At 71.2% G+C, this 56,126-nt stretch carries 54 protein-coding genes (2 of these 54 only partly in view); 31 read left to right on the top strand and 23 right to left on the bottom strand.

Annotated elements, in window-relative coordinates; translation table 11 throughout:
• The 4 genes in view from QQ657_RS38455 to QQ657_RS38440 are tightly spaced (each overlapping or abutting the next) and all read left to right on the top strand, a layout consistent with a single transcriptional unit that may run on beyond the window.
• Positions 1-19 carry the 3' end of a riboflavin synthase gene (locus tag QQ657_RS38455; protein ID WP_284747256.1) on the top strand. It extends 611 nt beyond the left edge of the window, so the window shows 19 of its 630 coding nt (coding positions 612-630); its start codon lies off the left edge, out of view; its stop codon occupies positions 17-19.
• A complete protein-coding gene (locus tag QQ657_RS38450) occupies positions 16-1,344 on the top strand; it encodes a bifunctional 3,4-dihydroxy-2-butanone-4-phosphate synthase/GTP cyclohydrolase II (protein ID WP_284747255.1) in 1,329 nt (442 codons plus the stop codon). The genes QQ657_RS38455 and QQ657_RS38450 overlap by 4 nt, the downstream gene beginning before the upstream one ends.
• Entirely contained in the window at positions 1,341-1,847 is a 507-nt protein-coding gene (gene ribH / locus QQ657_RS38445; protein ID WP_284747254.1) for a 6,7-dimethyl-8-ribityllumazine synthase, read from the top strand. The genes QQ657_RS38450 and ribH overlap by 4 nt, the downstream gene beginning before the upstream one ends.
• Positions 1,844-2,287 carry a PH domain-containing protein gene (locus tag QQ657_RS38440; RefSeq protein WP_284747253.1) on the top strand — a complete coding sequence of 148 codons (444 nt, stop codon included), beginning with the start codon at positions 1,844-1,846 and terminating at the stop codon, positions 2,285-2,287. The genes ribH and QQ657_RS38440 overlap by 4 nt, the downstream gene beginning before the upstream one ends.
• On the opposite strand, the gene QQ657_RS38435 is transcribed toward QQ657_RS38440, so the two are convergent.
• The 3 genes from QQ657_RS38435 to QQ657_RS38425 all read right to left on the bottom strand — a co-directional run bounded on the left by QQ657_RS38435 (position 2,284) and on the right by QQ657_RS38425 (position 4,568).
• Positions 2,284-2,928, bottom strand: a complete 645-nt coding sequence (locus tag QQ657_RS38435) for a SecDF P1 head subdomain-containing protein (protein WP_284747252.1) — start codon at positions 2,926-2,928, stop codon at positions 2,284-2,286. The two genes, QQ657_RS38440 and QQ657_RS38435, sit on opposite strands and share 4 nt — an antisense overlap.
• Positions 2,929-2,970: 42 nt before the next feature.
• The gene (locus tag QQ657_RS38430; RefSeq protein WP_284747251.1) at positions 2,971-3,747 is read right to left on the bottom strand and encodes an exodeoxyribonuclease III; all 777 of its coding nucleotides are present in this window, start codon (positions 3,745-3,747) and stop codon (positions 2,971-2,973) included.
• A gap of 98 nt (positions 3,748-3,845) precedes the next feature.
• Entirely contained in the window at positions 3,846-4,568 is a 723-nt protein-coding gene (locus tag QQ657_RS38425) for a S1 family peptidase (protein ID WP_284747250.1), read from the bottom strand.
• A gap of 168 nt (positions 4,569-4,736) precedes the next feature.
• Here QQ657_RS38425 and uvrC point away from each other — a divergent pair, with 168 nt between their 5' ends.
• The 4 genes from uvrC to whiA are packed head-to-tail and all read left to right on the top strand — an operon-like array spanning position 4,737 to position 9,583.
• Positions 4,737-6,698: an excinuclease ABC subunit UvrC gene (gene uvrC, locus QQ657_RS38420; RefSeq protein WP_284747249.1), complete on the top strand. Its 1,962-nt coding sequence runs from the start codon at positions 4,737-4,739 to the stop codon at positions 6,696-6,698.
• 41 nt (positions 6,699-6,739) lie between these two features.
• Positions 6,740-7,597, top strand: coding sequence for an RNase adapter RapZ (rapZ, locus tag QQ657_RS38415; protein WP_003101350.1), 858 nt, complete (start codon positions 6,740-6,742; stop codon positions 7,595-7,597).
• Between the two features lies 1 nt (position 7,598).
• Positions 7,599-8,591, top strand: coding sequence for a gluconeogenesis factor YvcK family protein (locus QQ657_RS38410; protein WP_284747278.1), 993 nt, complete (start codon positions 7,599-7,601; stop codon positions 8,589-8,591).
• Positions 8,591-9,583, top strand: a complete 993-nt coding sequence (gene whiA / locus QQ657_RS38405; RefSeq protein WP_284747248.1) for a DNA-binding protein WhiA — start codon at positions 8,591-8,593, stop codon at positions 9,581-9,583. Before QQ657_RS38410 ends, whiA begins: the two co-directional genes overlap by 1 nt.
• 38 nt (positions 9,584-9,621) lie before the next feature.
• Here the strand turns inward: whiA and QQ657_RS38400 are convergent, their stop codons facing one another.
• Complete coding sequence (locus tag QQ657_RS38400; protein ID WP_284747247.1) at positions 9,622-10,032, bottom strand: DUF6086 family protein; 411 nt, start codon at positions 10,030-10,032, stop codon at positions 9,622-9,624.
• A 177-nt stretch (positions 10,033-10,209) separates the two neighbouring features.
• Between QQ657_RS38400 and QQ657_RS38395 the strand changes: the two genes are divergently transcribed.
• The gene (locus tag QQ657_RS38395) at positions 10,210-11,244 is read left to right on the top strand and encodes a glucosyl-3-phosphoglycerate synthase (protein WP_284747246.1); all 1,035 of its coding nucleotides are present in this window, start codon (positions 10,210-10,212) and stop codon (positions 11,242-11,244) included.
• 1 nt (position 11,245) lies between these two features.
• Here the strand turns inward: QQ657_RS38395 and QQ657_RS38390 are convergent, their stop codons facing one another.
• Positions 11,246-12,115 carry a sterol desaturase family protein gene (locus tag QQ657_RS38390; protein ID WP_284747245.1) on the bottom strand — a complete coding sequence of 290 codons (870 nt, stop codon included), beginning with the start codon at positions 12,113-12,115 and terminating at the stop codon, positions 11,246-11,248.
• Between the two features lie 70 nt (positions 12,116-12,185).
• Here QQ657_RS38390 and QQ657_RS38385 point away from each other — a divergent pair, with 70 nt between their 5' ends.
• The gene (locus QQ657_RS38385) at positions 12,186-12,794 is read left to right on the top strand and encodes a TetR/AcrR family transcriptional regulator (RefSeq protein WP_284747244.1); all 609 of its coding nucleotides are present in this window, start codon (positions 12,186-12,188) and stop codon (positions 12,792-12,794) included.
• Positions 12,795-12,942: 148 nt separating this feature from the next.
• Here QQ657_RS38385 and QQ657_RS38380 read toward each other — a convergent pair whose 3' ends face one another.
• Positions 12,943-13,803, bottom strand: coding sequence for a hypothetical protein (locus QQ657_RS38380; protein ID WP_284747243.1), 861 nt, complete (start codon positions 13,801-13,803; stop codon positions 12,943-12,945).
• 147 nt (positions 13,804-13,950) lie between these two features.
• On the opposite strand from QQ657_RS38380, the gene QQ657_RS38375 reads away from it, so the two are divergent.
• Positions 13,951-14,319, top strand: coding sequence for a hypothetical protein (locus QQ657_RS38375; protein ID WP_284747242.1), 369 nt, complete (start codon positions 13,951-13,953; stop codon positions 14,317-14,319).
• Between the two features lie 57 nt (positions 14,320-14,376).
• Here QQ657_RS38375 and QQ657_RS38370 read toward each other — a convergent pair whose 3' ends face one another.
• From QQ657_RS38370 to QQ657_RS38355, 4 genes are all read right to left on the bottom strand, one after another.
• On the bottom strand, positions 14,377-16,944 hold the full coding sequence (locus QQ657_RS38370; RefSeq protein ID WP_284747241.1) for a PQQ-dependent sugar dehydrogenase: 2,568 nt from the start codon (positions 16,942-16,944) through the stop codon (positions 14,377-14,379).
• A 455-nt stretch (positions 16,945-17,399) separates the two neighbouring features.
• Positions 17,400-18,239: a coproporphyrinogen III oxidase gene (locus QQ657_RS38365; protein WP_284747240.1), complete on the bottom strand. Its 840-nt coding sequence runs from the start codon at positions 18,237-18,239 to the stop codon at positions 17,400-17,402.
• Positions 18,240-18,320: 81 nt separating this feature from the next.
• Entirely contained in the window at positions 18,321-18,560 is a 240-nt protein-coding gene (locus tag QQ657_RS38360; RefSeq protein ID WP_284747239.1) for a hypothetical protein, read from the bottom strand.
• A 31-nt stretch (positions 18,561-18,591) separates the two neighbouring features.
• Entirely contained in the window at positions 18,592-19,029 is a 438-nt protein-coding gene (locus QQ657_RS38355; RefSeq protein WP_284747238.1) for a PPOX class F420-dependent oxidoreductase, read from the bottom strand.
• Between the two features lie 86 nt (positions 19,030-19,115).
• On the opposite strand from QQ657_RS38355, the gene QQ657_RS38350 reads away from it, so the two are divergent.
• The 5 genes from QQ657_RS38350 to QQ657_RS38330 are packed head-to-tail and all read left to right on the top strand — an operon-like array spanning position 19,116 to position 26,990.
• The gene (locus QQ657_RS38350) at positions 19,116-20,573 is read left to right on the top strand and encodes a hypothetical protein (RefSeq protein ID WP_284747277.1); all 1,458 of its coding nucleotides are present in this window, start codon (positions 19,116-19,118) and stop codon (positions 20,571-20,573) included.
• Between the two features lies 1 nt (position 20,574).
• Positions 20,575-21,375, top strand: a complete 801-nt coding sequence (locus QQ657_RS38345) for a hypothetical protein (protein WP_284747237.1) — start codon at positions 20,575-20,577, stop codon at positions 21,373-21,375.
• Positions 21,376-21,386: 11 nt separating this feature from the next.
• Positions 21,387-25,841 (top strand): coiled-coil domain-containing protein, encoded by a 4,455-nt coding sequence (locus QQ657_RS38340; RefSeq protein ID WP_284747236.1) that lies wholly within the window; start codon positions 21,387-21,389, stop codon positions 25,839-25,841.
• A 37-nt stretch (positions 25,842-25,878) separates the two neighbouring features.
• Entirely contained in the window at positions 25,879-26,667 is a 789-nt protein-coding gene (locus QQ657_RS38335; RefSeq protein WP_284747235.1) for a TIGR03620 family F420-dependent LLM class oxidoreductase, read from the top strand.
• The gene (locus QQ657_RS38330) at positions 26,664-26,990 is read left to right on the top strand and encodes an ArsR/SmtB family transcription factor (protein ID WP_284747234.1); all 327 of its coding nucleotides are present in this window, start codon (positions 26,664-26,666) and stop codon (positions 26,988-26,990) included. The genes QQ657_RS38335 and QQ657_RS38330 overlap by 4 nt, the downstream gene beginning before the upstream one ends.
• On the opposite strand, the gene QQ657_RS38325 is transcribed toward QQ657_RS38330, so the two are convergent.
• On the bottom strand, positions 26,971-27,615 hold the full coding sequence (locus QQ657_RS38325; protein WP_284747233.1) for a LysE family translocator: 645 nt from the start codon (positions 27,613-27,615) through the stop codon (positions 26,971-26,973). The genes QQ657_RS38330 and QQ657_RS38325 overlap by 20 nt on opposite strands.
• A 71-nt stretch (positions 27,616-27,686) precedes the next feature.
• Here QQ657_RS38325 and QQ657_RS38320 point away from each other — a divergent pair, with 71 nt between their 5' ends.
• The 6 genes from QQ657_RS38320 to QQ657_RS38295 all read left to right on the top strand — a co-directional run bounded on the left by QQ657_RS38320 (position 27,687) and on the right by QQ657_RS38295 (position 33,067).
• Entirely contained in the window at positions 27,687-28,865 is a 1,179-nt protein-coding gene (locus QQ657_RS38320) for a winged helix DNA-binding domain-containing protein (RefSeq protein ID WP_284747232.1), read from the top strand.
• Between the two features lie 385 nt (positions 28,866-29,250).
• The gene (gene gap / locus QQ657_RS38315) at positions 29,251-30,252 is read left to right on the top strand and encodes a type I glyceraldehyde-3-phosphate dehydrogenase (protein WP_284747231.1); all 1,002 of its coding nucleotides are present in this window, start codon (positions 29,251-29,253) and stop codon (positions 30,250-30,252) included.
• Positions 30,253-30,257: 5 nt separating this feature from the next.
• Positions 30,258-31,472: a phosphoglycerate kinase gene (locus QQ657_RS38310; protein ID WP_284747230.1), complete on the top strand. Its 1,215-nt coding sequence runs from the start codon at positions 30,258-30,260 to the stop codon at positions 31,470-31,472.
• The gene (tpiA, locus tag QQ657_RS38305) at positions 31,472-32,257 is read left to right on the top strand and encodes a triose-phosphate isomerase (protein WP_284747229.1); all 786 of its coding nucleotides are present in this window, start codon (positions 31,472-31,474) and stop codon (positions 32,255-32,257) included. The genes QQ657_RS38310 and tpiA overlap by 1 nt, the downstream gene beginning before the upstream one ends.
• A gap of 127 nt (positions 32,258-32,384) precedes the next feature.
• Positions 32,385-32,615, top strand: a complete 231-nt coding sequence (secG, locus tag QQ657_RS38300; protein ID WP_086845181.1) for a preprotein translocase subunit SecG — start codon at positions 32,385-32,387, stop codon at positions 32,613-32,615.
• A gap of 107 nt (positions 32,616-32,722) precedes the next feature.
• On the top strand, positions 32,723-33,067 hold the full coding sequence (locus QQ657_RS38295) for an RNA polymerase-binding protein RbpA (RefSeq protein WP_086671261.1): 345 nt from the start codon (positions 32,723-32,725) through the stop codon (positions 33,065-33,067).
• Between the two features lie 632 nt (positions 33,068-33,699).
• On the opposite strand, the gene QQ657_RS38290 is transcribed toward QQ657_RS38295, so the two are convergent.
• The gene (locus QQ657_RS38290; protein ID WP_284747228.1) at positions 33,700-34,899 is read right to left on the bottom strand and encodes a sensor histidine kinase; all 1,200 of its coding nucleotides are present in this window, start codon (positions 34,897-34,899) and stop codon (positions 33,700-33,702) included.
• Between the two features lie 291 nt (positions 34,900-35,190).
• Positions 35,191-36,282, bottom strand: a complete 1,092-nt coding sequence (locus tag QQ657_RS38285; RefSeq protein ID WP_284747227.1) for an FAD-dependent oxidoreductase — start codon at positions 36,280-36,282, stop codon at positions 35,191-35,193.
• Positions 36,283-36,407: 125 nt separating this feature from the next.
• On the opposite strand from QQ657_RS38285, the gene QQ657_RS38280 reads away from it, so the two are divergent.
• Complete coding sequence (locus tag QQ657_RS38280) at positions 36,408-36,971, top strand: TetR/AcrR family transcriptional regulator (RefSeq protein ID WP_284747226.1); 564 nt, start codon at positions 36,408-36,410, stop codon at positions 36,969-36,971.
• A gap of 160 nt (positions 36,972-37,131) precedes the next feature.
• Here QQ657_RS38280 and pgl read toward each other — a convergent pair whose 3' ends face one another.
• The 6 genes from pgl to tkt are packed head-to-tail and all read right to left on the bottom strand — an operon-like array spanning position 37,132 to position 45,283.
• Positions 37,132-37,911 (bottom strand): 6-phosphogluconolactonase, encoded by a 780-nt coding sequence (gene pgl / locus QQ657_RS38275; RefSeq protein WP_284747225.1) that lies wholly within the window; start codon positions 37,909-37,911, stop codon positions 37,132-37,134.
• Positions 37,908-38,909, bottom strand: coding sequence for a glucose-6-phosphate dehydrogenase assembly protein OpcA (gene opcA / locus QQ657_RS38270; RefSeq protein ID WP_284747224.1), 1,002 nt, complete (start codon positions 38,907-38,909; stop codon positions 37,908-37,910). The genes pgl and opcA overlap by 4 nt, the downstream gene beginning before the upstream one ends.
• Positions 38,906-40,429, bottom strand: a complete 1,524-nt coding sequence (gene zwf, locus QQ657_RS38265) for a glucose-6-phosphate dehydrogenase (protein WP_284747223.1) — start codon at positions 40,427-40,429, stop codon at positions 38,906-38,908. Before zwf ends, opcA begins: the two co-directional genes overlap by 4 nt.
• Entirely contained in the window at positions 40,426-42,048 is a 1,623-nt protein-coding gene (locus QQ657_RS38260; protein ID WP_284747222.1) for a phosphoglucose isomerase-related protein, read from the bottom strand. Before QQ657_RS38260 ends, zwf begins: the two co-directional genes overlap by 4 nt.
• Positions 42,049-42,056: 8 nt before the next feature.
• On the bottom strand, positions 42,057-43,169 hold the full coding sequence (tal, locus tag QQ657_RS38255) for a transaldolase (RefSeq protein WP_284747221.1): 1,113 nt from the start codon (positions 43,167-43,169) through the stop codon (positions 42,057-42,059).
• A 14-nt stretch (positions 43,170-43,183) separates the two neighbouring features.
• Positions 43,184-45,283 carry a transketolase gene (gene tkt / locus QQ657_RS38250; RefSeq protein ID WP_284747220.1) on the bottom strand — a complete coding sequence of 700 codons (2,100 nt, stop codon included), beginning with the start codon at positions 45,281-45,283 and terminating at the stop codon, positions 43,184-43,186.
• A gap of 293 nt (positions 45,284-45,576) precedes the next feature.
• Here tkt and QQ657_RS38245 point away from each other — a divergent pair, with 293 nt between their 5' ends.
• From QQ657_RS38245 to QQ657_RS38225, 5 genes are all read left to right on the top strand, one after another.
• Positions 45,577-46,557 carry a heme o synthase gene (locus tag QQ657_RS38245; RefSeq protein WP_284747219.1) on the top strand — a complete coding sequence of 327 codons (981 nt, stop codon included), beginning with the start codon at positions 45,577-45,579 and terminating at the stop codon, positions 46,555-46,557.
• Between the two features lie 41 nt (positions 46,558-46,598).
• The gene (locus tag QQ657_RS38240) at positions 46,599-47,045 is read left to right on the top strand and encodes a hypothetical protein (protein WP_284747218.1); all 447 of its coding nucleotides are present in this window, start codon (positions 46,599-46,601) and stop codon (positions 47,043-47,045) included.
• On the top strand, positions 47,042-47,659 hold the full coding sequence (locus QQ657_RS38235) for a hypothetical protein (protein WP_284747217.1): 618 nt from the start codon (positions 47,042-47,044) through the stop codon (positions 47,657-47,659). The genes QQ657_RS38240 and QQ657_RS38235 overlap by 4 nt, the downstream gene beginning before the upstream one ends.
• Before the next feature lie 62 nt (positions 47,660-47,721).
• A complete protein-coding gene (locus tag QQ657_RS38230; protein ID WP_284747216.1) occupies positions 47,722-49,965 on the top strand; it encodes a HelD family protein in 2,244 nt (747 codons plus the stop codon).
• 10 nt (positions 49,966-49,975) lie between these two features.
• Positions 49,976-50,542, top strand: a complete 567-nt coding sequence (locus tag QQ657_RS38225; RefSeq protein WP_284747215.1) for an FKBP-type peptidyl-prolyl cis-trans isomerase — start codon at positions 49,976-49,978, stop codon at positions 50,540-50,542.
• 49 nt (positions 50,543-50,591) lie between these two features.
• On the opposite strand, the gene QQ657_RS38220 is transcribed toward QQ657_RS38225, so the two are convergent.
• Positions 50,592-51,560: a quinone oxidoreductase family protein gene (locus tag QQ657_RS38220; protein WP_284747214.1), complete on the bottom strand. Its 969-nt coding sequence runs from the start codon at positions 51,558-51,560 to the stop codon at positions 50,592-50,594.
• A gap of 92 nt (positions 51,561-51,652) precedes the next feature.
• On the opposite strand from QQ657_RS38220, the gene QQ657_RS38215 reads away from it, so the two are divergent.
• Entirely contained in the window at positions 51,653-51,952 is a 300-nt protein-coding gene (locus QQ657_RS38215) for a hypothetical protein (RefSeq protein WP_284747213.1), read from the top strand.
• Positions 51,949-52,809 carry an ATP-grasp domain-containing protein gene (locus tag QQ657_RS38210; RefSeq protein WP_284747212.1) on the top strand — a complete coding sequence of 287 codons (861 nt, stop codon included), beginning with the start codon at positions 51,949-51,951 and terminating at the stop codon, positions 52,807-52,809. Before QQ657_RS38215 ends, QQ657_RS38210 begins: the two co-directional genes overlap by 4 nt.
• On the opposite strand, the gene QQ657_RS38205 is transcribed toward QQ657_RS38210, so the two are convergent.
• On the bottom strand, positions 52,810-52,995 hold the full coding sequence (locus tag QQ657_RS38205) for a hypothetical protein (RefSeq protein WP_284747211.1): 186 nt from the start codon (positions 52,993-52,995) through the stop codon (positions 52,810-52,812).
• Between the two features lie 165 nt (positions 52,996-53,160).
• Between QQ657_RS38205 and QQ657_RS38200 the strand changes: the two genes are divergently transcribed.
• Positions 53,161-54,390: a hypothetical protein gene (locus QQ657_RS38200; protein WP_284747210.1), complete on the top strand. Its 1,230-nt coding sequence runs from the start codon at positions 53,161-53,163 to the stop codon at positions 54,388-54,390.
• A gap of 148 nt (positions 54,391-54,538) precedes the next feature.
• On the opposite strand, the gene QQ657_RS38195 is transcribed toward QQ657_RS38200, so the two are convergent.
• Positions 54,539-55,456, bottom strand: coding sequence for an acyl-CoA desaturase (locus tag QQ657_RS38195; protein WP_284747209.1), 918 nt, complete (start codon positions 55,454-55,456; stop codon positions 54,539-54,541).
• Positions 55,457-55,519: 63 nt separating this feature from the next.
• Positions 55,520-56,126: the 3' portion of a COX15/CtaA family protein gene (locus QQ657_RS38190; RefSeq protein ID WP_284747208.1), read on the bottom strand. The gene runs 353 nt beyond the window's last position; 607 of the gene's 960 nt are visible here — the last part of the coding sequence; its start codon lies beyond the right edge, outside the window; it ends in the stop codon at positions 55,520-55,522.

Here is a 56,126-nt window from a genome sequence, read left to right as displayed (position 1 = left end):
CACGGAGGAGCGGTCATGAGTGAAGCGAGTGCGGCAGAGCCCGAGGCGGGCTGGACCCCCTGCGGCACCGGGGCGGTGTTCGACGCCGACGCCATCGAGCGGGCGATCGCGGACGTCGCGGCGGGCCGTCCGGTGGTCGTGGTCGACGACGAGGACCGCGAGAACGAGGGCGACCTCATCTTCGCGGCGGAGAAGGCGACGCCGGAGCTGCTGGCGTTCATGGTCCGCTACACTTCGGGCTACGTCTGCGTGGCGCTGACCGAGGCCGAGGCCGACCGGCTGGACCTGCCGCCGATGTACCACACGAACCAGGACGCGCGGGGGACCGCGTACAGCGTCACGGTCGACGCCGCCGAGGGCATCAGCACCGGCATCTCGGCCGCCGACCGCTCGCACACGATCCGGCTGCTGGCCGACCCGGCGTCCACCGCGAAGGACTTCCGCCGTCCCGGGCACGTCGTGCCGCTGCGGGCCAAGGGCGGCGGCGTGCTGCGGCGTCCCGGGCACACCGAGGCGTCGGTCGACCTGGCCCGGATGGCCGGGCTCGCGCCGGCGGGGGTGCTCTGCGAGATCGTGTCGCAGAAGGACGAAGGCGACATGGCGCGCCGCGACGAGCTCGAGGTCTTCGCGGCCGACCACGACCTGGCGATCATCACCATCGCCGACCTCATCGCGTACCGCCGTCGCACCGAGAAGCAGGTCGAGCGCGTTGCCGAAGCCCGCATCCCGCTGGCCGCGGGCACGTTCCGCGCGGTCGGCTACGACTCCCTCCTGGACGGCATCGAGCACGTCGCGTTCGTCTACGGCGAGATCGGCGACGGTCAGGACATCCTGGTGCGCGTCCACTCCGAGTGCCTGACCGGCGACGTCTTCGGCTCGCTGCGCTGCGACTGCGGCCCCCAGCTGGAGGCGGCCCTGGAAGCGGTGGCCGCCGAGGGGCGCGGCGTCGTGCTCTACATCCGCGGCCACGAAGGCCGTGGCATCGGGCTGCTGCACAAGCTGCAGGCCTACCAGCTGCAGGACGACGGCGCGGACACGGTGGACGCGAACCTCGCGCTGGGTGTCCCGGCCGACGCCCGCGACTACGGCACCGGCGCGCAGATCCTGTGTGATCTCGGCGTCCGCACCATGCGGCTGCTGTCCAACAACCCGGCCAAGCGGATCGGCCTCGAGGGCTACGGCCTGCGCGTCACCGGGCGGGTGCCGCTGCCGATCTCGCCGAACCCGGAGAACCTGCGCTACCTGCGGACCAAGCGCGACCGGATGGGCCACGACCTGGCCCAGCTGGAGCACTACGACCAGGTCGGCGCGGGGAACGAGCACCCCGACGGAGGACCACTGTGAGCGGCGACGGCCGTCCCGACGTTTCGCTGGACCTGACCGGCTGCAAGTCGCTGAAGCTCGGCATCGTGGCGACGCGGTGGAACGCGGACATCACCGACGTCCTGCTGGAGCGCGCCCTGGCCGCGGCCAAGGAAGCGGAGCTGGAGGACGAGCCGACGGTCGTCCACGTCGCGGGCGCGATCGAACTCCCGGTGGTGGTGCAGGCGCTGGCCCGCAACCACGACGCGGTGGTGGCGCTGGGCGTGGTCATCCGCGGCGGCACCCCCCACTTCGAGTACGTGTGCGACGCGGTGACGGCGGGCTTGACCCGGGTGGCGCTCGACGAGAGCACCCCGGTCGGCAACGGCGTCCTGACGTGCGACACGCACGAGCAGGCGGTCGACCGCTCGGGCCGCCCGGGGTCCAAGGAGGACAAGGGCTACGAGGCGACGGTGGCGGCCCTGGACTCCGCGCACGTGCTGCGGAGCCTGCGCCAGCCGTGGACCGAGCGGGGTTTCGTGTGAGCGTGAAGACTCTCCTGGTGATCCGCCCCCGCCGCGCGCTGATCATGTGCAGCGTGCTGGCGGTGGCGCTGCTGGCGGTGTTCGTGGTGGTGGCGGTGCTGCTGCGCAACGGCAACACGGGGGTCCACTTCCAGCGGTCGGACCAGGCGGCGATGATCGGCATCGGCATCCTGCTGGCCTGCGGCGTGATGCTGTTCGCGATCGCCAGGGTGCGCGCGGATTCCGAGGGCATCGAAGTCCGGAACGTGCTGATGACCCGGCGGTTCGCTTGGGGTGAGGTGCTTTCGGTGAGCTTCCCGGACGGTGCTTCGTGGGCGCGGCTGGAGTTGCCGGAGGACGAGTATCACGCGGTGATGGCCGTGCAAGCGGTGGACCGGGACCGGGCGGTGGAAGCGGTGCGAGCACTGCGGAAGCTGCACCGCGAGGCCACCGGCGGCTAACGACCGATGATCCGGTCGGCCAGTTCCCGGGCACTCTGTTCGGTGAACTTGCCGCTGATCGTCGTCACCCCGTCGAGGATCGCGATCTGGATGTTCGGCGCCGACAAGACCTGACTGCCCAGGACGAACGCGGCCTGCTGGTTGACGTTCTTGCTCGTGAAATCGGCCCAGATCTTCGTGCCCTCGGACTTGAACGTGAGCGTCACGAGCCACTGCCCGCGCTGCTGGTCGTAGCCGGATGTCGCATTGGCCACCTCGCTCCCTGAGAGGAACTCGGGTTCGAGTACGTAGGCCACGTTCTCGGCTTGCGCGCACGTGACCAGGGGCAATGCCCGGTCGTCGTGGCCGGCCAGCGGATCGGCCCTGCCGGGCGTGCAGTCGATCGCCCGCACGGCCGCCGTCTGCTCGGCGGGGTCGAGGCTCTGCCGAGCGGCCTGCGAAGGAGGCGGGCCGGTTCCGGTGCCGCCGACCCGCGTGGCGTCGGCGACGACCTTGCGGAACTCCAGCGACTTCGGTCCGTCGGCACGCAAGGCGGTCGACGGTGTCACCGGCGCGGGCAGGGCCTGCCCGCCGACGGCTGTCGCACACCCGGCTGACAACGTCAGCAGGGCGACCGCCGAGAGGAACACCGCGAAGCGCATGAGCCCCAAGTCGGCGGAGCGAGCCCCGCTGTTACGCGGCTGTCAGAGGTCCAGGTCCACCACGATCGGTGCGTGGTCCGAGGGCCCCTTCCCCTTCCGCGCGTTGCGGTCCACATAGGAATCCGTCACCGCACCGGAAAACGCGGCGTTCCCATAAACCAGATCGATCCGCATCCCCTTGTTGTTCGGGAAGTTCCCCGCCCGATAATCCCAGTACGTGAAGGGATGGTCGTACTTCAACGGCCGCGGGAACACATCCGACAACCCGAGATCCCGCAACCGCGCCAAGGCATCCCGCTCCGGCTTCGTCACGTGCGTCGACTCCGCGAACACCGCGATGTCCCACACATCCGCATCCGTCGGCGCCACATTGAAGTCCCCGAGCACCGCGAAAGGCCCGGAAGAAAGCTCCGACGAAACCAGCGACCGCAAAGCCTCCAGCCACTCCAGCTTGTACGCGTAGTGCGGGTTGTCCGGCTCGCGCCCGTTCGGCACGTACACCGACCACACCCGCACGCCCCCACACGTGGCACCCACAGCGCGCGCCTCCGACGCCCCGTCGAACTGGGGCTCACCCGGCAACCCGCGCACCACGTCGGACAGGCCCACCCGGGACACGATCCCGACGCCGTTCCACTGCCCGAGCCCGTACGCCGCCACCTCGTAGCCCAGCGCCTCGATCTCGGCCGCCGGGAACTTCTCCGTCGTGCTCTTCAGCTCCTGCAGGCACAGCACGTCCGGCGCCGTCTTCTCCAGGAAGTCCAGCACGCGCGGCAAGCGGGGGACGATGGAGTTCACGTTCCAGGTGACGATCCGCATGCCCGCGAGCATCCCACACGCCCCCGACAAGAAATGCCGTTAAGGCCACCTTACGGGCGTCAGACGCCCGTAAGGTGGCCTTAACGGCATGGGGAACCTCAGACGCCCGCGGTCGTCCGGATCCAGGACCGGCTCGAAGCCACGCTCGCGTAGTTGTTCGTGCCGCGCGTGTTCGTCCCGCTCTGGTTCTGGACCGTCGACGCGACGCCGACCTGCACGCCGCCCGACACCTGGGGCCCGCCCGAGTCGCCCTTCCACGCCGATCCGTTGATCCCGACGCTCTGGATCGCCCGGCCGCCGTACGCGTCCGTCGAGCGGCCGGTCACCTGGACGTTCGCCGTCTTCAGGGCCGACGCCGGCGGGCCGGTCGGGGTGGTGCGGCCCCAGCCGTAGAGCTGGTTGGTGCTGCCCGTCGACGGGTCCGCGCCGCCCAGGGAGATCGGCCCCGCGCTGGTCGCCGAGGCCAGGTGCAGCAGCGCGATGTCGCCGTTCGGGGACTCGTACTTGCCGTCGACCGCGATCTGCGTGCCGGAGAACAGCGTGTTGCTGCCGACCTTGACGTGCATGCCCGAACCGTCCTGGTCGAGGCAGTGCACCGCCGTCATGACCCAGCGCGCGGCGATCACCGTGCCCGAGCAGTTGAAGCCCTGGAAGTCACGCCCGGGCGTGTTGACGTACACCTGGGCACCCCACGAAACGGTGGGGGCGGTGGTGCCGCCGACGATGTTCGGCTGGACGCCGGCGGAAGCGACGGCGCCACCCGCGAGGGTCAGCGCGACGGCGGCCGTGCACGCGGCGCCGAGGGTGCGGAGAGTGCTCACGGTGGTGATCCTTTCGGACGGGGGCCGGATCGGCCGGTCGGAAAGTAACCACCGCGTCACCCGGGGCGACACCTACCGAAGTCGGAACCGGGCGAAGACCCGACTTCCGGCGGATCGGACACCGGGGGGCCACCGAGAACTGTCGGTGCCGCCCCATAGTCTTGGGTGGTGGCTGACCCGACCACCTACCGACCCGCTCCGGGAAGCATCCCGGAGGCCCCTGGCGTGTACAAGTTCCGCGACGCGACCAAGCGGGTCATCTACGTCGGCAAGGCGAAAAGCCTGCGCAGCAGGCTGAACTCCTACTTCGCCGACCTCTCCGGCCTGCACCCGCGCACCCGGCAGATGGTCACGACGGCCGCGAGCGTCGAGTGGACCGTCGTCACCACCGAGGTCGAGGCGCTGCAGCTCGAGTACAACTGGATCAAGGAGTTCGACCCGCGGTTCAACGTCCGCTACCGCGACGACAAGAGCTACCCGGTGCTCGCGGTGACGTTGAACGAGGAGTTCCCCCGCCTGCACGTCTACCGCGGCGCGCGCAAGAAGGGCGTCCGGTACTTCGGGCCGTACTCGCACGCCTGGGCCATCCGCGAGACGCTCGACCTGCTGCTGCGCGTCTTCTCGGCGCGCACCTGCTCGGCCGGGGTGTTCCGCCGCCACGGCCAGATCGGCCGCCCGTGCCTGCTCGGCTACATCGACAAGTGCTCGGCGCCGTGCGTCGGCCGGGTCTCGGCCGACGAACACCGCGACATCGTCGAGGACTTCTGCGACTTCCTCGCCGGCAAGACCGACGTCATGATCAAGCGCCTGGAAGCCGAGATGGCGGCCGCGTCGGAAGACCTCGAGTTCGAGCGCGCCGCCCGGCTGCGCGACGACCTCGGCGCGCTCCGGCGGGCCATGGAGAAGCAGGCCGTCGTGTTCGGCGACGGTACGGACGCCGACGTCGTGGCGTTCGCCCACGACGACCTCGAAGCCGCGGTCCAGGTCTTCCACGTCCGCGGCGGCCGGGTCCGCGGCCAGCGCGGCTGGGTGATCGACAAGGCCGAGGAGATGGACGTCCCGGCCCTGGTCGACCACTTCATCACGCAGTTCTACGGCGACGAGGCCGAGCTCGACGCCCGCGACGACGTCAACGCCGGGCCGGTGGTCCCGCGCGAGGTCCTGGTCCCGGAGCTGCCCGCGGACGCCGAAGCGCTCTCGGAGTGGCTCACCGGGCTGCGCGGGTCGCGGGTGCAGGTCCGCGTCCCGCAGCGCGGCGACAAGAAGGCACTGGCCGAGACGGTGGAGCGCAACGCGGGGGAGGCGTTCACCCAGCACAAGCTGCGCCGCGCGGGCGACCTGACGGCGCGCTCGGCGGCGCTCACCGAGCTGCAGGAGTTCCTGGCGCTCGACAGCGCGCCGCTGCGCATCGAGTGCATCGACATCAGCCACATCCAGGGCAGCGACGTCGTGGCCTCGCTCGTCGTCTTCGAGGACGGGCTCGCGCGCAAGTCCGAGTACCGGCGCTTCGCGCTGCGCGAAGCGGCCGAAGAGGGTGACGTCGCGTCGATCGCCGAGGTCGTGCGCCGGCGGTTCCACCGCTACCTCAAGGAGACCGCCGAGAGCGCCGCGGAGGACTCGTCGAAGCCGGGCCTCGACCCCGAGACCGGCCGGCCGAAGAAGTTCGCCTACCCGCCGAACCTGCTGGTCGTCGACGGCGCGGGCCCGCAGGCCACCGCGGCCGCGGACGTGCTGGCCGAGCTCGGCATCACCGACATCTCGGTGATCGGGCTGGCGAAGCGGCTCGAAGAGGTGTGGCTGCCGGCCGACCCGGACCCGGTGATCCTGCCGCGGACCTCGGAGGGGCTGTACCTGCTCCAGCGCCTGCGTGACGAGGCCCACCGCTTCGCCATCACCTACCACCGCGAGAAGCGTTCCAAGCGGCTGCAGACGTCCGAATTGGACAGTGTGCCCGGGCTGGGGCAGGCTCGCCGCACCGCCCTGATCAAGCACTTCGGCTCGGTGAAGAAGCTCAAGCAGGCCAGGATCGAAGAGATCGAGGCGGTGCCCGGCTTCGGCAGGCGCACCGCGGAGGCCGTGGTCGCCGCGCTGGCCGGGGAGTCCGGTGCGGGTCCGAGAGCAGGGGAGTAGGGAACACAGTGAGTGCGCAAGAAGAAATCCGCGGGTCCGGCATGGAGGTCGCGGTCGTGTCCGGGCTGTCCGGGGCGGGCCGCAGCACGGCGGCCAAGTGCCTGGAGGACCTGGGCTGGTTCGTCGTCGACAACCTGCCGCCGGAGCTGATCGCCACGATGGTCGAGCTGGGTGCGCAGGCGCGCGGCGCGATCACGAAGGTGGCGGTCGTCATGGACGTGCGCTCGCGTGCGTTCACCGACGACCTGGCCTCGGTGATCAAGGACCTGGACGCCCGCGGCTACAAGCCGCGCGTGCTGTTCCTGGAGGCGACCGACGCCGTGCTGGTGCGGCGTTTCGAGGCGGTCCGCCGCGGCCACCCGATGCAGGGTGACGGCCGGCTCGCCGACGGCATCACGGCGGAGCGGACGCTGCTGGAGCCGCTGCGCGAAGAGGCCGACCTGGTGCTCGACACGTCGTCGCTGTCGGTGCACGACCTGCGTGCCAAGATCGAGGACGCGTTCGGCTCCGAGGCGAGCACGCAGACCCGCGTCACCGTGCTGTCCTTCGGCTACAAGTACGGCCTGCCGATGGACGCCGACCTGGTGATGGACGTCCGGTTCCTGCCGAACCCGTTCTGGATCCCGGAGCTGCGCGAGCACACGGGCCTCGACGGCGAGGTCCGCAACTACGTCCTCTCGCAGGAGGGCGCCGAGGAGTTCCTCGACCGCTACCACCAGCTGCTGCGGCTCATCGGCGCCGGCTACAAGCGCGAGGGCAAGCGGTACCTGACGCTGGCCGTCGGCTGCACCGGCGGCAAGCACCGCAGCGTGGCGCTGTCCGTGGAGCTCGCCCAGCGTCTGTCCAAAGAGGACGGTATGGCCGTGAAGGTGGTGCACCGCGACCTTGGTCGTGAATAACGTGCGGGCGGTCGCCCTCGGGGGCGGCCACGGACTGCACGCCACGTTGTCCGCGGTGCGGCGGGTGACCCCCGACGTCACCGCGATCGTCACCGTGGCCGACGACGGCGGGTCGTCCGGCCGGCTGCGGCGCGAACTCGGGCTGCTGCCGCCGGGCGACCTCCGGCAGGCCTTCGCCGCGTTCGCCGCCGAAGACGGCGGCACGCTGTGGGCCGAGGTGTTCCAGCACCGCTTCGGCGGCGACGGCGCGCTGGCCGGGCACGCGGTGGGGAACCTGCTGCTGGCCGGGCTGTTCGAGGTGCTCGGCGACCCGGTCGCCGCGCTCGACGAGGCCTGCCGCCTGATGGGCGTCTCGGGCCGGGTGCTGCCGATGTCGCCGGAGCCCCTCGAGATCGTCGGCCAGGTCAGCGGCCTCGACAGCGAGGACCCGGCGGCGCTGCGCACCATCCGCGGGCAGGTCGCGGTGGCGTCGACGCCGGGTCAGGTGCAGCGCGTCAGCCTGCACTCGACCCGCAGCCCGGGGCGGCCGCCGCAGGCGTGCGAGGAAGCGGTGGAGGCGGTCCTGAACGCCGACGTCGTCTTCCTCGGCCCGGGCTCCTGGTTCACGAGCGTTTTACCCCACCTGCTCGTGCCCGGCCTGCACGACGCCCTCGTGAAAACCACCGCGACGAAGGTGCTCGTGCTCAACCTTGTCCCCCAGCCGGGGGAAACCGCGGGGTTCTCCCCGGAGCGGCACCTGGACGTACTCTTCGAGCACGCGCCCGATCTGCGGGTCGACGCCGTGATCGCGGACCGCGATTCCGTGCCCGACCCGGCGAATCTCCGGCGCGCGGCGGAACGGCTCGGCGGGCGGGCGCACCTGGGGGCGGTGGGCGACCCGGAAGTGGCGGGACGGCATGATCCTGATGCGCTCGCGCGATGCATGCGGGAGGCTCTCGGTCTCGGCAGGGACGGGGAGCACGGGGGAGGAGCGAAAGGCAGGGAGGGGCAGTAATGGCGATGACCGCCGCGGTGAAGGACGAACTGAGCCGGCTGGAGATCACGAAGGTCGGGCCGCGCCGGGCGGAGGTCGCGTCGCTGCTTCGCTTCGCCGGCGGGCTGCACATCGTGGCCGGCCGGGTGGTCGTCGAGGCGGAGCTGGACACGGGCTCGGTCGCGCGACGGCTGCGCAAGGAGATCCACGAGCTCTACGGCCACCATTCGGACGTCCACGTCATCACCGCCAGCGGGGGGCTGCGCAAGGGCACGCGGTACGTCGTGCGCGTGGTGAAGGACGGTGAGGGCCTGGCCCGCCAGACCGGGCTGATCGACCAGCGCGGCCGTCCGGTGCGCGGGCTGCCCGCGGCCGTGGTGTCCGGGGGAGTGGCCGACGCGGAAGCGGCGTGGCGGGGAGCGTTCCTCGCGCACGGGTCGCTGACGGAACCGGGGCGCTCGTCGTCGCTCGAGGTGACCTGCCCGGGCCCGGAGGCGGCGCTGGCCCTGGTGGGGGCGGCCCGCCGGATGGGCATCCAGGCGAAGTCCCGCGAGGTCCGCGGCGCCGACCGCGTGGTGGTCCGCGACGGCGACGCGATCGGCGCGCTGCTGACCCGCCTGGGCGCGCACACGAGCGTCCTGCAGTGGGAGGAACGCCGCATGCGCCGCGAGGTCCGCGCGACGGCCAACCGCCTGGCGAACTTCGACGACGCGAACCTGCGCCGGTCGGCCCGCGCGGCGGTGGCGGCGGCGGCCCGGGTGGAGCGAGCGCTGGAGATCCTCGGCGACACGGCCCCGGACCACCTGCTGGCGGCGGGCAAGCTGCGGCTGTCGAACCGGCAGGCGTCCCTGGAGGAGCTGGGCCAGCTGTCGGACCCGCAGATGACGAAGGACGCGGTGGCCGGGCGCATCCGCCGCCTGCTGGCGATGGCGGACAAGCGGGCCAAGGACATGAACATCCCGGACACCGAGTCCGCGGTCACGCCGGAGATGCTCGAAGAAGAAGACGCCTGACGGCACGTGGTTCCACCCGCCTCGGCCGGTCCGTTCGATCACACCGGCATCGACCGTTCGTACTCGGCCATCAGCTCCGCCAAGCGGTCCGGCCCGGCCGAGCCGCCGCCCGGAATGTCGCTCGCCGAGGCTCCGGCCGGGCCGTCGAGCGCGGGCAGTGCACAGCCGCCGCGGCGGGCCAGGACGGCCGCCGTCGCCACGAATCCTTCGAGCAGTGCGCGGTTGATCGGGTGCGAGGCCGCCCGGTACTCGGCGACCAGCGCGCCCACGAACTTCGCGAACGCGGCGCCGTCGATCGGGTGATCGTCGGGGTCGCCGGGCGTCGCCTCGATCCCCGACGGCAGGCCCGCCGTCGGGGCCAGCGTCTCCGCCAGGCGCACGAACAGCCGCCCGGGCCCGTTCGAGGGGTTCCAGACGCCCTGGCCGTCGATGCTGAAGTACTGGCTCATCGGCCGCGAGCCTAGGGCGCTCACCGTCGCCGGTCAGCCGGTTTTCCGCCGGTGCGGTTAACGGGATCGGTGCCGCCGGGGCGATCTCGTAACACCGCGGTAGCACCGGGGAGCGGCGGGCGAAACGCGGCGCGTCGAACCTCGGGATGGATACGCCGAACGAGGGAAGGGGTACCCATGCGCACGAGCACGAACGGCGCGCGGCTGCAGGTGTCGCCGGAGGTCGGCACCTGGCTCGCCCGGCGCAGCAGCAAAGCGGGGGACTGGACGGCGGAAGAGCTGGTCGAGGCCAAGCGCGGCACGACGGTCTCGGTCGTCATCCCCGCGCGCAACGAAGAAGCCACCGTCGGGGCTATCGTCACCGCGATCCGCGAAGAACTCCAGGAACACCACCGGCTGGTCGACGAGATCCTCGTCGTCGACAGCCACTCGGCCGACGCCACCGCCGAGGTGGCCGCCGCGGCCGGGGCGCGGGTCGTCGCGCAGGACGCCGTCTTCCCCGCCCTCGAAGGGCTGCAGGGGAAGGGGGAGGCCCTGTGGAAGGGTGTCGCGGCCACCACTGGCGACCTCGTCGTCTTCGTCGACGGCGATCTCTACGACTTCACCACGAGCTACGTCACCGGGTTGCTCGGCCCGCTGCTCACCGACCCGTCCGCCGCCTACGTCAAGGGCTTCTACCACCGCCCGCTCAACGGCGCGGCGGGCAGCGAGCCCGAAGGCGGCGGCCGCGTCACCGAGCTCGTCGCGCGGCCGCTGCTCAACATGTTCTGGCCGGAGCTGTCCGGGTTCGTGCAACCCCTCGCGGGTGAGTACGCGGGGCGGCGCGAGGTGCTGGAGAGCATCCCGTTCGTCGTGAACTACGGCGTCGAGATCGGGCACCTCATCGACCTGGTCGAGCTGCGCGGCCTCGACGCGCTGGCCCAGGTCGACCTCGGCCACCGCGTCCACCGGCACCAGAGCACGCAGGCACTGGGCCGGATGTCCGGGCAGATCATGCAGACCCTGTTCGACCGCCTGGAGCGCTACGACCGGCTGGTCACGGCCATCCCGCCGGCCACGATCCTGGCGCAGTTCCAGCGCGGCGCGTCCGCGGACGGCGTCGAGCGCGAGCTGGTGCTGACCGATCTGACGTCGCGGCAGCGCCCGCCGCTCGCGGGCCTGCCGGTGACGTTGCGGCCGGAGAACGAACGCACCTTGCAGGACACCGCGTAGGTCACCCGGCGAGCGCGCGGGCCGCGGCAGGCTGCCACCCCGGCGGCCCGACCACGTAGCCCGCGCGCTCGCGCCACGTCCGCGCCCCGCGGAGGTCGCGCAGGATCGAGCCGTACTCGTGGAAGCCGACCTTGAGCAGGTTGTACGTCCCGATGTTCTTCGTCAGCCCGTAGGTCGGCCGCTTGCCTTCGGGCACGAAACTGCGGAACAGCCGGTCCCAGATGATCAGGATGCCGCCGTAGTTGGCGTCCAGGTACTCCGCGTCGCTGCCGTGGTGGACGCGGTGGTGCGACGGGGTGTTGAAGACGTACTCGAACCAGCGCGGCAGCTTCCCGATCTTCTCGGTGTGCACGAAGAACTGGTAGACGAGGTCGATCGAGAGTCCGGTCAGGATCATCCACGGCGGGATCCCGCACAGCGCCAGCACCGACCAGAACGGCAGCTGGAAGTACGGGGTCCACTTCTGGCGCAGCGCCGTCGAGAAGTTGTAGTGCTCGCTGGAGTGGTGCACCTGGTGCCCGGCCCACAGCAGCCGCACGCGGTGGCTGGCGCGGTGGTAGGCGTAGAAGACCAGTTCCTGGCCGAGCAGCATGAGCACCCACGTCCACCAGTCGCGCGGGTCGAGCTTGACCGGCGCGAGCTCGAACAGCGCGGCGAAGACGACCAGCATCACCAGCCGGAACAGCGCGTTGACGCCGACCGCGACGGTGCCCATCAGCATGCTCGTGCGGGTGTCGGCCGGGCTGTAGCCGATGACGTTGTCGTCGTGCCCGAGCACGTGCACCGCGACGATCTCGATCGCCACGAACAGCACGAACACCGGGATCGCGAACAGCACGGGGTCGCGCAGGTGCGCCAGGAACTCGGCCACGTCGCCTCCTCTGATCTGACCTGACGGTAACTTACCCTAGGGTCACTTTACGCACGGTAGGCTCTCCGGCGTGACGGAGTCAAGGGCGGTCGGGACCAAGGGCATGCCCCGCGAAGAGCGGGAGGCCCAGCTCGTCGTCGCCGGCACCGAGGAGTTCGGCCGGGCGGGCTACGCGGGCGCGTCGATGGTCGAGATCGCGCGCCGGGTCGGCGTCACGAAGCCGTTGCTGTACCAGTACTTCGGCTCCAAGGACGGGCTCTACCTGGCCTGCCTGCACCGCGCGGGCGACCGGCTGACCGAGGGCGTCGCGACGACCATGGCGGCCGGCGGCGAGCCCGAGCGGATGCCGCTGAAGGTGCTTTCGGCGATCTTCACGACGTTCGACCACGACCGCTACGCGTGGCGCCTCCTGCGCGACGAGACGGTCCCGGCGACCGGCGACATCGCGGCCGCGGCGGCCGACTACCGGCGCCGCCTGGACGCGTTCGCCCTGCTCGGCGCGACGCAGCTGATGACGGCGCGCGGGCTGGCCGACCCGGTCGACATCGAGGCGATCGCGCAGGTGTGGACCGGCGTGGTCGACTCGCTGATCAGCTGGTGGATCGACCGCCCGGACGAGGACGCGGTGGCGATGACGGCCCGCTGCGCGCGGATCATGGAGGGCCTGTTCGGCTGGTGAGGCCGGGCGTGTGAGGGCGCGGTGGCCTGCCTGCAGGGGAACGTTCGCCGCCTCGGCTCGCCAGTTCGGCCGGCGCGGGCCGGGGAAAGCTCCGCGCACCGCCGCGGCTCGCCGGCGTGTGCTGCCGGCTGGGCAGAGTGCCGCCGCGTCAGCCCGCCGATTCGGCCGGCGCCCGACGCGCCTCGGCGAAGAACGCCGCCCGATCGTCGCCGAACGTCACCGCGGCCGCCGACAGCGTGCGGGCCAGCGCTTCGAGCGGATCCTCCCACCGGGCCAGCGCGCGCTGGGCCTCGGGCGACGCCGCCACCGCGTCACCGGCCAAACCACGCTCCTGCTTCGCGAACTCCCGGAGAACCCCCGGCCGCAGGGCCAGGATCCGCTCGTCCGGCAGGGTCCCACCCCACTCGCGGAGCAGCCGCTCGTGCTCGGCCTTCGCGCGCGCCTCTTCTTCGGCTCGCTGCCGCGCCTCCTGAGCTTCGGGTGTCGGCGGCGGAGGCAGCTTCCGGGCGAAGCCGTGCCAGTACGCGGCGGCCGCGCTCAGCTGCCGGATCACCGCGTCGGGTGACGGTGGTGCGGGCCAGAACTGCAGCAGATAGCGGTCCCGCTCGGGCTCGTCGCCGAGGCGGGTCTCCTGCTCGCGGCCGGCGTCCATCCCGGTGGCGCCGTAGCGGACGCGGTAGTCGCCCGGGGCCAGTTCGAGGTCCCACCAGTCCTCGCCGCCCCAGGTCACGAGCATCGCGCGCCCCGCCACCCGGAACGACGCCTCGACGACGTCCTCGTCGCCGGCGTCGGGCGGCTCGGTCTCGTGCACCTCCGCGGTGAACCCGACGTCTCCGGTGTGCAGGCCCGTGAGCAGGAAGAGCGTGCCGCGCACCGCGGCGCCGCACAGCCCGTTCCGCTGGCCGGCGAAGCACGCGGTGAGGTCGCCTTCGAACTGGTCACCGCCCTCGCTGTGGACGTAGAGCTGTCCATAGTGGACAGGGAGGTCGCCGTGCACCACGGTTCGCATGCCGGCCATCCTGGCAGGGGGCGCCGCCGGTTGTCCGGCGTTCAAGACCACGGAGAGTGCTCCTCGGCGAAACTTTTCCCGAATGGCGTAGCGAAACCGGTACGGTTTGCGATTAATCAGGGAAGCCATCCTGCCGAGAGGTGTCCCATGCCCGAACCAGCCGCTCCCGTTCCGGTCGATCCCCGGCTCGCCGCGCGGTTCACCGAGGACCTGCTCGACGGCTGCCAGGTCCTGGCCAAGGACTACGGGTACCGGCCGGCCCAGTTCGAACGGATGGTGCGCGAGCACGGCGGCGTCGAAGCGGCCCGCCTGCTGCTGCGCGGCGCCGGGACCGCCGGCGGGTTCACCGTGCTCTGGGAGAAGAACCAGCTCGGCCGCAGCTCCGAGGCGACGATGCTGCGCGACGAGTACGCCGAGCTGTTCACCCCCGACGAGCTCCTGCTGGCCCGGCGGCGGCTGGAGGAACACGGCTTCGACGTCGACGCCCATCTCCGCAGCATCGCCGGACCGAGCTGAGGGGGAGTAGGGCGGCAGGGGTGACCGGCGCCGCTCCGGTCACCCCTGCCGCGGCTTCTAGGCCGCCGCGCTGGACTTCCCGCGCAGCACGACGCTGCCCGCCGACGCGCCCTTGACCGCCGTTTCGACCTGGGCCATCGTCGAGGACGAACTCAGGCCGGGGACCGTCGCGGTGGTCAGGGCGTAGAGCGTGAACGTGTACGGGTGGCTGGACCCGCCCGGGCAGGGGCCGAAGAACTTCTGCGCGTTCGCCCCGCTGCCCATGGCCTTCTGCTTCGCGCCACCCTGGTCCGGCACGGTGTAACCCGCGCCGAGCGCCTCCGGCAGCGAGCGGGCCGACGCCGGGATGTCCCAGATCGCCCAGTGCAGCTTGTTGCCGCTGTTGGCGACGTCGGCGAACACGACGGCGTAGCCCTTCGCGCCGGTGGACGCGCCCCAGGCGAGCGGCGGCGACGGGTCCTGGCCCGCCGTGCCGTCGCCGGCGCAGGTGTACTTGTCCGGAATGGTCGCGTTGTCGGCGAAGGCGGAGCTGGTCAGCTTGAAGTCACCCGGCGTGGCGCCGCCGGGGAACTTCAACCGCACGATCACGTTGTCCAGCACCGACGGCGTGCCGCCGTTCTTGTCGTTGTTCGTCGAGGTCAGCCACAGCCCGCCGTCCGGGGTCTTCGTGACCGAGCGCAGCCGGCCCCAGCGGCCGGAGAACAGCGTCGACACCGTGCCGACGCCGGTGCCCGCCGCGTTGATCTGCGTGGCGAACATCTGCTCGCCCGTGACACCGGCGATGTAGATCCAGTCGTTGACGATCTCGACCCCGCTCGGCCCGGCCTGCGACGTCGACCACGTCTTCTTCGGGGCGATGAAGCCGCTGCAGCTGCCCTGCGTGCCTTCGCAGCTCGGCCAGCCGAAGTTGCCGCCCTTCTGGATCAGGTTGAGCTCGTCCTGGCTGCTCTCGCCGAACTCCGCCGCCCACAGCTGCCCGCGGGAGTCCCAGGCCAGGCCCTGCGGGTTGCGGTGGCCGTAGCTCCAGACGTACCGCGCGTTGCCGCCGGTGGCGTAGAACGGGTTGTCGCTCGGCGCCGAGCCGTCCGGGTTGAGCCGCAGGATCTTCCCGTTGAGCGAGCTCTTGTTCTGCGCGTTGTCGCTGTTCTTCGCGTCGCCGACGGTGGCGTAGAGCTTGCCGTCCGGGCCGAACTTGATCCGCCCGCCGTTGTGGTAGCGGTTCTTCGCGATCCCGGTCAGCACCGGCGTCGACGTCGAGGACAGCGTGGTGCCGTCGTAGGTCATCTTCACGATCCGGTTGTCCCCGGACGCGGTGTGGTACAGGTAGATCGCGTGGTCGCTCGTCCAGTTCGGCGAGATCGCCAGGCCGAGCAGGCCGCCTTCGCCGTTGGTGCCGACCGCGCCCGGCACCTTGCCCAGCGTGGTCTTCTGGCCGGACGGCGTCACCAGCAGGATCTCGAACCGGTCCCGCTCGGTCACCAGCGCGTTGCCGTTCGGCAGGAAGTCCACCGCCCAGCCGAGGTCGACCTTCGCGATGTCCTTGTCGTACTCCGGGATGCCCCCGGCGCCGCCCGGAGCGCTCGTCTTGGCGGTGACCGCGTTGCTCGCCGCGGAGCTGTTGCCGTCGGGGTCGCGCGCCTTGACCGTGAAGGTGTAGGAGGTGTTCGGGTTCAGGTTCGTCACGGTCGTGCCGAGCGACGTCGTGGTCGCGACCTTCGTGGCGCCCTGGAAGACGTCGTACCCGGCGACCGTGCCGCCATTGTCCGTGGATGCGTTCCACGCCAGGGAAACGCTGTTGGCGGTGACGCCGGTGGAGCGCAGGTTGCCCGGCACGGTGGGCGGGGTGGTGTCGTCGCTCGGCGGCGTGGTGAAGGTGACCACGTTGCTCTGCTGCGACGGGTTGCCCGCGGCGTCGAACGCGCCGATGGAGATGTCGTAGGCGGTGTTCGGGGTCAGGTTGTCGACGGTCGCGCTCGTCGTGGTCCCGTCGACGGTCTTGAGGATGTTGCCGCCGCGGTTGATCTCGTACCGCACGACGCCGACGTTGTCGGTCGCGGCGGTCCAGGAGAACGTCGCCGCGGTCGGGAGGATGTTGCTCGCCTTGAGGTTCGACGGCGGCGACGGCGGTTCGCTGTCGCTCGGCGCGGTGAAGGTGTCGGTGAGCTTGTCCGCGTTCGGGCCGCCGTTGGCGGTGGTCGCGGTCGTGCGGATCTTGTTGACGCCGGCGGTCAGCTGCACGGTCGCGGTGGCGGTCTTCCACGTCGTCCACGCGCCGGTGCCGGGGAAGTCGACGGTGCCCTTGTCGCCGCCGTCGACGACGAGCTGCACCGGCCGGTTGTCGGCGGTTCCGTTGGCGTAGCGGAAGGTCAGGGTGTGCGTGCCCGCCTGCGCGGCGTTCACGGAGTATTCGACGTAGCTGCCGGCGACGTTGTCGAAGTTGACGAACCCGGTGCCGGAGTACCCGGCGTGGTTCGATTCGACGACGCCCTGGGAGATCACGGCGTTCTCGGACTCGTAGTCCGTTGCGGCGGCGGCGAAAGCGCTTACCGGGCTGAGCGCGGTGAGGCCGAGCGCCGCGACGGCGGTACCGGCCAGTACCACGCGCCACGGTGGACGGGGTGCCACTGGGAGCCTCCTGCGTGGGTCGGGGGACAGGGGGAGACCGGGGCGGAACTGGTCGGCGGACCACCGGAACCGAGCTTAATAGTTAGGAAAGTTTCCTATCTATAAGGTCAGATCTCACACCCTCCGAGCGGGCCGTGTCAATACTCGACACGGGCGCTCACCCTTGGTGAAGAAGGGTTTCCCGCTCAGCGGTGCGCGTGTCCGGCGGGTGGAGCGTCAGCCTCGCTTTGGTGGGGCCGGCCAATGGTCATGAGGGCCACCCTCAGGCCCCGCCGAAGTCGCGGTTCGGCCGTCCGGCTTCCGCCGCTGCCGTGGAACGGGATCCCGGACTGCTCCTCGCCCGCGCCCGGATTCGAACGTCTTGAATGAGTCATTCAGGTCTTGGGAGGTCCTGAATGACTCATTCAAGACGCCGGACCGAAGGAGTCGCTCAGGACGTCGGAGCCGGCCGGGCGTCAGCTGACCGTGGCGGCGGTTTCGCCGGCCCAGTCGCGCGGCTCGAGGAACGACGCCAGGTCCGCTTCCGGGCTCCCCGGCTCCGGCGCGCCCCCGGAGTCCCACCGCGCCAGCGGCGGCAACGCCAGCAGGATCGCCTCGGCGTCGGCCCGCCCGGCGGACGCGGCGCGGAAGAGGGCGGCCTCGGCGTACCGGCCGCGGCGGTGCAGCTGCCACTGCCGCTCGCGCTCGCCGTGCGGCAGGTCGCGGCGCCGCCGCACGATCGGCAGGTACGCGGGCGCGATCGTGGCGATGCCCGCCGCCGTGAACGCGGCCCCGCGCCGCCAGCCGTGCGGGCCGGCCGGGCGCAGGTGGTCGTAGTCGATGCCGCCGAGCCCGTGCGGCTCGTCGCGGTGCGGCAGCCGGAACCGGTCGTCGGCGGTGCGCTTCGCCTGGGCGTGGAACGCCGGGTCGAGGGTGTCGCAGTGGTGCCGGAGCGCCCGGTGGAAGTGCGCCGCGTCCTCGGCGAAGCCGTAGCACGGGAGGAGCTCCACGGTGCCGCCGAACCACCAGGCGTCCCCGGATTCCCAGTACCGGAAGTGCGCCTGGAACGCGGGAACGTAAGGGTTGCGCGGGTGGATCACGACCGACAGCCCGCTGGCGAAGAGCCCGCCCTCGGCCGAGGCCGTCACGCAGACCCCGGCGCGCTCGAAGACGTCCCCGTCGTCCAGCACGCGCGCGCGGCCGCGGCCGAACCGGGCCCCGCCGTCGAGGCGTTCCAGCTCCGCGACCAGCTCGCGCTGGCCGGAACTCATGATCGCCTTGACGGCGTCGCGTCTGCTGTCCTCACCCGAAAGCATGGCCCCCACCCCCACGGCGAGGGTACCGCGAAACCGAGGTCAGCCGGCGATCTCGGCCCGCCCGAACCCGGCGGACCGAAGTCATGCCGATCGGCGGATCCGGTTCACCGGCGACCACTGGTCGACCGGATGGCGGCGCGGATCGCCTTCACCGTCTGCCCCCATCCGCGTCTCCTCGGCGAGGCCATGATCAGGCTGCCTCCGCCGAGCCAGATCATGCCGGCGAAGCCCACGGCGATCGACGACGCGGCGAAGGACCATCTCGCCGATGCCCAGCACGATCGACACGACGATTCCGGCGACTTCGAACCTCGTGATCACCCGCTCGCCGATGTGGTCGAGCGAACCGAGGTCAGCCGGCGATCTCGGCCCGCGCGATCACCTTGGTGATCTTCGCCCGGACGAGCGACTCCTCGGGGACGGCGTTGCGCTTCCCGTACTCCTCGGCCCGCTCGGCGCCCATGTACCGGCCACCCAGCTTGGTCGCCCAGGCGAGCATCTCGTCGTAGTCGTGGGTCAGCCGCGCCTCGGCGGTGAACTGGACGTACGAGTACGGCGGTTCCTGGTCGTCGATGACCAGGGAGATCCGCGGGTCGCGGGCGATCGCCTTGCCCTTGAGGGTGTCGGTGCCCGTGGTGAAGACCAGCTCGTCGCCGTCCGGGCCCTCGTCCAGCAGGAACCAGATCGGGGTGACGATCGCGGCGCCGTTCGCCCGGACCAGGCCGAGCTTGCCCGTCCGGGTCCCCTCGGACGCGAACTTCCACCACTCTTCGCGGCTCATCTCACGCATGTGAGCGACGTTAGCCCGTCACCCGCGCGTGCGCAGAGGGTGGCCGACTAGCCTGGCCTGCTGTGCGAGACGACGACAGGGCCGCGATGGGACTGGCCGACGAGGGGCTGACCCGTCGGCTCAAGGCGCTGGCCTGCACCGCGCCGCTGCACGACCTCGACGCGCGGAAGGCGAAGCTCGACTGGGCCGACGCCACGATCTACCAGATGGCCGAGATCGCGCTGCACACGATCGACCAGGTCACCATCGCGATGGACTTCGACACCGGCGCCGGCCACGACGAGGTCATCGACCGGCTGCTGCCGTTCATCGCGGCGCAGGCGCCGTCGCGGATGCCCGAGGAACACGTCCGCGTGGCCAAGTGGGTCCTCGACAACCTGATCAACGTCGGCACCACCGAGCGCGGCTTCCGGCGCGTGTACGGCTCGATGGGCCCGGGCGGCTACCAGCGCCGCCAGTTCGACTTCAAGCTGCTCGTCGAGCTGGCCGCCCGCGATGGCGAGGTCTACCTCCGCGCCACCGACGAGGCGATCAACGTCCTCGTCGGCGCCCTCGACACCGACGTCGAGTCGGCCCAGATCGCCGCCGAGGTCAAGCTCGAGAACCTCATCGCGCGGGGTCGGCTGGCCGACGCGAAACTGGCCGCCGAGCAGGCCCGCTACCGGACCGTCCAGTACGGCGAGGTGCTGCGCGCGAAGCTCGACGCGACCCGCCGCGACGTCCGGTCGGTCGACTGGGAGCGCGAGGTCCCGGAGCTGCTCGACAGCGCGCTGAGCCACATCGAGGCCCGCTTCCGCGCCGAGAACGCCATCCTCAAGAACATCACCACCGCCCGCGACGAGACCGAGGACCTCGACCGCAAGCGCCGTGCCGCCGAGCTCGTCGACATCGTCGGCGACTGCATCCGCCGGCACACCCGCCTGCAGTCCCGGCTGGCCGACGCGGGCGCGGTGTTCCGCGCCGAGCAGGACCGCCAGCAGTTCTCGGGCCCGCCGCAGCGCGCGACGCTCGACCTGTTCGGCCAGCTCCTCGTGCCGACGCTCGGGCTGCCGCTCGCCGACGCCGTCGCGCCCGTCGAGCACTTCTTCCACGCCGCCGCCGGGATCACCGCGCCGGTCGTGCCGTCGCTGTCGAGCCTGGTGTCCCTGCTTCTGCGGCCCGCACCCGAACGCGACCAGCTCGTCGGCGAGATCCCCGAGCCCGAACTCATGCCGGCCGACATCACCGACAAGTTCGGCGACGACGTCTGGCGCCGGGCCGACGAGCTGCTCGACCTGCCGGAGGTGCCGCGGCGGCTGTCCGGCCTCCTGGAAGAGGCCCGCCGCGGCCGGCAGCCCGGGCTCGCCGCCCTGGTCGCGCTGCGCGCCGTCCACGCCTACAGTCCCGGGGTCGGCGCGGCCCGGCGCCAGGGCGACCGGCACGTGCTGCTGGCCGTCGACGACGGCACGCTGCTCGACGACCCGGAGTTCGGCGGCGCCGACCTGCTGCTGTCCACGGCCGCCGTCGAACGCGCCGACGAAGAAGAGAACGAGGAGGTCGCCTGACATGGCGCTGTCCCACAGCAGCGTGGACGCCGAAGCCGCGGCCCGGCTGGTCGCCTTCGGCATGCGGCCGAAGCAGCTGCCGGCCCGCGACGTCGTCTACGGCGACCTCGTGCGCCGCTACGGCGAGGACAACGCGTTCAAGGCGCTCACCCACGCCGTCGCCGCCGGGCTCGGGCTGATGGTCCTCGAGGTCAACCAGCAGGCCGGCGCGGTGCTCGCGGCCACCGACGAGTCCGTCTTCGAGATCAAGATGGACTCCTACGCCCGGCAGGCCAAGATCCGCGAGCGCCGCGAGACGGAGAAGGTCCTGCACGGCCTCATCCACCTCGCCACCGCGGCGCTGGGCTACCCGCGCCCGGACGACCTCGCCAACGACACCTACATCGGCCGCGTCAGCGTCGAACAGGTCGACGCGATGGTCCGCGAAGCCGCCCGCATGCTCGACGAACGCGCCGCGGCGGCCGAGGCCAACAACGACCCCCTGGCCGACGCGCCCGAGCTCGAACAAGCCTGGCGCGCCTACGCCCGCCGTCCCGCGGCCGCGGCCACCAAGGACGGCCGCCTCGCCGCCGACACCACCCGCGGCATGGTCAGCCGCGCCCTGCGCTTCCTCGCCGACCAGGGCTTCCTGGTCCCGGTGAGCGACGAACAGGGCGGCACCTACCGGACCACGCCGCGCTACCAGATCCAGGTCCGCGAGCTCGCGGCCGACGCCGCCTTCGACGACCTGCTCGCGCTCGACGTCGTGGCCGTCGCGAACGACGGCGGTTCGCTGCGGGCTGCTGCTTCGGACACGCTGTAAAAGGGGAGTAGATGTACGAGCTTTCGCGGGTCCGCCTGCACTCGGTGGGCCCGGCGGGTGCCCGCTACCAGGACGTCGTGCTCGACTTCAGCGGCGTCGGCGCCAAGATCACCGCGCCCCAGCAGGACGCGCTGTTCAGCGCCGGCATCCACGCGACCGGCCCCGCTGAGCTGCGCCGCCCGTCCCCGGCGAGCGTGCTGTTCCTCGAGAACGGCGGCGGCAAGTCCGTCCTCATCAAGCTGATCTTCTCGGTGATGCTGCCCGGCCGCCGCCAGGTCGTCGGCACCACCAGCACCAAGGTGCTCGAGAAGTTCGTCGCCGCCAAGGACGTCTCGCACGTCGTGCTGGAGTGGCTGCACGTCGAGAGCGGGCACCGGATCATCACCGGCAAGGTCTCCGAATGGCGCGGGCACGTCGTGTCCGCCGACTCCGAGAACCTCGCCGACTCCTGGTACTGCTTCCGCCCGACCGCCGCGCTGGGGCTCGATTCGCTGCCGATGACCCAGGACGGCCGGCTGCTCACCATGTCCGGCTTCCACGACAAGCTCGCCGCCGCCCAGCTGGCCGAGCCCGAGCTGGAACTGTCCTGGACGCGGCGCCACCACGAGTGGACCGGCCGGCTCGACACCATCGGCCTCGACACCGAGCTGTTCCGGTACCAGCGCGCGATGAACGCCGGCGAAGGCGAAGCGGCGGACGCGTTCGCGTTCGGCACCGACGACGCGTTCGTCGACTTCCTGCTGAAGGCGGTGATCTCCGAGGACGAGCCGAAGGACCTCGCCGAGGTCGTCTCGACGTACTCGCACAACCTGGCGCAGCGCGGGGATCTCCTGTCCGAGCGCGATTTCGTCGCCGGCGCCCTCGATCTGCTGGGGCCGCTGGCCGCCGAAGAAGGCGTCGCCGCGGAGTCGCGGAAGATCGCTGAATCAGCGAAAGCTGACATGGCCGCGCTGGCCGGGCGCGTCGTCGCGCGCAATGAACTGGAGAACGCGCGGCTGTCCGGGCTCGAGGAGCACGTCACCGAGGTCAAGTCCGCGGAGAAGCTCGCCGAGGGCGACCACCGGCGGCTCGCCGCGGCCGTCACGGAGCTGCGCCGGCTCGTCGCGGTGCTGCGCCTGGACGAGGCCCAGGAGGCCCGCAAACGCGTCGACGCCGAACTCGCCGAAGCCAAGACCGCGGCCGAAGCCTGGCGTGAGACGGCGACCGTGCTCAACCAGCTGAACGCGGCCCGCAAGGCGAAGGACCTGCGCGAGCTCGTCGGCAGCCGCGAGGAGAAGGCGCGGCCCGCCCTGCAGGCGCGCAACGACGCGGCGGCGGCGCTGGCGCGCGGGCTGCATTCGCTGGCGCAGGACGCCCAGCGTCAGGCCGACAAGGCCGAGGCGCACGCGGGTGCGTTGCGGGCCGAGGCCGAAAAGGCCCAGACCGAACGCGACGAGGCCGCCAACCTCGCGGCCGGGCGGCGGGCCGAAGCCCGTGGCCTGACCACGCGGATCACCGAGCTGCGCGAAGAAGTCCAGAACGCCGTCCGCGCCGGGCTGCTGCCCTCGGGCGCCGACGTCGCGGAGGCGTCCCGGGCCTCGCGAGCCGCGGCCGAATCCGCCACCGCCGAGCTGACCCGGCGCGAGCAGGAACTCGACCGCGTCGCAGCGGATCTCCAAGCGGCGCAACGGGCCGTGAACGAGGCGCACCAGCTGGCGGGCACCACCCAGGACCGCTTCGAACGCGCCACCGAAGACCTCGACCGCGCCCACCGCCGCACCGACGCGCTCGCCGCCGAGGGCCGCCTGGTCGAGCTGCTCGGCGCCGACGACGTCGCCCTCGAAAGCGACCTGCCGGTGCTGCTGGAACGGCTGCGCGAAGCGAGCGCGTCCGTCGAGAAGGAGCAGACCGCGCTGCGGATGGAGGAGTCCGCCGACGAACGCGCGCTGGCCGCCCTCGGGTCCGGCGGGCTGCTGCCGCCGCCCGAAGACGTCCAGGCCGCCCTGGACGCGCTCGAAGAAGCCGGGATCACCGCGTGGTCCGGCTGGCGGTATCTGTCCAAACTGGACGCCGGTCGTCGCGCCGAGGTGCTGGAAAGCCTGCCGCAGCTGGTCTCCGGCGTGCTCCTGAACGATGTCACGCACGTGGACCGCGCCCGCGAAGTGCTCACGAAGCGGCGGTTGCTGCCGTCCGCGACCATCGCCGTCGGCACCACCGAAGCACTGCTGGCCGAGGCGCCCGCCGCGCCCGGCGTCGAGTTCCTCGTGCCGCCGAACCCCGCGATGTACGACGAAGAAGCCGCCGACGCCGAGCGCGAAGCCGTGGCGCGGCGGAACACCGAGCGGCAGCGACGGTTGGAAGCCTTGTCCGCCAAGCTGTCCGCGGACGGCGCCTTGACGTGGAAGCTCACCACCTGGCGCGAGGACTACCCGCCCGGCGCCGTCGCGACCCTGGCCGAACAGGCCCAGGCGGCCCGGACCGCGCGCGAGACCGCGCGCACCGCACTGGAGCAGGCCGACGCGGAGTTCGCGCGGTTGAGCGAAAAAGCCGCGTCGCTGCGCGAGCGCGTCCCGGAACTGCGCGCCGCCGCGACCGAAGCCGAGGAGAAAGCACGACGGCTCGGCGAGCTGGGCGCCCGCAGCGCGCGGATCGCCGAGTGGACCGAAGACGTCGAGCGCGCCACCGAGGTCGCCGAACGCGCCGACCTGCAGGCCGCCGACGCCGCGGGCAAGGCCGCGCGGCTGCGCGAGCAGGCGGGGGAGGAACAGCGCACCGCCGACGGCCACCGCCGCACCGCGACCACCGCCCGCGCCGAGCTGGCCGAGGTCCCGGGCGCGGCCGAAGCGGCCGACGGCCCGGTGCCGGCCGAGCCCGTCGACGCACTGCGCCGGACCTACCTGTCGGCGTCCGAGTCGTACGCGAAGGTCGAAGTCGGCAGCGACCTGCGGGCCGAGCTGGAGCAGGCCGAGTCCGCCGAAGCCGCCGCGGGGTCGGCCGTCGAGTCCCTCGACGAGGCCGTCCGGGGCCGCGCCGCCGAACTGCTGGAGACGCCGGACGGTTCCGACGCTTCCGCGCGTGCGGCCGCGTTGGCGCGCGCCCGCCGGGTCGTCGACGGCCTGGAGGACGAGCGCACCGAAGCCATCGGGCTCGTCTCGACGCGGCGCGCCGAGCTGGACGCGCTGCCGCTGCAGAACGGCATCAACGGTGAGAAGCCGCGCGACATCGAGCACGGCCTCGAACTGATCGACGCGGCCGGGCTGGAGGCTTCGGCGGCCGCGCGGAAGTGGGAAGAGCTGCAGGAACGCCGGGCGGCGGCCGAAGCGACGCTCGAATCCGCGAAGAACTCGGCGTCCGGGTTCTCGCTGCTCGCCGAGTCGATGGCGCACCTGGTCACGGACACGGACGCGGCGGCCTACGACGGCGATGTCGACACCGCGCGCGCTCAGCACGGCCGCCTGAACTCCACGTTCACCGAGGCCCAGGAAGCCGCCGACGCCGGTGACCGCCGGGTCCGCGCGGCGGCCGACCAGCTCGCGCAGTACGCGACGGAGAAGCGGTTCGAGAAGCTGAGCACGCCGGTGCGCCAGCAGGTCATCTCGGTCAAGCGCGACCAGCTCCCGGCGCACGCCGCCGAGTGGGCCGAGGCGCTGCGGCCGCGGCTGCGGTCGCTCACCGACGACCTCGCGCAGATCGACCGCCACCGCGGCGGCATCATCACGCGCCTGCAGGGCATGGTCGACGGCGCGCTCCGGACGTTGCGCTCGGCCCAGCGCGTCTCCCGGCTGCCCGACGGCCTCGGTGACTGGTCCGGGCAGGAGTTCCTCCGCATCCGCTTCACCGAGCTGGAGGACAACGCGCTCACCGAGAAGCTCGGCGAGGTCGTCGACGAGGCCGCCGTGGGCAAGACCGCGGACGGCCGCGACATCAAGCGCGACGGGCTTTCCCTGGTGCTGCGGGGAGTCCGGGCCGCGGCGCCCAAGGGGTTCCGCGTCGACATGCTCAAGCCGGACTCGGTGCTGCGGACCGAACGCCAGCGCGTCTCGGAGATCCGCGACGTCTTCTCCGGCGGCCAGCAGCTGACGGCCGCGATCATCCTGTACTGCACCCTCGCCGCGCTGCGCGCCAACAACCGCGGCAAGGCCCGCAACCGGCACTCGGGCGTGCTGTTCCTGGACAACCCGATCGGCCGCGCGTCCGCCGGGTACCTCCTGGAACTGCAGCGGGCGGTGGCCGAGGCGCTGGGCGTGCAGCTCATCTACACGACGGGCCTGTTCGACGCGGGCGCGCTGGCGGAGTTCCCGCTGATCGTGCGGCTGCGCAACGACGCCGACCTGCGGGCCGGCCGCAAGTACCTCTCGGTGGACTCGACGATCCGCAACTCGCTGGACGACCTGGGCGACCCGGACGGCGTCGCGCGGCTGTCGGCGACGCGGATGTTCAGCCGGCCGGCCGAGCCGGATTCCGCTGAGGACGAACAGACGGCATGACGGGAACATCTCCCGCGGTTCCGTGGTTGCCCGGCGCATGACGAACCTGGGGGCGCTGGGCGCCACATTGGGCACGACCGGACCGGAGACCGTCACGGTCGCGGCCGAGCTGGAGGAGCTGGGCTACGGCACGCTCTGGCTGCCGGGCGGGCAGGGCAGCAACCTGCCGCTGATCACCGACGTGATCCACGGGACCGCGACGATCCCGGTGGCGAGCGGCATCCTGCCGGTCGACCGGGTGCCCGCCGCCGACGTGGCGCGGGCGTACTCGGACCTGCCGGCCGGGCGGTTCGTCGTCGGCCTCGGCGGCGCCCACGGCCCGCGTCCGCTGGCCACGCTGAACGACTACCTCGACGAGCTCGACGACACCGTCCCCGCGTCCGAGCGCATCCTTTCGGCGCTCGGCCCGAAGATGCTGGAGCTGTCGCGGGACCGCGCGTCCGGTGCCTACCCGTTCCTCGTGACGACGGACTACGTCGCGTCGGCCCGGGAGATCCTCGGCGCGGGCAAGCAGCTGGTCGTGCTGCTGAGCGTCGTCGCGGAGTCCGACGCCGGTGTCGCCCGGGAGAAGTCCCGCGAGGGTTCGCTGCGGTTCCTGGCCGGGATGCCCGGCTACGCGAACAACTTCCGCCGCATGGGCTTCACCGACGCGGACATCGCGGACCTCTCGGACTCCCTCGTCGACGGGCTCACCGTGCGCGGCGACCTCGACGCGGTCGTGGCGCGCCTGCGCGAGTACCGGGCGGCGGGGGCGGACCAGGTCGTCGTCCCGGCCGGTGACCTTCCCCGCGAGTGGTGGCCGGCGCTGGCGGAGGCCCTGCGGTGACCACGGCCCGGGCCCGCGGGCTCACGCACGGCGTCCCGGCGGAGGTGTCCCTGCAGGACGCCCTCGCCGCGGTCGCCGACCCCGTGCGCCGCAACATCCTGCGTGAGCTCGCGGCGGTCCCGGAGTGGACGAAGGCGTGCGGCACGTTCGACCTGCCGGTCGCGAAGGCGACGCTCAGCCACCACTTCTCGGTGCTGCGCGCGGCGGGCCTGATCGAGCAGCGCGACGCGGGCCCGCGGCGGCTGAACCGCTTGCGGCGCCCGGAGTTCGACGCGGCCTTCCCGGGGCTGCTGGACCTGGTGCTCAGTCACCCCGGCCGGTGAAGGCGAGGGTGGTGCCGAGGCCGATCATGACGAGGCCGCCGGTGCCGCCGACCATTTCCAGGCGCTTCGGCGAGCGGGCGAACCACGCGCGGGCGGTGCCCGCCACCAGCGCCCAGGCGGTGTCGGTGGCCAGCGCGATCGCCGGCAGGCACAGGCCGAGCAGCAGCATCTGGACCGCGACGGACCCGGCAGCCGGGTCGACGAACTGGGGCAGCAGCGCCGCGAGGAACACGATCGACTTCGGGTTCGCGAAGCCCACCACGAACCCGTCGCGCAGCACGGTCAGGACGCGGCCGGGCTCGGCGGGCACCTTCGCGGCCATCGCGTCGGAGAGCTTCCGCCGGTGCCGCAGGGCCTGGACGCCCAGGTACACGAGGTAGAGCGCGCCGGCGATCTTGATCGCGGTGAACACCGCGGCCGACGTCGTCACGAGCACGCCGAGGCCGAACGCGACCGCGACGACCTGCGTGTAGACGCCCGCGGAGTTGCCCACGACGGTGAGCAGCGCGTCGCGCCGCCCGACCGTGAGCGCGCGGCTGATGGTGAAGAGCACGCTCGGACCGGGGACGACGACCATGAGGAACGTCAGTGCGGCGAAGGCCGCGAAGTGCGCACCGGAGACCATTCCGCGAGCGTAAACGGCCCCCGGCCGGGCGACCAGGCGTTTTTGTCGGTGCCGGGTGGTATCAACAGCGGGTGCCTCCGAAGATCAGCACCCAGCAGCGCCGGGCCCGCCTCGCCGTCCGGCACCACCTGGCCGCGCCCGCGGCCACGGTGGAAGACGCCGTGGCCGGGGTCGTGGCCCTGCACGCCACCGACCCGGCGACCGTCCACCTCTCGGCGTGCGCGCGGCTCGCCGCACCGGCGATCGCTTCGGTGGAACAGGCTTTGTACGAAGACCGCACTCTGCTGCGGCTGCTCGGCATGCGCCGCACGGTGTTCGTCACCGGGCTGGACACCGCGGCGCTCGTGCAGGCCGGGTGCTCCGCGGACATCGAGGTCAAGCAGCGGAAGCTCCTGGAGCAGCACCTGGGGCAGCAGGGGCACCCGGAGAACGTGCCGGAGCCGGCGAAGTGGCTGCGCGACGTCGAAGCGTCGGTCGAGGCGGCGCTGCGGGCCCGCGGTTCGGCGACGGCGCAGCAGCTGAGCGAGGACGAGCCTCGGTTGCGCCAGCAGCTGCTGATGGCGGCGGGGAAGCCGTACGAGGCGATCGGGAACGTCACCAGCCGGGTGCTGTTCCTGCTCGCGGCCGGCGGCCGGATCGCGCGGGGGCGTCCGCGGGGGAGCTGGATCAGCAGCCAGTACGTCTGGCACCCGCTGGATTCCTGGGTGCCCGGGTTGCCGGCGTGGGACGCGGAGGAAGCGCGAGCGGAACTGGCCCGGCGCTGGCTGCGCGCGTACGGCCCGGCGCCGGCGTCCGACCTGCGGTGGTGGACGGGCTGGACGGCCGGGCAGACGAAGAAGGCTCTGGCGGTGGTGAAGCCGGTGGAGGTCGACCTCGACGGCGTGCCGGGGCTGCTACTGGCGGACGACCTCGAGCCGGTGCCGCCGTCACCGCCGTGGGTGGCGTTCCTGCCGGCACTGGACCCGACGGCGATGGGCTGGCAGGAGCGCGACTGGTACCTGGGCGCGCACCGCCCGGCGCTGTTCGACCGCAGCGGCAACGTCGGCCCGACGATCTGGCTGGACGGCCGCGTGGTGGGCGGCTGGGCCCAGCGCGCGTCGGGGGAGATCGCGTTCCGGCTGCTGGAGGACGTCGGGAGCGAGGCATCGGTCCTGGTCGAGGCGGAGGCGGACCGCTGCGCCGGGTGGTACGGCGAGGTCCGGGCGGTGCCGCGGTTCCGGACGCCGCTGGAGCGGGAGCTGACGGCGTGAGCCGGTCGCTGGATCGGTCGAGTCATCGACCTCACGTACCGCCCGCGGGCTCCTCGAAAACCACCGCGGGAGCCGTGATTCCGGAAGATCCACTGAACCGTTCCAGTGGTCTGCCGGCGCCGTCGGGCGGACCTCGGGTGTACCCGCGACTCCCAGCGGAAACAGGAGGATCGCGGGCCTCGCCGGTCCGCCGTGGTCCCCATGTCGATCACGTGAACGCGACCCCGGTTCCGGCCCCGGCTTCTTAATCGATTCTTGACCCGTTCGCCAAGTGGTGGAAGTCTCGTCAGGGCAGTCAGGGACGCGCATGCCCGCACGCTAGGGTTGCCGCGAGCCCGCAAGTCACGGCCGGACGCCCCGGCCGATCCTCAGAGGAGTGGCAGCAGTGACCGTTCGCGTAGGTGTCAACGGCTTCGGCCGGATCGGCCGCAACTTCTTCCGCGCCGTCAAGGCGAGCGGCCACGACATCGAGGTCGTCGCGTTCAACGACCTCGGCGACGTCGCGACCATGGCCCACCTGCTGAAGTACGACTCCATCCTGGGCCGGTTCCCGGGTGAGGTCAGCGTCAGCGACGAGGGCATCGTCGTCGACGGCAAGACCATCAAGGCCCTCGCCGAGCGCGACCCGGCCAACCTGCCCTGGGGCGACCTGGGCGTGGACGTCGTCGTCGAGTCGACCGGCTTCTTCACCAACGCCGACGCCGCCAAGGCGCACATCGCCGGCGGTGCCAAGAAGGTCATCATCTCCGCGCCCGCCAAGGGCGAGGACCTGACCGTCGTCCTCGGCGTCAACGACGAGAAGTACGACGGCTCGCAGAACATCATCTCCAACGCCTCCTGCACCACCAACTGCCTCGGCCCGCTGGCCAAGGTCCTCAACGACGCCTTCGGCATCGAGCAGGGCCTGATGACCACGATCCACGCGTACACGCAGGACCAGAACCTGCAGGACGGCCCGCACAAGGACCTCCGCCGCGCCCGCGCCGCCGCGCTGAACGTGGTGCCCGCCTCGACCGGCGCCGCCAAGGCGATCGGCCTGGTGCTGCCGGAGCTGCTGGGCAAGCTGGACGGCTACGCGCTGCGCGTCCCGGTGCCGACAGGCTCGGCGACCGACCTCACGGTGACCCTGAAGAAGGCCGCCACCGTCGACGAGATCAACGCCGCCTACAAGGCCGCCGCCGAGGGCCCCCTCGCCGGCATCCTGCGCTACTCGGTCGACCCGATCGTGTCCTCGGACATCGTCACCGACCCGGCGTCCTGCATCTACGACTCGCCGCTGACCAAGGTCATCGGCAACCAGGTCAAGGTCGTCGGCTGGTACGACAACGAGTGGGGCTACTCCAACCGCCTCGCGGACCTGATCAAGCTCGTCGGCTCGAAGCTCTGAGCCGGATGACCGTCAAGAACCTCGACGACCTGCTGGGCGAAGGCGTTCAGGGCCGCTACGCGCTGGTGCGCAGCGACCTGAACGTCCCGCTCGACGGGGACCGCATCACCGACGACGGCCGGGTCCGCGCCGCGCTGCCGACGATCAAGAAGCTCGCCGACGCGGGCGCGAAGGTCGTCGTCACCGCGCACCTCGGCCGCCCCAAGGGCGAGCCGGACCCGAAGTACACGCTGGCCCCGGTGGCCAAGCGGCTCTCGGAGCTGCTCGGCGCCGAGGTCGCGCTGGCCGGTGACCTGGTCGGCGAGTCCGCCAAGGCGCTGACCGCCGGCCTGGCCGACGGCGGCGTCGTGCTGTTGGAGAACGTGCGCTTCGACGCGCGCGAGACCAGCAAGGATGCCGTGGACCGCTCCGAGCTGGCCGCCGAGCTGGGTGCGCTCGTCCCGGGCGGCGCGTTCGTCTCCGACGGCTTCGGCGTCGTCCACCGCAAGCAGGCCTCGGTCTACGAGGTCGCTTCGGTGCTCCCGGCGTACGCGGGCGGCCTGGTGCTGGCCGAGCTCGACGTGCTGAAGAAGCTCACCGACGACGTCCAGCGGCCCTACGTGGTCGTGCTCGGCGGGGCGAAGGTGTCCGACAAGCTCGGCGTCATCGCGAACCTGCTGACCAAGGTCGACCGGCTGCTCGTCGGCGGCGGCATGGCGTACACGTTCCTCAAGGCCCAGGGCCACGAGGTCGGCCAGTCGCTGCTGCAGGCCGACCAGCTCGACCAGGTGAAGGGCTTCCTCGCCGAGGCCGAGAAGCGCGGCGTCGAACTGGTGCTGCCGGTCGACGTGCTGGCCGCGACGGAGTTCTCGGCCGACGCCGAGCACGAGGTCGTCGATGCCACCGCCATCCCGGCCGACCGCCAGGGCCTCGACATCGGCCCGAAGAGCCGGGAGCTGTTCGCCGGCAAGCTGGCCGACGCCAAGACCGTGTTCTGGAACGGCCCGATGGGCGTGTTCGAGTTCGAGGCGTTCTCCGGCGGCACCCGTGCCGTCGCCGAAGCCCTGGTCAAGAGCGACGCGTTCACCGTGGTCGGCGGCGGCGACTCGGCCGCCGCGGTGCGGCAGCTCGGCCTGCCCGAGGACGGCTTTTCGCACATCTCCACCGGAGGCGGGGCCTCGCTCGAGTACCTCGAAGGCAAGGAACTGCCGGGCGTCGTCGCCCTGGAGGAGAAGAACTAGTGGCACGCAAGCCGTTCATCGCCGGCAACTGGAAGATGAACCAGAACCACCTCGAGGCGATCGCGCTCGTCCAGAAGATCGCCTTCGCGCTGCCGGAGAAGTACTACGCGAAGGTCGACGTGGCGGTGCTGCCGCCGTTCACCGACATCCGCAGCGTGCAGACCCTGGTCGACGGCGACAAGCTGTCGCTCACCTACGGCGCCCAGGACATCGCGCCGCAGGACTCCGGCGCCTACACCGGCGACATCTCGGGCCTGATGCTGGCGAAGCTGGGCTGCAAGTTCGTCACCGTCGGGCACTCGGAGCGGCGCGAGTACCACGCCGAGACCGACGAGCTGGTCAACAAGAAGGTCAAGGCCGCGCTCAAGCACGGCATCACGCCGATCCTCTGCATCGGGGAGAAGCTCGAGGTCCGCGAGGCCGGCGAGCACATCCACCACACCACGACGCAGCTGGTCGACGGCCTGAAGGGCCTCAAGGCCGAGCAGGTCAAGGACGTGGTCGTCGCGTACGAGCCGGTCTGGGCGATCGGCACCGGCAAGGTCGCCTCCTCGGCCGACGCCGAACAGGTCTGCAAGGCCATCCGCGCCACCCTCCAGGAGAAGTACGGCGACGAGATCGCTTCGTCCGTCCGGGTGCTCTATGGGGGATCGGTGAAGTCGGGCAACATCGGCGAACTGGTGGGCTGCGAGAACATCGACGGTGCCCTGGTCGGCGGAGCGAGCCTCGACGGTGAAGAGTTCACGAAACTCTGCGCACTCGCCGCGGGCGGGCCGCTGCCCTGATCGGGGCCACGACCGGGTAGCCTGTGTATCCGGTCCGTCACACAGCAGTGGACGAGTCCAGGGGTACGGTGTCGGTTGGAAACGACCATGCCGTACCCCTGCATTCACCTAGAGCCCAAGGGATGACATGAAGCTGTTCCTGCAAATCCTGTTGATCGTCACCAGCGTCTTCCTGGTGGTCGCGGTGCTGCTGCACCGGGGCCGGGGCGGTGGCCTGTCGTCGCTGTTCGGCGGCGGGATGCAGTCGAGCCTGGCCGGGTCGAGCGTGGCCGAGAAGAACCTCGACCGCATCACCCTGCTGCTGGGCGCGGTTTGGCTGATCAGCATCGTGGGCCTGGGTCTGCTGCTCAAGGTGTGAGGCGTCCGGCGCCCCACCGTCGATCGCGACCGGGTCACGACGGCAGGGCGCAGCGATTCGGCGTGCCTATTGGGGGGCGCGCCGCCGATTCCTAGGTGTGAGGATTCATGGTTGGCGGTAACGCGATTCGAGGCACCCGGGTGGGTGCCGGTCCTACGGGCGAATCGGAACGAGGTGAATCGGCGCCACGGCGCCGGGTCGGCTACTGGTGCGCCAACGGGCACGAAGCCCGCCCGTCGTTCGCGCTCGACGCGGAGATCCCCGACGAGTGGGACTGCCCCCGCTGCGGGCTCCCGGGCGGGCAGGACGAAAAGAACCCACCAGCCGCACCACGGACCGAGCCGTACAAGACTCACCTGGCGTACGTGAAGGAGCGACGCAGCGACGCCGACGGCGAGGCCATCCTGGCCGAAGCCCTCGAGCGCCTGCGCCAGCGCCGGGAGATCATCTAAGCGTTGTCGGCCGAGAGCCACCCCGGGACACCTCGGGGTGGCTTTTCGCGCTTTCCGGCGCCCGACTCGCGCGCCCAAGACCCACCACGAGCCCGTGTCGACCCTCCAATCACGCGAGTCGACCTCTCAATCACGCGTGCCGACCCTTCAGTCACGCGTGCCGACCCTTCGGATACGCGAGCCGACCGCCCAGGTACGCAAGTCGACCCTCTGGGTACGCGAGCCGACTCTCGGGGCACGCTGTCCGACCTTCTGGGTACGTGAGTCGGCGCCCGAGGTACGCCTCCGACCTCGGGATGTGCGAGCCGACCCTCCGGGCACGCTGTCCGACCCTCCGGGCACGCTGTCCGACCCTCCGGCTACGTGAGCCGACCCTCTGAGTACGCGAGCCGACCCTCTGAGGTACGCGAGCCGACCGTGCGCGCAGGCCTTTCCAGCGGGCGCGCACCTTCCCGCGGCTGAGCAGCCCCCGTTTTCCACGCTACGGGTGAACACCGACAGTTCCCGGACGAGAAAGCCGCGAGCGGCGGATTCCGGCCGTCACAGCCCGGAATCCGCCGCTCGCGGCTCCTGCGAATCCGAAATCGTCAGCCCCCGCCGGTAAAATGGATACCGGGGGCCGGACGGCGCCCTCAGCGATCCAGCGGATACCGGGCCCGCACCCGGAAGCCGCCGTCCTCCATCCCGGACGTCTCGAAGCTCCCACCGAGCAAGCGAGCCCGCTCGGCCAACCCCGTCAACCCGTGCCCACCCGAAGGCAACATCTCCGACGGCCGGTTCGCGCGCTCGTTGCGGACCTCGATCTTGAGTGCCCCGTGCTCACCCTGGATGCGGATCGTCGCCGTCGCGCCCGGGGCGTGCTTGTGGACGTTCGTCAAGCACTCCTGCACCGTCCGGTACGCCGCCGCCGACACCTGGTTCGGCAGGGCCTCCGGCAGGTGCTCCACCGACAGGTGCACCGGGACCTCCGACGTGCGGATCAGCCGGTCGAGGTCGTTGATCCCGGGGCGCGGGCCGTCGTCGTCGGCGCCCGCGCGCAGCACGCTCAGCAGCGAACGCAGCTCTTCGAGGGTCCGCTTCGAAAGCGTGCGGATGACCTGGGCGGTCTCCTGCGCGTGGTTGTCGGTGGTCTGGGCCTGCAGCGCGCCGGCCTGCATCGCGATCAGCGTGATCTGGTGCGAGACGACGTCGTGCATCTCGCGCGCCAGCCGGGCGCGCTCCTCGGCGCGGACGGCGTCGGCGTGGAAGCGGCGCTCGCGGTCGCGGCTCGTGGCCAGCTCGGCGAGCTTGTTCGACACCTCGGCCCGCGCTCCGATGAGCAGGCCGATCGCGATCGGCATGCCCGCGACGAGCACGCCGTAGATGCCGTCGAGGATGTGCTCGCGCCAGCTGAGCTCGGCGAAGTCCTCCAACGGCCACTGCACGAACCGGCAGCACCACACCAGCGCCGCGCCGACCCAGACCTGCCAGTGCAACTGGCGGCGGGTGGCGAGCATGCCGAGCGTGATCATCGACGCGAGCTGCGCCCAGCCGGCCAGGAAGCCGGGGACCGCGACGAGCACGGCGAGGAACGGGAACTTCCGGCGGAACACCACCGCGAGGCACGCGGCGCCGGACAGCCAGATCGAGTAGGGCTGGGCCTTCTCGGGGATCACCAGCCAGACGTCGAGCACGGCCAGGATGACCGCGGCCGCCTCGATGGCGAACGTGACCACAGCGGGCCGGGGCACCGAGCCGAACAGGCTCAGCCCGCGCTTGCGCACCCGCTCGGCGGCCGATGGCCCCGAGCCGGCGATCGAGATGCCTGGAATCGAGAGTCCCTCTGTACTCATCGCTGGCGACCCCATTCGTCTTGTGGACTTGTTGGTGAGAGGTGCTCAGGGCCCGATCGGGACGCGCAGCAACGGACAAATGTGCGGATGCTAACGAGGTCGCGTAGAAAGACGGTAAGTTTCACCCGTTGTCGGAGTTCCGGCGTCCGAATTCCGTAGTCGACTGCTCCGTCCGGACGATAGCCGCGCAGGGGTGCTACCGAGAGTGGGAGTGTTGCTCCCCGCTGTGCACCGGAACGACCACATCGTGGGAATCATGTTACCCACGTGTGGACGTCCGGCGGTAGGTCGTCAGGCCGCCATCGACCTGAGGTCGTCGCTGAGCAGGTCGTGCAGGCCGGTGGCGCAGGCCTGCGCCGTCTCGATCGACCGCGGCAGCATCCCGGCCTCGTACGTCCGGACGGCCTCGCCGACGCTCGGTGCGGTGGCCAGCGCGGTCGCGAGCTCGGTGCCGTCCAGCAGGGCCAGGTTCGCGCCGACACCCAGCGGTGGCATCAGGTGCGCCGCGTCGCCGAGCAGCGTGAGCCGGGGCGTGTGGGTCCAGGCGTGCGGCACCGGGAGGACGTGCAACGGCCGGTTCGTGAACCCGCCGTCGAGGTCGTGCAGGAACCCGAGCAGGCTCGGGTGCCAGCCGGCGAAGCGCTCCAGCAGGTGCGCGCGCACGGCCGCAGTGTCGGCGAAGTCGAGGCCGGCGGCCCAGTCTTCGGATGCGTAGAAGATGGCGTAGCAGCGGATGTGGCCGTTGCTGTTGCGCTGCGCGACGAGCGCCTTCCCGTCGATCTTCGTCATCATCGTCCCCTGGCCGGTCAGCGCGGCCAGGTCCGGGTGACGGCGGTCGGCGTCGTCGAGGCCGAGCTCGACGAACGTGACCCCGCTGTACTCGGGCCGGACGCCGGTGAGGGCGCGGCGGACGCGGGACCACGCGCCGTCCGCGCCGACGACCAGGTCGAAGTCGCGGGCGGTGCCGTCGGCGAAGGTCAGCCGGCCGGCCGTGGTGACGTCGGTGATCGGCTGTCCCCACTGGACGGTGCCGGGCTTCAAGGAGCCGAGGAGGAGGCCGCGGAGCTGGCCGCGGTCGATCTCGGGGCGGAAGTCGTCGCCTTCCGCGGGGACCTCGTCCATGACGACTTCGGCGCTGTGCGGGTCGAGTGCGCGCATCTGCTGGCCTTCGGGGCGGGCCAGGGCGCGGAACTCGTCGTGCAGGCCGGCGGTGCGGAGGGCGACCTGGCCGGTGTCGCCGTGCAGGTCGAGGGTGCCGCCCTGGGTGCGGGCGCCGGCCGAGGCTTCCTGTTCGAAGACGGTGACGTCGAGGCCGTGGAGCTGCAGGACGCGGGCGCAGGCGAGTCCGCCCAGGCCGGCGCCGACGATGGCGATGGAGTTCATGACTTCCCCCTGGAAGTTCGGTGCCCCCGGCTGGTCCGGCGGCCTGGAGCCAGAAAAGCACAGTGACTCAGAAAGTGCAACGACTCAACTTTTGAAGTGAGTCCACCATCACGTAGGCTGAGCGCATGACCGAACTGATCGGGCGCCGCGAGCGCAAGAAGGCGCAGACCCGGCAGGCGCTGGCCGATGCCGCGCTGGAGCTGTTCCTCGAACGCGGGTACGACGAGGTCGGGGTGAAGGACGTCGCGGATGCCGCGGACGTCTCGGTGACGACGTTGTTCAAGTACTTCCCGAGCAAGGAGGCGCTGCTGTTCGACCAGGACGACGACATCGAGGCGGCGCTGGTCCTGGCGGTCCGCGGCCGGCCACCGGGCCACACGATCGTGGACGCCCTGCGCGAGCACATGCTGCGCGACAGCGCCGACGGCGGCCCGAGCGACGAGTTCATCCGGCTGATCGAGAGCACCCCGGTGCTACGCGACTACGGCCGTCGAATGTGGATGCGCCACGAGACGGCTCTCGCCCAGGCGATCACGGAGGAGACGGGAGCCGCGGAGGGCGACGTGTCGTGCGCCGCGCTGGCCCGGTTCGCGCTGGCGTCCCGGGAGCTGATCGTGGGCGCGGAGAACCCGCGGAAGGCGGCGGAGGAGATCTTCGGCAACCTGGGCCGCGGCTGGCGGGTCAAGTAAGACGCGGCCGAGCCAAGCGGCGAGGTTCGCTGGGCGCGGGCAACCGTGGCAAACCGCCTGAGCAGCCCCCGTTTTCCACGCTACCGGCAACCCCCGACAGTTCCGCCGGCCAAAGAGAAGGCCCCCTCAGTGCAAACCGAGGGGGCCTTCAGCAGACAACTCAAGCCGTAGGAGGCTGATACACCTTCGTCAGCTTCCCGGCAGCAGCACGATCGAGCAGCCACAACGTCCGCCGGTGCCCGCGAGCCCCGGCCACCGGCAACTGGACTTCACCAGCCCCGGCCAACGCCAAAGCCACGGCGTCAGCCTTCGCCGACCCGGCCGTCATCAACCAGACGTCCTGAGCCCGCCGGATGGCCGGCAGCGTCAGCGAAACCCGCGTCGACGGCGGCTTGGGGCAGTTGCGCACCGCCACCACCGACCGCTCGGTCTCGTAGACCGCCGGGGACTCCGGGAACACCGATGCCGTGTGACCCTCGCCGCCCAGGCCCAGCAGCATGATGTCGAACGACGGCACATCGCCGTGGTCCTCCGGGCCCGCCTGCGACGCCAGCACCGAAGCGTACGAAGCAGCCGCCGCATCGACGTCGTCGCCGAACTCGCCGTCCGACGGCGCCATCACGTGGATGCGCTTCGGATCCAACGGCACGTGATCCAGCAAAGCCTCGCGGGCCTGCTTCTCGTTCCGCTCGTCCGAATCCGCCGGGACGAACCGCTCGTCGCCCCAGTAGACGTCCAAGCGCGACCAGTCGATCGCGTCGCGGGCCGACGACGCCCGCAGCTCCGACAGCACCGCGATGCCCGTGCCGCCGCCGGTCAGCACCAGCGATGCCGACCCCTTGGCCGCCTGAACGTCCACCAGCCGCGTGACCAGCCTGGCGGCCGCCGCGGCCGCCAGGAGGTCCTGGTTCGCGTAGACGACTACTTCCGTCTTGCTCATTTCTTCGAACCGGAAGCGACTGCCGCGGCCGCCGGGGACGTGACGTCGGCCTTGGCCGGCGCCCCCGGCTTGCCGTTCGTGCCGGACGTGATCTTGCCCAGCCCGTGCAGCGACGTCTCGTACACCTCGTCCGGGTCGAGCCGCCGCAGCTCCTCGATCAGGCAGTCCTGGTTGTCACGACGCTGCAGCGCGATCCGCCGGGTCGGCTGGCCCGGCTGGGTCAGCGTGCCGACGCGCCCGTCCGGCCGGTGCAGCTCCACCGCGCCCGACCGGCGCTCCAGGGTCACCGAGATGATCCCGGCCGCGCCGGTGCTCTTGACCCGCTTCACGGGCACCTTGAGGTACTCCGCCAGCCAGCCGGCCAGCAGCTCGGTCGACGGCGAGTCGGCCTCGCCGGTCACCGTCGCGCCGGTGATCTTCTCGAACGGCGGCAGGTCCAGCGCCGACACGAGCTGCGCCCGCCAGCGGGTCAGCCGGGTCCACGCCAGGTCGGTGTCGCCGGCCGTGTACGCCTTCGCGCGCGTGGTCAGCGCCCGCACCGGGTTCTTCTCCGCGGCGGAGTCGGTGATGCGGCGCTGGGCCAGCTCGCCCAGCGGGTCGTTCGCCGGGTCCTTCGGCCCGGGCCCGGGCCACCAGCAGACGATCGGCGCGTCCGGCAGCAGCAGCGGCACCACCGCGCTCTGGCCCTGCGCGGCCAGCGGGCCGTAGAGCCGCAGCACGATGACCTCGCTCGCGCCGGCGTCGCCGCCGACCCGGATCTGGCCGTCGATCCGCGGCGCCGCGGTGCGCGCGCCCTTGGCCACCACGATCACCCGTGACGGGTGTTCGCGGCTCGCGCCGTTGGCCGCTTCGATGGCCTCTTCGAGGTTGGCGTCGTCGTCGGCCACGATCACCAGCGTCAGCACCCGCCCGAGCGCGACTTGCCCGCCCTGTTCGCGGATCTCCACCAGCTTCTTGTTCAGTGCCGAGGTCGTGGTGGACGGCAGGTCGATGATCACGGGCGCCTCCATTTCCGGCCGGTGCGCTCCAGCATTTCGTCGGCGGACGGCGGGCCCCAGGTGCCCGGCGGGTACTGCTCCGGCGAGCCTTCCTTGGCCCAGTGCTCCAGGATCGGGTCGAGGATCTTCCAGGAGAGCTCGACCTCTTCGTTGACCGGGAACAGCGACGGTTCGCCGAGCAGGACGTCGAGGATCAGGCGCTCGTAGGCCTCGGGGGAGGACTCGGTGAACGCGTGCCCGTACCCGAAGTCCATCGTGACGTCGCGGACCTCCATCGTGGTCCCCGGCACCTTCGAGCCGAACCGCAGCGTGATGCCCTCGTCCGGCTGCACCCGGATGACCAGGGCGTTCTGCCCCAGCTCCTCAGTTGACGTCGAGTCGAACGGCAGGTGCGGTGCCCGCTTGAACACGATGGCGATCTCGGTGACGCGGCGGCCGAGCCGCTTGCCGGTGCGCAGGTAGAACGGCACCCCGGCCCAGCGGCGGCTCTGCACCTCCAGGGTCACCGCGGCGTAGGTCTCGGTCTTCGAGTCCTTCGCGAAGCCCTCTTCCTGCAGCAGGCCGGGCACCTTCGTGCCGCCCTGCCAGCCGCCCGCGTACTGGCCGCGCGCGGTGGTCTTGTTCAGCGGCCCGATCGCGCTGGTGCCCGAGAGGACCTTGATCTTCTCCGCGCGCAGGGCCCGCGGGTCGAACGACAGCGGCTCCTCCATCGCGGTGAAGGCGAGCAGCTGCAGCAGGTGGTTCTGGATGACGTCGCGGGCGGCGCCGATGCCGTCGTAGTACCCCGCGCGGCCGCCGAGGCCGATGTCCTCGGCCATGGTGATCTGCACGTGGTCGACGTAGTTGGCGTTCCAGATCGGCTCGAACAGCTGGTTCGCGAAGCGCAGCGCCAGGATGTTCTGCACCGTCTCCTTGCCGAGGTAGTGGTCGATGCGGAACACCGACTCCTCGGGGAAGACGTCGTTGACGATCGCGTTCAGCTCTTCGGCGCTCTTGAGGTCGTGGCCGAAGGGCTTCTCGATGACCACGCGCCGCCACGTCTTCTCGTCGGCGTTCGCCAGCCCGGAACGGGCCAGCTGCTTGGTCACCACCGGGAACGCGCCGGGCGGGATCGACAGGTAGAACGCGGTGTTGCCGCCGGTGCCGCGTTCCTTGTCGAGGTCCTTGACCGTCTGCGCGAGCCGGTCGAAGGCGTCGTCGTCGTCGAAGGTGCCCTGCACGAACCGGATGCCTTCGGCGAGCCGGCTCCACACCGACTCCTTGAAGGGCGTCCGGGCGTGCTCCTTGACCGAGTCGTGCACGAGCTCGCCGAAGTCCTGGTGCTCCCAGTCACGCCGGGCGAACCCGACGAGCGAGAAGCCGGCGGGCAGCAGCCCGCGGTTGGCCAGGTCGTAGATGGCGGGCATCAGCTTCTTGCGGGCCAGGTCGCCGGTGACCCCGAAGATCACCAGGCTGGACGGCCCGGCGATGCGCGGGAGCCGCTTGTCCCGCGGATCGCGCAGCGGGTTGCTCCACGTCATGCGCCGACCTCCTGTACCGCGCGGACGACCGCCGCGAGCCCGGCGGCCCGGTCGGTCAGGTGCAGGCGCAGCACCGGACGGCCGTGCTCGGCGAGCACCTGCCCGTCGCCCAGGGCCTGGGCGTGCTGCAGCTGACCGAGCGTGTACGGCCGCTCCGGCACGTCGAGGTCGTGCTCGACGGCGCCGGTGAGCTGCAGGAACACGCCGTTCTGGTGCCCGCCCTTGTGGTACTGGCCGGTGGAGTGCAGGAACCGCGGGCCCCAGCCGAACGTCGTCTGCAGGCCGGTGCCCTTGGCGATCTCGCCGCGCAGCAGCTCGGTCGACGCGTCGTCGAGGCGGTCGAGGTAGGCCTGCACCGCGATGTAGCCCGCGTCCGGCGCCGAAGCGAAGAACGCGCGGAGCACGTCGGTCAGGCTGCCGTCCGTGGAAACCCCGTCGCTGCCGAAGATCTCGACCGGTCCGTCCACATTGGACGCCGTTTCGCCGCCCTTCAGCTTCTCCGGGTCGTCCAGCAGCGCGCGCGCCGCCTTCTTCGCGGTCTCGACGTCGGGCTGGTCGAACGGGTTGATCCCGAGCAGCCGGCCGGCCAGCGCTGTCGCGAACTCCCAGAGCAGGAGCTGCGCGCCGAGCGAGCCGGTGACGGCGATCTTCGCCGCGCCCTTCGGGGCGCCGACGGCGACCGCGGTGGCGTCGGACTTCGCGTCGGCGAAGCCGGGTGCCTCCGTGCCTTCGACCGCGACGGGCAGCAATCCGGTGCCCTGCTTGCCGGTCGACTCCGCGATCAGCTGCTCGGCCCAGTCCGGGAAGCCCTTGATGCCGGAACCGGAGTCGGCCAGCACGACCTTCTCCGCGCCCGCTTCGTGCGCGGCGGCCCACGCGGCGGCCAGCTTGACCGCCGGGTTGGCCGCGTCGTCGGCCGCGAGCTCCTCGGCCGCCGAGGCGGCCTGGTCGAGCAGCCGGGCGACGTCCGCGCCGGCGAGGCCGGCCGGGACGAGCCCGAACGCGGTCAGCGCCGAGTAGCGGCCGCCGACGTGCGGGTCGGCGAGGAAGGTCTTGCGGTAACCCTCCTTTTCGGACAGTTCCTGGAACGGCGAGCCCGGGTCGGTGACGACCACGATCCGCCGTGCCGCGTCGATCCCCGCGTCGGCGAAGGCCTTCGCGAAGATCCGCCGGTGGCTGTCGGTCTCGACGGTGCCGCCCGACTTCGACGACACCACGATCACCGTGCGCTCGAGGTCACCGGCCAGCGCGTCGGCGACCTGGCCGGGGTCGGTGGTGTCGAGCACGGTCAGCGCGACGCCGTCGGTTCCGGTGATCACCTCCGGCGCCAGCGACGAGCCGCCCATGCCGGCCAGCACGACGCGGTCGACGCCCTCGGAGCGCAGTTCGGTCCGCAGTGCCTCGATCTCGCCGATCAGCGGCCGGGACGACTTGTGCAGCGTCGTCCAGGACAGCCGGATCGACGCCTCGGACTCGGCTTCCGGTCCCCAGAGCGTGGCGTCCTGTGCCGCCAGCTTCGAAGCGGCCTGGTCGGCGACCAGCCGCTGCACCAGGGGCGCAGCGCGCTCCGCCAGTTCGGCGTCGACGATCTCGACGCCGGTCTTTTCCCCTGTCGTCATGTCGTGCTTCAGCCCTTCGCCTTTTCGAGCTGGCCGTTCACGGTCTCGAGCAGTTCCACCCAGGACTTCTCGAACTTCTCGACGCCTTCGTTCTCCAGCACCAGGAACACGTCGGTGATGTCGATGCCCACGGCCTCGAGCTGGTCGAAGACCGCCTGCGCTTCGGCGCCGCGCCCGGAAACCTGGTCACCCTTGAGGTCGGAGTGCTCGGCGACGGCGTCGAGGGTCTTCTCCGGCATCGTGTTGACAGTGTTCTTCACGACGAGGTCGTCGACGTAGAGGGTGGGGGAGTAGTCCGGGTTCTTGACCCCGGTCGACGCCCACAGCGGACGCTGCGCGTTCGCGCCGTCGGCCGCGAGGGCCTTCCAGCGGTCCGTGGCGGACAGCTCTTCGAAGGCCGCGTAGGCGAGCCGGGCGTTGGCGACGGCGGCCTTGCCGCGCAGGGCCTTGGCCTCGTCCGTGCCGATCGCGTCGAGCCGCTTGTCGATCTCGGTGTCCACCCGGGACACGAAGAAGGACGCCACCGAGTGGATGCCGCGCAGGTCGTGGCCGTTGGCCTTCGCCTGCTCCAGGCCGGCGAAGTAGGCCTCGATGACTTTCTTGTACCGCTCGACGGAGAAGATCAGCGTGACGTTGACGCTGATGCCCTCGGCGAGCGTGCGGGTGATCGCCGGCAGGCCCTCTTCGGTGGCCGGGATCTTGATCAGCGTGTTCGGCCGGTCGACGGTCTTCCACAGGTCCTGGGCCTCGGCGACCGTGCGGTCGGTGTCCTTGGCCAGGCGCGGGTCGACCTCGATCGAGACACGGCCGTCGACGCCGTTCGAGGCGGTGTAGACGTCGCGGAACAGGTCCGCGGCGTTGCGCACGTCGGTCGTCGTCAGGTCCCGGATGGTCGCCTCGACGTCGGCGCCCTGGGCGGCGAGCTCCTTCGTCCGCTCGTCGTAGGCGTCACCCTTGGACATCGCGTTGGCGAAGATCGTCGGGTTGGTCGTCACGCCGACGACGTGCTTGTCGCGGACCAGAGCCGCGAGGTTGCCGGTGTTCAGGCGTTCGCGCGAGAGGTCGTCCAGCCAGATCGATACACCGGCCTCGGACAGCGCCGCGAGCTTGTCGTTGCTCATTACTGTCATCCCCTTCAGTTCTTGGTGTTGGCGATCGAGCGGCGGGCCGCGTCGACGACTGCTTCCGTGGTGAAACCGAACTCACGGAACAGTGTGGCGGCATCGGCGGAGGCGCCGAAGTGCTCGATCGAAACGTTCACCCCGGCGTCACCGGTGAAGCGGTGCCACGACTGGGCGATGCCCGCCTCGACGGACACACGGGCCTTCACACCGGCCGGGATGACGGATTCGCGGTAGGCCGCGTCCTGCGCGTCGAACCACTCGACGCACGGCATCGAGACGACGCGCGCCTGGACGCCGTCGGCCTCGAGGACCTTCTTCGCCTCGACGGCGAGCTGGACTTCGGAACCGGTGCCGATCAGCACGACGTCCGGAGTGCCGTCGGAGTCCGCCAGGACGTAACCGCCCTTGGCGACGCCCTCGGCGCTGGTGCCCTCGAGCACCGGCACGTTCTGGCGGGTGAGCGCCAGGCCGGACGGGTGGTGGATGTCCTCCAGCACGGCCTTCCACGCGTAGGCGGTCTCGTTGGCGTCCGCCGGGCGGACGACGTTGAGGCCCGGGATCGCGCGCAGCGCGGAAAGCTGCTCGATCGGCTGGTGCGTCGGCCCGTCCTCGCCGAGGCCGATCGAGTCGTGCGTCCACACGTAGGTGACCGGCGCCTTCATCAGCGCGGCCAGCCGGACCGGCGGGCGCATGTAGTCGGAGAAGATGAGGAACGTCGCGCCGTACGGGCGGGTACCGCCGTGCAGCGCGATCCCGTTGAGGATCGAGCCCATGGCGTGCTCGCGGATGCCGAAGTGCAGCGTCCGGCCGTACGGGTTGGCCTGCCACATGTCGGTGGCGGCCTTCTCGGGACCGAACGAGTCGGCGCCCTTCATCGTGGTGTTGTTGCTCTCGGCCAGGTCGGCCGAGCCGCCCCACAGCTCCGGCAGCGGGTCGGCGAGGGCGTTGAGCACCTCACCGGAGGCCTTGCGGGTCGCGACGCCCTTGGCGTCCGGCTCCCACTTCGGCAGGTTGTCGGCGAAGCCCTCGGGCAGCGTGCGGGTGGCCATCCGGTCGCCGATCTTCTTGCGCTCCGGGTTCGCGGCGCCCCACGCCTCGTACTTGTCCTGCCATTCGGCGTGGGCGGCCTTGCCGCGCTCGAGCGCCTGGCGGGTGTGCTTCAGCACGTCGTCCTCGACCTGGAACGACTGCTCCGGGTCGAAGCCGAGGATCTTCTTGACGGCGGCGACCTCTTCGCCGCCCAGCGCGGCGCCGTGCGCCTTGCCGGTGCCCATCTTCTTCGGCGCCGGGTAACCGATGACGGTCCGCACCGCGATGAAGGACGGGCGGCCGGTCTCGGCCTTCGCGTTCTTGATGGCCTCTTCGATCGCGACGACGTCTTCGCCGCCCTCGACGACCTGGGTGTGCCACCCGTAGGCCTCGTAGCGCGCGACCGTGTCCTCCGAGAGGGCGATGTTCGTGTCGTCCTCGATGGAGATCTTGTTGTCGTCCCAGAAGACGATCAGGTTCCCCAGCTCCTGGCGGCCCGCGATGGACGAGGCCTCGGAGGTGACGCCCTCTTCGATGTCACCGTCGGAAGCGACGGCGTAGATGAAGTGGTCGAAGATGCTCTCGCCGGGAGCGGTGTCCGGGTCGAGCAGGCCGCGCTCGCGGCGGGCGGCCATCGCCATGCCCACGGCGTTCGCCAGACCCTGCCCCAGCGGGCCGGTGGTGGTCTCGACGCCGTCGGTGTGCCGGTACTCCGGGTGACCCGGGGTCTTCGAGCCCCACTTGCGCAGCTGCTTGAGGTCCTCGAGCTCGAGGCCGTAGCCGGCGAGGAACAGCTGGATGTAGAGCGTCAGGCTGCTGTGCCCGGCCGACAGCACGAACCGGTCGCGGCCCGGCCAGTTCTGGTCGTTCGGGTCGTGACGCAGCGTGCGCTGGAAGAGCGTGTAGGCCAGCGGCGCCAGGCTCATCGCGGTACCGGGGTGGCCGCTGCCACAGTTCTCGACCGCGTCCGCGGCGAGTACCCGGACGGTGTCCACGGCGCGGGTGTCGGTGTCGGTCCAGTCGGCGGGCACGTTGCGCCGGAGGAGTGGGTTGTTCTCGCTGGTAGGGGCGGTATCGGACACTGAACTCCAACTCCCGGTCATGATGGTTGCGGCTGGTCTTCCTCGTTCCGGTTACCCGTGCGCGGGGTCATCTATCTCAATCGATCCCGAAGGGACGATATTCCTGCTCGCGACCCTGCGCAGGGGCAATCGCGGCCCGACCCGGCCAGCCTAGTGCTTGGACCCGTTCCAGACCCGCGATCACCCACGGGATTCACCACGTCTAACATCGTTCGAGGGTTCAGCCCGGCGGTTTTCAGCGGCACCACACGCCTCCGGCACCGGGCCCGCCCGAACCTGACGCAGGGAGTGAAATGTCGTTGGTGAACGCTGCGCACGGACGCAGTGACGACACCAGCGCGGTGCACCCGACCGGTGATCGACCGCACGGTGACCGGCGAAGCATCCGCCGGGTCGTCGGCGCCTACGCCGCGCTGGCGAAGCCGCGGGTGATCGAGCTCCTGCTGGTGACCACGATCCCGGCGATGTTCCTCGCCGGCCGTCAGATCCCCTCGCCGTGGCTGGTCCTGGCCACGCTGGTCGGCGGGACGATGGCCGCGGGCAGCGCGAACGCGCTCAACTGCGTGATCGACGCGGACATCGACAAGGTGATGAACCGCACGAAGCGCCGCCCGCTGGTGAAGGACTCGGTGCCCCGCCGTGGCGCGCTGATCTTCGGCTTGGTGATGGGCGTCGCCTCGGCCGTGGTGCTCTATTTCACGGTCAACATGCTGTCGGCGATCCTCGCGGTCGCGACGATCCTCTTCTACATCTTCGTCTACACGCTCGGCCTCAAGCGGCGCACGTCGCAGAACGTGGTCTGGGGCGGCGCGGCGGGCTGCATGCCGGTCGTCATCGGCTGGGCCGCGGTCACCGGCACCGTGCAGTGGCCGGCGTTCGTGATGTTCGGCGTCATCTTCTTCTGGACGCCGCCGCACACGTGGGCGCTGGGCATGAAGTATCGCGACGACTACGAGCGCGCGGGCGTCCCGATGCTGCCGGTGGTGGCCACCGCCCAGCACGTCGCCCGCCAGATCGTCATCTACTCGTGGGTGATGGTGGCGTGGACGCTGCTGCTGCTCCCGGTGACGTCCTGGCTGTACGGCACGTTCGCCATCCTGGCGGGCGGCTGGTTCCTCTTCTACGCGCACAGCCTGCAGGCCGCGGTGCGGCGCGGTGAAGAGACGAAGCCGATGGCGCTGTTCCACCGGTCCAACACGTACCTGATGATCGTGTTCGTGGCGCTGGCGGTCGACTCGGCGATCGGCTTGCCGACCCTCGGTCTCCCGTTCTGAGCCCGGCGGACTTCTTCGCCGGCGTCATCGAGTCGGGCACCGTGCTCGGGGCCGACCACACGTGGTCACCCGAGCGGGTGGCCGAACTGCTCGGCGACGACTACGGCGACAACCCGTCGAAGCACTTCCTGGCGCGCGACCACGGCTTGGTCGAGTTCTTCTGGCAGCGTTCCGGTCCCGGGCAGCCGTGGGCCGGGACGCACTTCTCGGTCCAGGCACACCGGCTCCGTACCCCCGGTCCCGAGGTCGTCGGCCCGGTCCTGAGCGAGCGCTACGGCGTTTTCCCCGCTTCGGTCGCCTTCGCCGACGTCGCCGCGCTGCTCGACGCACGCGGGGTGCCGCTGGCCGAGGTGCCGTACCCGGCCGACCCGGACGAGATGCGCACGTACTGGCAGCCGGGCTCGGGGACCGGGGTCTACGTGGTGGCGGGGTCCTACTACGGGACCGCCGGCGATGTGTACAAGGTGATCAGCCCGGACCGGCCGTGATGCCGCGCCTGGGCAAGGACCGGGTGCTGGTGGTGCTGGCGGCCGTCGTGGTCCTCGGCCTGCTGGCGTTCCTCGGTCGCGGAAAGGTGTCGCTCGACACGAACGCGCTCCTCGGCAGCGGCTGCGCCATTCCCGCCCGGATCACGGCACTGCCGGGTACCGCACCGGACGGCGGTGTGGTGCGGGTCGCCGAACAGGGGCCGGGCGCCGCTGTGCTGGAGAACACGAGCGCGTTGGCCGCCTACCGCGTCGTGGTGACGTCCGGTTCGCGGTCCGTCGAGGTGCCGCTGCTCACTCCCGGACAGCGGGCCGGCGTCGCACTGGACCGGCCCACACCGGGCCCGGCGGTCTGGCTGGCGCCCGAGGCCCTGGGCGGCTTCACCCCGGTGACCGCGACAGTCGTCCCGGGCGCCGTCCGCTACCACTCGGCGAACTGCCGCGCGCTGACCAGCCGCGGAGCCGCGGTGCTCCACCGCGACGCGGCCGGCCGTATCACGGGCGGCGAGCAGCTGCCGGCGGCGAGCGTGTCGTGCGCGGTGGGGGAGAAGGAGCTGCCGGCCACCCTCGCTCCCGGCAGCGAGGTCTCCCCGTACTGCGACCTCGCGCCGGAATGATCGCGCCGCGTGCGCCGTTAAACTTGGCTGGCTCTTTTCCTTGAGGCGAAAGCAGGATCCTCTTGTCCGTGTCCTCGGACGGCTTCACCGCCGAGCTCGCCCGCGAGCAGGCCTACGTCACCACCCTCTACGCGAAGCTCGACGCCGAACGCGCCGAGGCCCAGCGGCGCCTCGACGAGACCCTCCGCCAGACCGGCGGCACCCCGCAGGCCCGCACCGAACGCGACGTCGCCACCACCCTCTACACCGACCGGCTCGCCCAGCTCGGCTCCGTCGAGCAGGGGCTGGCCTTCGGGCGGCTCGACTTCGTCCCCGCCGCCGCCGAGGAGACCACCTACATCGGCCGGCTCGGGCTGTTCGACGAAGACGACGATTACCGGCCGCTGCTCGTCGACTGGCGGGCGCCCGTCGCGCGGCCCTTCTACCTCGCCACCGCCGCGTCACCCGAAGGGGTGCGGCGACGCCGGCACCTGCGGTCGCTGACCCGCAAGGTCACCGGCTTCGACGACGAGATCCTCGACCTCACCGCCGCCGACCAGGGCCAGGACCTCGGGCTGGCCGGCGAGGCCGCGCTGCTCGCCGCGCTCGAACAGCGGCGCACCGGTGAGATGAGCGACATCGTCGCCACCATCCAGGCCGAGCAGGACCGCATCATCCGCGCGCCGCTCGGCGGCGTCATGGTCGTGCAGGGCGGCCCGGGCACGGGCAAGACCGCCGTTGCGCTGCACCGCGCGGCCTACCTGCTCTACACGCACCGCCAGCAGCTCACCACGCGCGGCGTGCTCGTCGTCGGGCCGAACAGCACGTTCCTGCGCTACATCGGCCAGGTGCTGCCGTCGCTCGGCGAGACCGGTGTGCTGCTCGCCACGATCGGGCAGCTCTACCCGGGCCTGGACGCCGTCGGCGTCGAGCCGCGCGAGACCACCGAGGTGAAGGGCCGGCTGGTGCTGGCCGAGGTGCTCGCCAACGCCGTCCGCGACCGCCAGCGCGTGCCCGAACCCGTCCTGGAGATCGAATACGAGCACGACGTCCTCAAGCTCGACCGCAAGACGTGCACCGACGCCCGGACCCGCGCCCGCCGCTCGCGGCGCCCGCACAACCCGGCGCGGCGCCTGTTCGTCTCCGACGTCCTCGACGCGCTGACCCGCCAGGCCGCCCGGAAGCTGGGGGAGGACCTCCTCGACGGGCAGGACCTGGCCGACATCCGGGCCGAGCTGGCCGCGGACGAGAACATCGCGGCGGCCCTGAACTCGCTGTGGCCCGTGCTGACCCCGGAAGGCGTGCTCGACGACCTGTTCGCCGACCGCGAACGGCTCTCCAGCGCCGCCCGGAAGCTGCTGTCCGAGGAGGACCGCGCGCTGCTCGAGAGCGGCCGCGACGCGAAGTGGACACCGGCCGACGTGCCGCTGCTCGACGAGCTGGCCGAGCTGATCGGCGTCGACGACACCGAGGCCCGCGTCGAACGCAAACGCCGTGAGCGCGAGGACCGCGCGTACGCCGAGGGCGTGCTCGACATCCTCGAGCAGGACGAGGAGATCATCGACGAAGAGCTGCTGCGCGTCTCCGACGTCCTCGACGCCGAGCTGTTCGCCGAGCGCCAGGTGGAGCGCAGCGAGCTGACCGCCGCCCAGCGCGCCGCGCAGGACCGGACCTGGACGTTCGGGCACGTGATCGTCGACGAGGCCCAGGAGCTCTCGGCGATGGACTGGCGGCTGCTCATGCGGCGGTCGCCGAACCGGTCGATGACGCTGGTCGGGGACGTCGCGCAGACCGGCGCGGCCGGCGGCGCGCGGTCGTGGGACGAGGCGCTCTCGCCGTACGTCGCGGACCGGTGGCGGCTCGAGCAGCTGACCGTGAACTACCGCACGCCCGCGGAGATCATGGCGGTCGCGGCCCGGGTGCTCGCCGAGGTCGACCCGGCGTTGTCGGCGCCGTCTTCGGTGCGGGAGACCGGGGTGCCGCCGTGGTCGGCGCGGCCGGCGTCGCTCGCCACTGAGCTGCCCGGGCTGGTGGCGCGCGAGCTGTCCGAAGTGGACGGTGGCACGGTGGCGGTCCTGGTGCCCGCGCACCGGTTCGACGAGGTGTCGTCGTGGCTTTCCGAGCACGACGAGCGGCTGAGCGTGCTGACCGTCGAGCGGGCGAAGGGCCTGGAGTTCGACTCGGTGGTGCTGGTCGCGCCGGACGAGGTCGTGGCGGGCTCGCCGCGCGGGCTCAACGACCTGTACGTGGCCCTGACGCGCGCTACGCGGCGGCTCGGCGTGGTCGCCACGGGTGACGACGTCCCGGCACTCTCCGTGCTTGGCTAGGGTGCCCGGCATGCAGAAGATCGGGAAGATCGTGGTCGTCGCCGCGGCGGCGCTGTCGCTGGCCGCGTGCGGCCAGGACGCCAAACCCCAGACGGCCGCCCCGGCGGGCCCGCCCGTCCCGTCGTCCGGCGCCGCCCAGGCGACCCAGAGCAAGGGCCGCGAGTGCACCGCGGACGACATCAAGACGACGGGGAAGTTCGGCGAGGTGCCGACGATCACCATCCCCGACGACTGCGACCCGCCGAAGAAGCTGATCACCAAGGACCTGTCCGAGGGCACCGGCACCGGCGCCAAGGCGGGGCAGAAGCTGAAGATGAACTACCTGCTCGTGACGTGGTCGGACAAGCAGAAGCTGGACAGCTCGTTCGACCGCGGCGAGACGTTCGACCTGAACCTCGGTGCGGGCGAGGTCATCCCGGGCTGGGACAAGGGCCTGGAGGGCATCAAGCAGGGCGGCCGCCGCCTGCTGATCATCCCGCCGGACCTCGCGTACGGCGAGGGCGGCCAGGGCATCAAGCCGAACGAGACGCTGGTCTTCGTCACCGACGCCGTTTCGGTCCCGACCGACAAGGGCTGAGTCCCGGCTTCGGGAAGGCCGCCTTTCGCGAGGTGGCCTTCCCGGGCGGTCAGGGGATGAGCAGGAGCTTGCCGGTCGTGCGGCGGGCCTGCAGGTCTTCGTGGGCCTTGCGGGCGTCGGCCAGCGGGTACTTGCCGCCGATGCGGACGGTGAGGTCGCCGGCGAGGACCGCGTCGAACAGCTCCTTGGACCGCCAGTCGATCTCCTCGCGGGAGCGCGTGTAGTGCGCCGACGTCGGGCGGGTCAGGTAGAGCGAGCCGCCGGAGTTGAGGCGCTGCGGGTCGATCGGCGGGACCGGGCCGCTGGACGCGCCGAACAGCGCCAGCAGGCCGCGGATCTTGAGACTGGCGAGGCTGCCGTCGACGGTGTCCTTGCCGACGCCGTCGTACACGACGTCGACGCCGTTGCCGCCGGTCAGCTCGCGGGTGATCTTCGCGAAGTCGTCACGGTCGTAGCGGATCACCTCGTCGGCGCCGGCTTCGCGGGCGAGCTTCTCCTTCTCCTCGGTCGACACGGTGCCGATCACACGGGCGCCGCGCGCCTTCGCCAGCTGCACCAGCAGCAGGCCGACGCCGCCCGCGGCCGCGTGCACCAGCACGTCGTGGCCGGGCTTGACCTCGAACGTCGACGCGACGAGGTAGTGCGCCGTCATGCCCTGGAGCATGGTCGCGGCGGCGGTCTCCAGCGAGACACCTTCGGGTACCTTCACGGCGATCGACGCAGGGAGGACCTTGCGCGCCGCGTAGCTGCCGAGGGAGCCCTGCCAGGCGACGCGGTCGCCGGCCTCGAACCCGGTCCCGGGGGCGGCTTCGACGACCGTCCCGGCACCCTCGAGGCCGAGCACGAACGGCAGGTCGATCGGGTAGATGCCCTGGCGCTGGTAGGTGTCGATGTAGTTGACGCCGGCCGCGGCGACGTCGACCAGCAGTTCGCCGGCCTCGGGTCCGCGGACGTCCACTTCGGCCGCTTCGAGCACTTCCGGGCCGCCGGTCTTCGTCACCTGCACTGCGGTGGGCATGCGTCCTCCTCGGGTCGGGTTCTCCCAGGCACAACTATGGCCGACGCCACGCTGTTCCGCGTTCCGGCGGCCGGTTGGCTATCGTGCGGGACGTGGAAACTTCCGAAGAGACGGTGGCCCCTTCATCCGCCCAGCTGACGGCGGCGCGCAAGTTCGTGAAGGCGCACGGCAAGCCGTCCCGCGCGGTGGTGGAGAACATCGGCCGGGCAGGCGCCCGCGTGGTGCTGGTCGGAGCCGACGGCGCTCTCGGCGACGTGGTGGTGCCGTCGGTGGCGACGGGCGAGGCGCTGGTCGAGGCGGTCGAGGACCTCTCACCGGCAACGTGGGACGCGGAGACGGTCAAGCAGACGAAGATCGGCCCGGAGCACCGCCGCAAGATGGCGGGCCGGTGAACCGCACGGCGATCCTGGTCGGCTGCGCGGAGCTGCCTTCGGGCGACGGCGACGACGACGCTCTGGTGCCGGCTTTGTCTTCGCTGGGCTTCTCGGTCTCCTGGGCGGCGTGGGACTCGGGGGCTGCGTTCGAGGACGCGGACGCGGTGATCCTGCGCGCGACGTGGGACTACGCGGCCCGACGCCCGGAGTTCCTCGCGTGGTGCGAGTCGGTGCCGGCGTTGTACAACCCCTTTGGTGTCGTTCGCTGGAACACGGACAAGTCGTACCTGGTCGAGCTGCTCGACGCGGGTGTGGCGGTGGTCCCGACGGTCTTGGCCGCACCGGGCGACACGGCTCGGTTCCCGTCGTCGGACTACGTGGTGAAGCCCTCGGTGGGAGCGGGTTCCCGCGGCGCGGCCCGGTTCGCTGCCGGCGCCGACGCTTCCGCGCACGTGGCGGCCTTGCACGCCGAGGGCCACACGGCGCTGATCCAGCCTTACCAGTCCAGTGTGGACACTTCCGGTGAGCTGGCTTTGGTTTACATCGGCGGGTTCTATTCGCACGCGTTTTCGAAAGCCGCGATGCTGGGGTCCACGATGGACTCATCGGGGTTGTACCTGTCGGAGAAACTGGCACCGGCTTCGCCGCCGCCCGACGCGGTGGCGTTGGCGGAGGACGTCCTCGACGCGGCTTCGGCGTTGCTGGGGATCTTGCGGGCGGAGTTGCTGTACGCGCGCGTGGACGTGGTGCGTGGTGCGGACGGGAAGCCGTTGCTGCTGGAGCTGGAGCTGACGGAGCCGTCGCTGGGCTTCCGCCAGACGGACACGTCGGCGGCGCTGCGCTTCGCCTCGGCGGTGCGGCAGCAGTTGGCGTAGTCATTTGGCGGCTCGCTGCACTGCGGCGAGCACGAGAGCCACAACCGCGCCGATGACGGTCACGGCGATCGAGCTGGTGATCAGATAGAGCCCGCCGATTCCGGTCAGACCGGCCTTGATCAATTTACGCAGGTCCTGGGAATCATCCTGGTGAGCCGAAGTCCGGCTGCGCTTTCCGTTGCCCACTGTACTACCCCTCTCTATGGTGTACTAGTACGCCTGCGTTCAGGGTGCCTGGTGGGAGTGGGGACCGGAAATGATCTTTGGTGGTGCGGAGATGTTTCTGCTTGTCGGGCTTTCTCGCGCGTTTTCGCCCTTTGTCAGCGGTCTTTCCGGCGCGGAGGGGGCGCGGTGACGGCGCAGCTGAACCGGGAACGCATCGACGAATCGCCCGAGAAGGCCGCGCTGGGATCGCTGGCCAGGCGCCGGGACGGAGATCCGCTCGGCGCCCTCCGGCGCGCGGCCGAATCGTCGTCAAGCGGGTCCGGCACCTTGCTCGGTTGCCTCGTCGACCCGACTGCATCGGTGCCGGCGGCCACCCCGGAACTGCGCGCGTGGGCGATCTGGGGACTCATCGTCGACGAGATCGGAAAGCTGGGTTCGGTGGTGGAACCGCGCGAGCATTTCGTCTTGCTGGCCGCGTTCCGGCTGCCGCCGGTGCCGGACGGCAGCGCGAGCTGGGCGGCGAACCTCGGTGATCGATTCGGTCAGCTGGCCGAGGTCCGCGGCCTGTTCGGTGAACGGAAACCGCTGTCGAACACGCCGATGAACAAAGCCTGGGCCGGCGCGCTCGGAATGCTCGGCGCCGCGGTGACGTGCAAGCTGAATCACCTCGAGGGCGAAGACTGGCTGCCTTACGTGGACATCGGGCGCTCGGCGATGACGGGAACGCCTCCCGGCGAGGGAGGTGCTGAGGGGTTTCGCGCGCCGTCCGAGGGGGCACAGCCGGTGTTCGTCGAGCGGATGGTCGTCACTGTCGTGATGCACCGGCGAACGGCGTTGCGACGCCTCACCGAGCGGGACGTGGTCGCCCGCAAGGACGGTCTCGACGGCTACGACGTCTACGCGGAGGCCGGCTGGACCGGGAACCTCGTCGAACTTCCCGTCAAGGCCCTGTGGAACTGTCGGCTCGCCGCCACGCCCGGTGAGCAGTCCGTCGATCCCGTCCTGGTCAGGCTGCGTTTCCGGCGAAAGCTGCGAAGGGACGAGTCCTACAGCTTCGTCTCCGAGGCGGTCGACGGGAGCCTGGACGAAGAGCGCAGGTGGATCAGCGTCAAGGTGGATCACCACGGCGTGGCGAAGGGCGGGCTGACGATCCGCGTGAACTTCGATGAAGAGTGCCTGCCCGAGGCCTGCTGGTGGTACGCGGAGCAGTTGGAGGTCGAACGGCTGCGCCGTCCGCCGGGGGGTGATCCGCGCCTGCTCGACGTTGGCGACGGGTTCGTTCAGCACACCTTCGAGGAGTGCTGCCACCCACGTGAGGAGTACGGGATCGCTTTCCGGTGGCCGAAAGGTGAAAACAAAGCCACATCGCGCCAACGTGGCTTTATTCCCTTCCCTGAGAGAGCTGGCCGGCACTAGGCCGGGTCAGTTGCCGGTGTTGCCGCCGCCTTCGCCGCCACCAGCGCGCTCATGGTGCTGCACGCGCTCTCTCCCTCTATACGTACTCGCCGGACGCAGACTACGGTCTGCGAGAGCAGTTTACCTTGTGTCAACAGTGGGGTGAGATTCAGGCCCGCTTCGCAGCCAGCCGGTCCGCCCGCGGCCACCGGACATCGGTCGCCCAGCCCAACTGCTCAAAAGTCCGGATCACCCGAGCCGAGATATCCACCTGCCCCCGCAGCACCCCATGCCGCGCGCAAGTCGGATCCGCGTGGTGCGAGTTGTGCCACGACTCACCCATCGAAAGCACCGCCAGCGGCCAAAAGTTAGCCGCCTTGTCGCGTGAAGCGAACGGCCTCTCCCCGATCAGGTGACAAATCGAGTTCACCGACCACGACACATGGTGCAGGAAAGCGATCCGCACCAGGCCAGCCCAGAAGAAAGCCGTCACGACACCCCACCAGGACCACGAAAGCAACCCGCCCAGCGCGGCCGGCAGAGCCAGACTCAAAGTGATCCACAGCCAGAAGTACCGGTTCACCACCCGCAGATCCCCGTCGGCCACCAGATCCGGGGCGAACCGATCAGCGTTGGTCACCTCGCGGGAGAACATCCACCCCATGTGAGCGTGCCAAAAGCCCCGCAGCAACGCCGACGGCGACGTCCCGAACAGCCACGGCGAATGCGGGTCACCCTCCCGGTCCGCGAACGCGTGGTGACGCCGGTGGCTCGCCACCCAGAAGATCACCGAACCCTGGACCGCCATGCTGCCCGCGATGGCCAGCATCACCCGCAGGGGCCGGGACGCCTTGAACGCGCCGTGGGTGAAGTAGCGGTGGAAACCCACCGTCACGCCGAGCGTCGCGAACACGTAGAACCCCGCCGCCAGTGCCAGGTCGATCCATGTCATGCCCCAGCCCCACACCAGCGGGACCGCTACCAGGAGCGCCGCGAACGGCACCAAGAGGAACGTCTTCAGCACGAGCATCTCGCCCGTGCCACGGCGGTGGGAGATCAGCGGCTTGGGGGCGGCGCGCGAGGTCATGGCGCGAACAGTAACCCACGGGCGAAACGGGCACGCCGACGCCGAGTTAAGGCCGCGTTGCCGTCAGGCGGCCGCGAGTTCCCGCGGTGCCGCCTCCAGCGACGTCACCGGGCCGCGGTCGCGGCTGCCCGTCCACAGCGTCGCCGTCGCGACGATCACCGCCATCGCGCCGAGGACGTGGAACGACACCATCGCCTCCGGCACGCCCAGCACGTACTGCAGCGAGCCGAGACCGCCCTGCGCGAGCGCGATCACCCAGACCCAGATGTAGCGCTGCCACAGGCTCTTCGGCGCGCCGGCGCGCAGCAGCTGCAGGCCGAACACCGCGAGCAGGAGCATGTACAGCACCAGCAGTCCGCCGTGGACCTGGGCGAGGGTCTCCACCGAGACGGCCAGGCGGTGCGTGTTGATGTCGCCGCTGTGCGGGCCGGCGCCGGTCACCGTGGTGCCCGCCGCGAGCACCAGCCACATCACGACGGCCAGCGCGACCAGGACCGAGCGGCCGGGCACCAGCGGGCGCGCGGGTTCGTCGCCTTCGCGGAACGCGCGCAGCAGGAGGACCGCGAGCCAGACGAGGGGAGTGGTGGCGAGGAAGTGGATCGCGACCGTCCACCACTCGAGTTTGGCGAGCACGGTCATCCCGCCGACGACGGCCTGCAGCACGACGCCG

Source organism: Amycolatopsis ponsaeliensis (assembly GCF_030182635.1).
In the GTDB taxonomy this organism is placed as follows: Bacteria; Actinomycetota; Actinomycetes; order Mycobacteriales; family Pseudonocardiaceae; genus Amycolatopsis; species Amycolatopsis ponsaeliensis.
Note: the sequence above shows the minus strand (reverse complement) of the source record. Positions and strands in the feature narration are given on the sequence as shown.

What these genes read in the sequence shown, in the direction of transcription:
- secG (WP_086845181.1), top strand. Translation starts at nt 32,385, where the DNA reads ATGAAGCTGTTCCTGCAAATCCTGTTGATCGTCACCAGCGTCTTCCTG.
- QQ657_RS38355 (WP_284747238.1), bottom strand. Translation starts at nt 19,029, where the DNA reads ATGCGTGAGATGAGCCGCGAAGAGTGGTGGAAGTTCGCGTCCGAGGGG.
- QQ657_RS38295 (WP_086671261.1), top strand. Translation starts at nt 32,723, where the DNA reads ATGGTTGGCGGTAACGCGATTCGAGGCACCCGGGTGGGTGCCGGTCCT.
- QQ657_RS38310 (WP_284747230.1), top strand. Translation starts at nt 30,258, where the DNA reads ATGACCGTCAAGAACCTCGACGACCTGCTGGGCGAAGGCGTTCAGGGC.
- QQ657_RS38350 (WP_284747277.1), top strand. Translation starts at nt 19,116, where the DNA reads ATGGGACTGGCCGACGAGGGGCTGACCCGTCGGCTCAAGGCGCTGGCC.
- QQ657_RS38195 (WP_284747209.1), bottom strand. Translation starts at nt 55,456, where the DNA reads ATGACCTCGCGCGCCGCCCCCAAGCCGCTGATCTCCCACCGCCGTGGC.
- QQ657_RS38220 (WP_284747214.1), bottom strand. Translation starts at nt 51,560, where the DNA reads ATGCCCACCGCAGTGCAGGTGACGAAGACCGGCGGCCCGGAAGTGCTC.
- QQ657_RS38225 (WP_284747215.1), top strand. Translation starts at nt 49,976, where the DNA reads ATGCAGAAGATCGGGAAGATCGTGGTCGTCGCCGCGGCGGCGCTGTCG.
- zwf (WP_284747223.1), bottom strand. Translation starts at nt 40,429, where the DNA reads ATGACGTGGAGCAACCCGCTGCGCGATCCGCGGGACAAGCGGCTCCCG.
- QQ657_RS38395 (WP_284747246.1), top strand. Translation starts at nt 10,210, where the DNA reads ATGCGCACGAGCACGAACGGCGCGCGGCTGCAGGTGTCGCCGGAGGTC.
- QQ657_RS38345 (WP_284747237.1), top strand. Translation starts at nt 20,575, where the DNA reads ATGGCGCTGTCCCACAGCAGCGTGGACGCCGAAGCCGCGGCCCGGCTG.
- QQ657_RS38400 (WP_284747247.1), bottom strand. Translation starts at nt 10,032, where the DNA reads ATGAGCCAGTACTTCAGCATCGACGGCCAGGGCGTCTGGAACCCCTCG.
- rapZ (WP_003101350.1), top strand. Translation starts at nt 6,740, where the DNA reads ATGGAGGTCGCGGTCGTGTCCGGGCTGTCCGGGGCGGGCCGCAGCACG.
- QQ657_RS38290 (WP_284747228.1), bottom strand. Translation starts at nt 34,899, where the DNA reads ATGAGTACAGAGGGACTCTCGATTCCAGGCATCTCGATCGCCGGCTCG.
- QQ657_RS38430 (WP_284747251.1), bottom strand. Translation starts at nt 3,747, where the DNA reads ATGCGGATCGTCACCTGGAACGTGAACTCCATCGTCCCCCGCTTGCCG.
- QQ657_RS38365 (WP_284747240.1), bottom strand. Translation starts at nt 18,239, where the DNA reads ATGCTTTCGGGTGAGGACAGCAGACGCGACGCCGTCAAGGCGATCATG.
- QQ657_RS38335 (WP_284747235.1), top strand. Translation starts at nt 25,879, where the DNA reads ATGACGAACCTGGGGGCGCTGGGCGCCACATTGGGCACGACCGGACCG.
- QQ657_RS38260 (WP_284747222.1), bottom strand. Translation starts at nt 42,048, where the DNA reads ATGACGACAGGGGAAAAGACCGGCGTCGAGATCGTCGACGCCGAACTG.
- QQ657_RS38340 (WP_284747236.1), top strand. Translation starts at nt 21,387, where the DNA reads ATGTACGAGCTTTCGCGGGTCCGCCTGCACTCGGTGGGCCCGGCGGGT.
- QQ657_RS38450 (WP_284747255.1), top strand. Translation starts at nt 16, where the DNA reads ATGAGTGAAGCGAGTGCGGCAGAGCCCGAGGCGGGCTGGACCCCCTGC.
- pgl (WP_284747225.1), bottom strand. Translation starts at nt 37,911, where the DNA reads ATGAGCAAGACGGAAGTAGTCGTCTACGCGAACCAGGACCTCCTGGCG.
- QQ657_RS38435 (WP_284747252.1), bottom strand. Translation starts at nt 2,928, where the DNA reads ATGCGCTTCGCGGTGTTCCTCTCGGCGGTCGCCCTGCTGACGTTGTCA.
- QQ657_RS38375 (WP_284747242.1), top strand. Translation starts at nt 13,951, where the DNA reads ATGCCCGAACCAGCCGCTCCCGTTCCGGTCGATCCCCGGCTCGCCGCG.
- whiA (WP_284747248.1), top strand. Translation starts at nt 8,591, where the DNA reads ATGGCGATGACCGCCGCGGTGAAGGACGAACTGAGCCGGCTGGAGATC.
- QQ657_RS38325 (WP_284747233.1), bottom strand. Translation starts at nt 27,615, where the DNA reads ATGGTCTCCGGTGCGCACTTCGCGGCCTTCGCCGCACTGACGTTCCTC.
- tal (WP_284747221.1), bottom strand. Translation starts at nt 43,169, where the DNA reads ATGAGCAACGACAAGCTCGCGGCGCTGTCCGAGGCCGGTGTATCGATC.
- QQ657_RS38245 (WP_284747219.1), top strand. Translation starts at nt 45,577, where the DNA reads ATGTCGTTGGTGAACGCTGCGCACGGACGCAGTGACGACACCAGCGCG.
- QQ657_RS38380 (WP_284747243.1), bottom strand. Translation starts at nt 13,803, where the DNA reads ATGCGAACCGTGGTGCACGGCGACCTCCCTGTCCACTATGGACAGCTC.
- QQ657_RS38280 (WP_284747226.1), top strand. Translation starts at nt 36,408, where the DNA reads ATGACCGAACTGATCGGGCGCCGCGAGCGCAAGAAGGCGCAGACCCGG.
- QQ657_RS38285 (WP_284747227.1), bottom strand. Translation starts at nt 36,282, where the DNA reads ATGAACTCCATCGCCATCGTCGGCGCCGGCCTGGGCGGACTCGCCTGC.